The sequence below is a fragment of the Corallococcus praedator genome, from assembly GCF_003612125.1.
In the GTDB taxonomy this organism is placed as follows: domain Bacteria; phylum Myxococcota; class Myxococcia; order Myxococcales; family Myxococcaceae; genus Corallococcus; species Corallococcus praedator.
Genome location: NZ_RAWI01000020.1, coordinates 1 through 52,428, shown reverse-complemented (window position 1 = coordinate 52,428; position 52,428 = coordinate 1). Strand labels below are relative to the sequence as shown.

The window sequence follows — 52,428 nt, the reverse complement described above, 5'->3', positions numbered from 1 at the left end:
CTCCATGCACAGCCCGACCCGCACCTCCGGGCCCACCCCCAGCCCCCGCAGGTGGTGCGCGAGCTGATTCGCTCGACGGTTGAGTTCGCCATAGGTGAGTCGCTGCGCCCCGAAGCTCACCGCCAGGGCCCCGGGCGCCGTCCGGGCCTGAGCCTCGAACAGCTCGTGGAGGCAGACGTCCCTGGGCTGCTCCGCCGCCGTCTCGTTCCACTCGCTCAGCAGCCGGTGTCGCTCCCCGGCGGTCAGGAGCGACAGCTCCGACACCCGCCGCCGCGGTGCCTCCACGAGCCCCTCCACCAGCCGCTGGAAGTGCCCCGCCATCCGTTCGATCGTCGCCGCATCGAACAGGTCGGTCGCGTACTCGATGGCCGCGGAGAGTCCTCCGTTCGTCTCCACCATCGAGAGGCCGAGGTCGAACTTCGCCGTGCCCGGCACTCCGCCATCCGGCCGCTGGAGCACGGGCGTCCACGTGAGTCCCGGGAGGGCCAGCTCGGGAAAGGGCACGTTCTCCAGCACGAAGCCCGCGCGGAAGAGCGGGTTGAGGTCCTGTCCCCGGGGCGCCCCGACGGCGCTCACCACCTGATCGAAGGGCACCTCCTGATGACGGAGCGCGCCTTCGACGACGCCGCGAAGCCTGCGCATCAGCACGCCGCCCTCCGGGTCGCCGGACAGGTCGCAGCGCAGGACGAGCGTGTTCACGAAGAAGCCCACCACATCGCGCAGCTCGCGCCGATCGCGCCCCGCGGTGACGGTGCCAATCCCGAAGTCCGCCTGCTGGTGGGAGTAGCGATGCAGCAGCGTGGCCCAGGCCGTCAGGAGCGCGACGTACAGCGTGCAGGACTCGCGGCGCGCCAGGTCCTTCAATGCCGACGTGAGCCCCGCCGGCAGCGCGAAGGCGTACGCGTCACCCGCATGGGTCGTTCCACGGCCAGGTGTCCGGGGCGTCGGGAGGTCCAGCCGGGGCAGCCCCGCGAGCTTCTGCTTCCACCACGCCACCGAACGTCGGGCGTCCTCTCCCTGGAGCCACGCGTCCTGCCAGCGGACGTAGTCGGCGTAGCGCACCGGAAGCTCCGCGAGCGTCCGGGGTGAGCCTGTGCGGAAGCCCTCGTACAGCTCGGCCAGCTCGCGGGCGAAGACACCAATGGACCACGCGTCGGTGATGATGTGGTGCTGCGTGAGCAGGAGCACGTGCTCCGCGTCCCCGAGCGCCACCAGGGTGAGCCGCACCAGTGGCCCCCGGGTGAGATCGAAGGGCGCCGTGGCGTGCTCCTCCGAGAGCCGGGCCAGCTCCGCCTGCCGCTTCTCCAGGGGGAGGTCGCGCAGATCAACGACGGGCAGCGCCAGGAGGGCAGGGCCGGAGATGACGAGTCCCGGCCGGCCTTCCGACTCGGGGAAGGTGGCCCGCAGCATCGGGTGGCGCGTGACGAGCGCGTTCAGGCTCCTGCGCAGCGCGCCCGCGTCGAGGGCGCCCTTCATGGAGAGCCCGGCGTGGATGTTGTACAGCGCGCTGCCGGGCGCCAGCCGGTCGAGCACGAGCAGTCGCGCCCCGCCCGCCGACAGGGGACCCGGCTCCGTCTCCAACTGCTCCGAGCGGGAGATGGGCACCGGCTGCCCCTGCTCCGTGCTCCCCTCCAGGTGCCGCAGCAGCGCGGTGAGGCTCGGCTGCTCATACATCAGGGCGGGGGAGACCGGCCGGTCCAGACGGGTCTCCAGGTCTCCAGACAGGCCCACGAGGTCCTTGGAGTCCATCCCGTAGTGGGCGAACGGCTGCCCCGGATCAATCGCCCCCACGGGCGTGCCGGTGAGCGCGGCGATCCTCGCGAACAGCCAGGCTTCCAGTCCCTGCGCCGCCGCGTCCTCCGGTGACGGCTCGACCCTCGCCGGGGCGAACGCCACCTCCGACACGAGCGAGAGCGTTCCTTCCACGAAGGCGTTGCGGCACGCGTGGCGCTGCACCTTGCCGCTCGTCGTCTTCGGCAGCGTCCGCGATTGCAGGAGCGCCACCGCGTGCACGACGACCCCGTGCTCCGCCGCCACCGCCTCCCGGATCGCCGCCGCGACCTCGGCCGCTGGCGTGCCAGCGCGCTCGTCCACCTCCGCGACGACGACGAGCTGCTCCTCGCCCGCCACCTCCAGCCCGAACGCCGCGGCACACCCCTGCCGCACCGCCGTGTGGGCCTGCTCGGCGGTCAGCTCCACATCCTGCGGGTACAGGTTGCGCCCACGCACGATGATCAGGTCCTTGAGCCGCCCCGTGACGAACAGCGCGCCCCCGTGCTGGAAGCCCAGGTCGCCCGTCCGCAGGAAGGGCCCCTCACCCGTGTCCGCGATCCGCGCCTCGAACGTCTTCGCGGTCGCCTCCGGGTTGTTCCAGTAGCCCCGCGCCACGCTCGGCCCGGAGACCCAGATCTCCCCCACCGAGTCATCGCCCGCACGCCGTCCGCTCACCGGGTCGACGATGGCCACCCGCTGCTCCAGCCAGGCGTGCCCGCAGCCCACCAGCGTGCGCGCGCCGTGCGACTCCTCCGCCAGGGGCACCACGCGCCCCTGCTCCAGTGCCGGCACGTCGAGCGAGACGACGACGGGGGGCGCCGCGGCCTTCACCGGCCCGGTCACGAACAGCGTGGACTCGGCGAGCCCGTAGCACGGGTAGAAGACCTCCCTGCGGAAGCCATGCGCCGCGAAGGCCGCCGCGAAGCGCTCGAGCGTCGCCGTGCGCACCGGCTCCGCCCCGTTGAAGGCCACGTCCCAGCTCGACAGGTCCAGCCCGGCGCGCTCCGCCTCCGTGACCTTTCGCACGCACAGGTCGTAGGCGAAGTTCGGCCCGCCGCTCGTCGTCCCCCGGAAGGTGGAGATGGCGCGCAGCCAGCGCGACGGGCGCTGCAGGAAGGCCAGCGGAGACATCAGCGTGCACGGCATGCCGATGTAGAGCGGCTGCAGCACGTTCCCGATGAGTCCCATGTCGTGGTAGAGCGGCAGCCAACCGACGCCGCTGCTCCCCTCGATGGAGTGGCCGAAGCCCTGCTTGAGCATCCGCTCGTTGTGCAGGAGGTTGTCGTGGGTGATGACGACGCCCTTCGGCGTCCCGGTAGACCCCGACGTGTACTGCAGGAACGCGACGCCCGAGGTCGCGAGCGCCGGACGTCGCCAGGCGTCCGCCTCGTCGTCGGGCACCGCATCCGACGCCACCCACTGGAGCTCTCCCAGCTCCGGCGCCATGGGATGCAGCGCCTCGGCCATCCCCGCGATGGCCGCAGTGGTGAGCACCAGCCGCGCGTCACAGTCCCGAGCGATGGCGCGGAGCCGGCCCAGCGTCCGCTCCAGACGACCTGGATCCGGAGGGTAGGCAGGGGCGGCAATCACGCCCGAGGCGAGGCACCCCAGGAACGCCACCACGAAGTCGAGCCCCGGCGGGTACAGCAGCAGCGCCCGTTCTCCCGTGGCCCCGGCGCGTTGCAGGGCCGCCGCCACCGCGCGCACCCGGCGGTCCAGCTCCGCCCACGTCAGCGTCTCCACCGGCCCGTCGGAGTCGCCGGTCGTCAGGTAGCGGTAGGCGAGCCGATGGGGCTGCGCAGCGGCATGCAACTCCAGATGGCCGCTGATCGACGTGGGGGTACGCATGCCCGCAACACTAAACGTTGCGAACCAAACGTGAATACACAGAAATGGCTGCGGAACCGTGAAGGGCCGTTCAGCGGGGGGCCTGTCATACGGGCCGTGCTCCGCCTGCCGACCGGGGAATCACTCCGCGTCGTGCCTGAGTCCGTTTGTCCGTCCAACACCGCATTCACCCATGCGAGAAGTTTTCACGTATGGGCTTCGGTGGATGAAGTGGGGGCCCGCCGCGGCTAGCGGTCGAAGAAAGAGGCCTGCTGGAATTTCATTCCCGCCAGGACCTGTTGCACCCGTTCCCCGGACAGCGACCCGATGTATTCGCCCAACCGGGACTTCTCGACCGAGGACACCTGCGACACCACGAGGACGCTCTGCCTGGGCAGGTTGCCTTCGCCCACGTCGAGCAGCACGTTGCCGGGTTCGTTCGCCCGCTTCAGGTTCGACGTCAATGCACAGACAATCACGGTGTGGATGCGGGAGCGGTTGAAGACATCCTCCTGGAGCACCACATGGGGGTGGGGGATGGGCGGAATCGACCCCCGCGACTCATCCGACTCCATCCAGAAGAGGTCCCCCTGGTGGATGGCGTCGGGGCGCCGGTCCGTTCGTGTGTCTGGCTTCGTCTCCATGCGGGCACCCATCGCATCGCGCTGACCTGCGCCAGGACTCCTACCCCAGCGCTGCGGACGGGCAAAGCCCCCGCTGAAGGGGCGGTGATTCAGGGCTCCCAGCGGACGCGGTAGGAGCAGGCGTGGCCGTCGAAGTCGAACGGTTCGACCCGCAGGTTCCGGGCCCCGGCCTTCGTCAGGCTCGCTTCGATGATGCCCTGCAGGTAGCCGGGGTTCCCGTTGCACTCGCTCACCCGGATGACGTGGTGCGCGGGGCCCTGCGTGTCGAGTTCGGACTTCTGATAGTTGTTCACGGTGGCGAAGCTCTCCTGGATCCGGACGACGACCCGCTCCGGGCCGAAGATGGGCCACATCGACACGAGCGCCTTGCCCAGCATCGTCTGCTCCATCCCCTGGATGATGCCGATGCCGAGCCTCCGGTAGCCCTCGGACACCTCGGCGTCGGGATGCAGATGCGAAGCGGTGATCCGCAGGGCTTCAGCGAAGACCGTCCGGGGCGTGTTCCGGGGAAGCTTCAGGTCGAGGTCCAGCCCGGCGTCTCGCAACTTGTCCTGGAGCTCTGGCGTGAGACGTCTGCCAATGGAACGAAAGAGTCCCTCGATCGTATGCCGATACACAATCTCTTCACTCATGTGGCATCCCCCCGTGTCCTCGAAAGCGTAACGCACTCCCGGTGTGACAACGCAAGGGCAGGCCCCGCGAATCCGTCCATGCTTTCTGGGATACCGCTGATACTTGGAAAACCCTTGAGGTATCACCTGCACGGAGATGTCAGTCCGCGTCAGAGGACGCCAGAGGGCGTTGAGGCGTGCACGTGGCCCGCTTTCAGGGTGCCCGGGCCCCGCGCGGAGAGGGCGATGCAGAGCTGCGCGGCCCAGTACAGCAGCATGATGGCGTAGCCCGCGCCGGGCAGGGGCCGCACGAACAGCTTGATGGACAGCAGGCCGTCACTGGCGGCGAACAGCAGCGCGCCCGTGAACGCCAGCCACTGCTCGCGCCGCGCGAGCCCCGGACTGCCCAGCAGCGCCCAGGCCCGCCAGCCCATCGTGCAGATGACGGCGACATAGGCCATCACAGGCAGCGTCATGCTCCCCAGCCCGGGCCCCAGGGCCACGCTGGCGCCTACCGCCAGGACCCCGAAGGGGATGGCCCTGCGCAGGTGGAGCGTCCGCGTCACGGTGAGGTATCCGGCCGCATAGCTGACATGGGCCAGCAGGAAGGCCCCCAGGCCCGGCAGGAACAGCTCGGGCCCCACATCCAACAGCACGTCTCCCAGCAGCGACAGGGCCAGTCCCGCGAAGATCCACCGTGCGTAGCGCCCCCGGGGCTGCCACAGCCACAGGAGCAGGCAGAGCATCGGCAGCGCCTTGGTGGCCACGCGGATGTCCCGACGCTCCAGGTCCAGCGCCAGCAGGAAGCCCACCGCGCCCGCGAGGCCTACGCCCGCGAGGATTTTCGTTCCACCTGTCAGCTCCCGACCCATGGCGGGCACCTTATCCCGCGGTGTGCTCCAACCCCAGACAGATGCGTTCCCTTCTCCTGGGATTTTTTCCGCGAGACAGGACCGCTTCTGGTGAGCGATTCAATGACAGCTGGATTTATACGCCCAGGTCCGTGCGCGTCATGAGTGCTTCACGCTGAAGAATAGGCTCCCACCGTGGCCCTGTTCAGAGGGAAGGGGATGGGGCTGCCCTGCCGCGTCTGTCGAATGCGTTCGGGATTCGACCCTGGAAAGAAGTCAGGTCCCGGGGGCTTGTGGCATGCGGGACGGACTGGCACCATTTCAACTGAAATGCTGGATATACCGGGATGGCGGGTGTCGGTGTGGCTGCCATTCGAATGGAGAACAGCGTGCAACGAACGGATGTGATCCGGCTCACCGACGGCCGACTTCAGCATCACGAGCAGTTCGGAAACTCGTCGCGGATCGTGCTGCGCGTCAGCGAGCGCTACCGGTTCGCGCTGGAGGTCCTGGCCCGGCGGGACGCGCGTCTGCGTGACGTCGCGGGTCGCATCGAGGCCTTGGACGCCACGACGGCGGAAGCCGTGTTGGGTGATCTGCTCGTGCGCGCGGCGCTGGAGGCCGCCATCAGCCGACTGGAGACGTCAGGACCGGATGGGGCCGCGGGCGAGGAGCTGCCCGGGTTGCTGGGGGAAGCCCTCGCATGTGTCGCGCGAACGCCGGGCCGGTGCCTCTCTCGCTCCGCGATGGGACGCGACCTGGCCGTGGGCCCCGGGGGCAAGGTCTGGGTGTGGGATCTCCCGGAGGAGGCGACGCCCCTGCGCGACAGGCTGCGCGAGAGCATCCGCACCGGGTTCATGCCGGGCGCCGAAAGCAGCGTCGACATCATCCGCCCCACGCTGTCCATGGTCGCGGGACTGGAGCGCGCTTGCGTGCTGATCCAGCGGCTGGTGCCGGAGATGACGGCCAGCATCTTCCGACACCTGCACTCCATCGCCATCGCGAACATCCGGGGGCCGCGAGGCCGGATGTTGACGGGCTCCGGGGGCGACGGCACCCCGTGCATGATCTTCATCGACCCGCACGAGCTGGAGAACCCCTGGGATACGGCGGGTCACATCCTGCATGAGGCCATCCACCTCAAGCTCTCCGACCTGATTCGCACGGGCGCCATCGTGACGGATGACGGCCCTGTCGAGCTGGCCTGGGGCAGGAAGACCTCACTGTCGAACAGCATCTTCGCCTACCACGCGTATGCGCACATGCAGGTGTTCCGAGCCGCCGTGGAGCACCTCGGGCCTGGCTGCCACGCGGAGTTCGGTGCGCCTCGGGACTACAGCGCGCCGGCCCACGCGATGTCGGTGGTGAACAACGACACCCAGAAGCCCTTCTCCCGGGCGGAGGAGCGGCTCGACTTCCTGCACACCCAACTGGAAGGCCCACTGGCGTCGCGGGTGACGCCGTACGGGCGGGAGATGATCGCCTGGCTCTGGGAGGCGATCCGTCCCCTGGAGGCCCTGGGCAGCGACCGGCCCGGCGGACCGATGGGGCCTGTCGCGAGGCCACCGGTGCTCACCCAGGGCCGGGCCCCCTCGCCGGTGCGCTATCGGCAGGGCCGGGACCTCTCCCTGCGCCGCTCGCCGTCCTCGGAGGTGCTGTTCGCCCTGGATCCGGGCTCGCGGAAGATCGTCACGCTGAACCTTCCGGCCTGGCTGGCCTTCGAGCTGTGCGACGGCAAGACCGAGGAAGAGATGCTGTCCTCCTATACCGCGTCGCTGGGACTCGGGGCCGAGCGCGCCTGGGCCCAGCTCGCGCCGACCCTCGAGGGACTCGTGTCGAGTGGAATGATTGAACCGGTCACCGAAGGGCGGGTGTCGTGATGGGCGCTTCGGACGTCATCCACGCGGCGGACCGGGCCCTGACCGGGCATCCCTCCTTCGGAGACTCGCCGCGCATCCTCGCGAAGGTCCTGACCCGCTATCGCTTCGGCCTGGAGCTGTTCGCCGAGCGGCTGCCCTCCCTGTCTCACGCGGTGACCGCCGTGGAGGCGCTCAACGATGTCGATGCACGTCGCATCTTCTTCGACCCGCTGGTCCGGCTGACGCTGGAGCAGGCCTTCTCCGACCTGGAGGCGGGCCGGCTGGCGTCACCCCATCCCCTGGAGGAGATGTTGCCCGGAGCGCTGGAGGCGCTTCCCCTGGGACTGTGCGAGTCGCGCATGCCGTCGCGCTTTCGCGTGGGCACGGAGACCCCGAAGTGGCTGTGGGACGTGGCCCAACGCGGGGATGCCTATTCCAAGGCGCTGCATGCGGCGTTCGACGGCATCTTCCTGACGAACCCCAAGAGCGGCGGGAAGCTGCTGAGCCCGGATGCGTCCGCCCAGGGGAAGATCAACGACTCCATCGCGCTGCTCTCCCAGCTGCTGCCGCATTCAGGGGCGAGCGCGCTGACGCACATCGAGGCCATCGCGCTGCTCAGCGCCCGGCTCGAAGGTGGCACCGTCCTGTCCGCCGCCGGCGGGGACCTGACGCCCTCCACCATCTTCCTGTCGCTGAAGGACCTGGGGAACCCCTGGGATGTCGCCGGGTGCCTTCTGCACGAAGGGCTTCACATGAAGCTCTTCGACGCCACCCGCTCGGTGTCGATCGCGGCGAAGCCCGAGGAGACCATCCAGGTGCCCTGGCGGGACGTGCGCTGGTCCATCGTCCGCACGGTGTTCGCCTACCATGTGTATGTCCATCTGGCGCTCTTCAAGGCCGCCGCGCTGTCGGCGGACCGTTCGCTCATCGAGCGCTTCGGGGACCCGTCCGCCTACGCCACGCGTCCGCATGCGATGTCGGTGGTGAACAACGACGGCGGCTCGCGCTTCGGACGCTCGGTGGACCGGGCGCGCTACCTGGGCGAACAGCTCCAGACGGAATGGTCGCATCTGCTGACGCCTCAAGGGCGGGACTTCGTCCGGTGGCTGAGTGACTCCCTGGCACCCGTCGACCGCGAGGTGTTCAGCAAGGCGGCCGGAGGGCGCGCGAGCGCCCCCGAGAAGGCGGCCTACCAGAAGGTTCGCGGTCTGCGGGCCCGCCCCTCGACCCGGGGCGAGTGCCTGATGGTCTTCTCGCCGGACGCGCCAAAGCTGCATTGGCTCGATCTGAATGCGTGGCTGATCTTCGAACTCAGCGATGGCCGGACGTTCGCTGAGATGGAGCGGGCGTATCTGGAGGCGATCGGGGGGCGTGTTGCCCCCGATGAAGCACGCCGCCAGCTGCGCACGGGACTGGAGACGCTTGTACGCAGCACCCTCGTAGAGCCAACCCGGCAGCAAGGAGAAATCGCATGAACAACGGATCGCAGTGGCTTGAGACCGTGAAGGACCTCCTGGCCAAGAAGGAGCAGCTGCAGGAGCCGACCGTGACGTGCGGGTCGAGTGCGGAGCGCCAGTGGTGGCCGCCGTACATCGTCTCCGACACGGCGAAGAAGGAAGACTGATTCAAGGTCGGTCCGAGGATCCGCCCGCCGTGTCCGCGCTCGCATGCGGGCGCGGCGGGCCCCAGGACCGGATGACCGGACGTCAACGCCGTGTGGACCTCCCAGACCCGCCGAGGGCATCCAACGAATGAGCACCTATGACGTCGTGGTGGCGGGAAATGGCGCGTTGGGTCTGGCGACCGCGCGTGCCCTGTCGCTCCAGGATTCCAACCTGCGAATCGCGGTGGTGGGACCCGCGGGCCGACCCGGTGGCGCGTCCGGCGCCGCGGGCGCGATGCTGGGCTGCTACGGCGAGGTGACGGCCCCATTGCTGCGCACCGCGCCGGGCCGGGCGCGGCATGCCCAGGGGGTGCTCGCCGCCCGCCTCTGGCCCGCGTGGCTGGAGGGCTTGAACAGCGAGCTGCCCCCGGAGGAGCAGGTGCGGCTCGACGCCGGCACCATCGTGTTCAGCAACGCGAAGTCGGGAACCATCGAGGATGAGAACTACGCCGCCATCCAGCAGGCGGCGACGGCGGAGGGCGAGCCCTTCGAGGAGCTGGATCCGAACCAGGTTCCCGGCCTGTACCCCGCGGAGGACTGCCGGCCGAAGCGGGCCTTGTTCCTGCCGCGCGAGGGCTCGGTGGACGCAAGCCGCCTGCTGCGGGGGCTCACGCGGGTCCTCGAACAGTCCTCCAGGGTTTCGCTCATCGACGGGGCGGTCAAGGCGCTCGACGTGAGCGCGGGGCGTGTCACCGGCGTCCGGCTCGAGGACGGCCGGACGCTCGCGGCCCCCCAGGTGGTGCTCGCCATGGGCGTCGGGACGCAGGCGGTCCTCGACGAGCTTCCGGAGCTGGCGCGCCGCATCCCGCGCATCTTCAGCGGGGGAGGGACGTCGCTGCTGCTCCAGGTGCCGAAGACCCAGCTCAAGCACGTGGTGCGGACGCCGAACCGCGCGTTCGCCTGCGGCCTGCACGGCATGCCCCGCGCGGGCAACCAGCTCTACTTCGGCGCGACGAACATCCTGATGGCGCGGCCGATGCTGCGCACCACGCCGGCCGACATGTTCTTCCTGCTGGAGTGCGTCCTGGAGCAGATCGACCAGGACCTCTGCGCCGCGCAGCTCGTCGGCTGGCAGGCGGGCAACAGGCCCGTCACCGTGGACACCTGTCCCCTGATGGGCCCGACGTCCGTGGACGGCCTGTGGCTGCTCACCGGCACCTACCGGGACGGCCTGTTCCAGTCGCCCCTGCTCGGCCAGCACCTGGCGCGGCGGATGCGCGGGGAGTCCGGGCTCGTCAACGAGGACTTCCCGCCGGAGCGCAAACCCATCTCCCTCTACACGCTGGCGGAGGCGCGAGCGGAGGCGCTCAAGCACTACCTGGCCATGGGCTGGGAGCACGGCATCCGCCTGCCGAAGGTCGGCTGGCACCGCTCCTTCCCCCGGTTCTACCAGCAGATGCTGGACTCGCTCTACGACGAGCTGGGGGAGGAGGAGTTCGTCCTGCCGCCGGAGCTGCTGGCCATCGTGGACGGCAACCGCGCGGCGATGGTGCCGTTCTTCCGCAACTACTACGCGGAGGTCCGCAAGGCATGGGCGTGACGCGCACGCCTGCCTGCCCACGTCCGGGCGCCATGACAGAACCATGACAATCACGTGGAGGCCCCATGGCCTCTCGGCCACACCCCACCCTGTAGGTTGAGCACCGTCGCTGACCCCAGCCCCGGAGCCTCCTCCATGCGTGTGCTGACCTCCGATCTCCTCGTGGCCGCAGTCACGGAACTCTCGAAGGGCTCAAGGCTGGTCCGGGCCAAGGACGTGGTCGCCTGGTGTGAGTACAACGGCGTGGACGCCCAGGGGGAGGGCTTCAAGAACCAGGCGCTCTGGGAGGCGGACCACGACGAGGCCCGGGGCCGGCACCGGCTCCTGAAGTTCAGGAGCGGGGAGAGCAAGCAGTCCCGGATGGGATGGGCGCTCGTCACCCACGGGGAGCGGGCGCGTGAGGCCGCGGCGCACCTGGGGTGGGGCGAGCAGTGCTGGACCGGCGAGTCCTGGGACTGGCTCAGCGGCAGCCCGCCCGTTCCGACGCGACGCTATGGGGCGGCGGCCCACGGCGAGCAGGGCGGGTGCTCCACGACGGAAGGCACCTCGCCGGGGTAGACGCCCGGGAATGTCTCCCGGGCGGGGAAGCGCTACACGATGGGCCGGAAGATCTTCAACCCGGAGCGGCCACCGGCGCCCAGCGTGTTGCGCTCGATGAAGTCGCTGACGGACGAACGGCCGTCGCCGGTGGTGATGGCCGTGTGGCCGTAGATGCTGCCCAGACGCGATGACGTCTTCTCCCAGGTGAGCACGAGGCCCGGGGTCTTCAGCGCCTCCGCGAGCGACATGTTGACCTGCTTGAACTTGTCGCGCGGCAGGTTGTTGTCGATCTGGTTGCCGTTGCCCCAGACCTTGACGCCAAAGGCATTCTGGATGGCCCGGCTCACGCCCGTGGCGCACAGGCCCTGGCTGTTGTACCCGCCCATGCCCATCGCGGCCGCGCGGCCCGCCGCCGCCAGCTTGCGCATCGCGGGCGTCGCGCCGCCCGAGTTTCCGGCGCCAGCGCTCGAGTCCACCTTGCCGCCGCCCGTCGATCCGCTGGGACGACCGGCGCCGCCGGGCTTCTTCGTGCCGCCGCCCTTGGCCGGCTGGAAGCTGTCGCTCCCGCTGTGGCCGGGGACGCGCAGGGACGCGCCCGCGTAGATGAGGTTCGGATTGGCGATCTTGTTGGTGCGTGCCAGTGCGGAAACGCTGGTCTTGAAGCGAGCGGCGAGGGCCGAGAGGGTGTCACCCTGACGAATGCGGTAGTTGGACATGCGGATCTCCTGGACCGATTGTCGAAACGACCTTTACGGAGTTGCGTGACTTTCCCAGGTTCTAGGAATCCGCTTGTCTTCCGTTGAGGGCGTTCCGGCGTGGATCCGCTGTCGTCCGAAAATGTCAGTCGCGGCGCCGATGCGCGGCCGTCGCTGGGCTTCGCGACGGCGCGCGCGGGGCTGCCTTTCAGTTGATGGGGCAGCTTCCTCCGGAGCAGTAGAAGCAGGAGCTGGTGCAGTTGCCGCCACTGCACAGCGAGATGTCGGAGCCGTGGCAGGTGGGCGACGAGATGTCCGCCATCGTGTAGTCGAGGTAGATGTCGCCGCAGGCAATCACCCGGTCATCGGTGCCGCCGTTGGCCTCCACCGACATGCTGTTGCTCACGTACGTCGCGCCGCTCGCGGGCTTGCCCGTCTTCCACTGGCCATAGCTCACGAAGTTGGCGGCATTGCCGGGGACGATCTCCGACCCCAGCTTGACGTGGAGCATGCCGTTGACCGGCACCTGGAGGGTGGAGGTGCTGGCCGCGCCCCGCTTGTAGTTGAAGTCCACGGGCCCGTTGCCCGTGCAGTTGGCGACGCCGAAGTGGGCGAAGTGTCCCGGGTGATTGAAGTTGGGTCCGTTCCACCAGTTCGTGGTGCGGAGGCGGACCACGCTCGCCGTCCCCCGGACGATGTCGCAGGAGCGCAGCTTGGGCTGACACGTCCCCTTGTCCTGGGCACCGAGCGTGTAGTCGCAGCCGCTGGTGCAGTACGTATCGCTCGGGTGGGCGGTGTAGATGGCCTCCTGGCTCGGGTCGCCGCACGTGGCGTCGCCATAGACGTTGCTGACCCAGTCGCGGAAGGACTCCGAGCAACTGGCGGTGAGGGATTGGCCGCCGGACGCGACGTCCGAAGTCACGCTCGCGAGCGCGTCCGCGTTCTCCCGCTGGAGCTGCTCGCGCGTGCCCCGGTCCACCGCGAGGCGTGCGTGGCGTGCGAGGGCCGCAGGCAGCTCCTGGTTGGCGGGAGCCACCGCCAGGAACACCTCCGCCGCCGAGTGGGACTTGAGGAAGCGGGGGGCGATGAGGGGCCGCTGCGGATAGATCGCCGCGACGGCCACGTCGACCTCGCCCTGGTCGTTCTCCAGGAAGAGGACGTGGTTGCCGGGGGCTGCCCCGGTGACCCGCGCGATTTCACGCGGGCCGGAGGACGCGGGCGGTGCCGCATGGGCGGTGGCGGGGCCGATGAGCCAGCTGGCGCCGACAAGGGCCAGGGCGAGGGAGGTCGAGGACGTCTTCACGGGGGCTCCAGGGGATGACGGCGTTGATTCGCCGCTGCCCCCCGGAACGGAGGTGCCCGTTATTTCTCCTCACCCCCGGAATGCGAAGTCTTGGATGGGGCCTACGGCGTGGTGACGCGCACGTCGTCGTAGGTCGCGACGCCGGTCGCGTAGAAGCCCACCTTGCCTGAACCCAGGCCCGTGTCCGTCCCCTGCACGCGCAGGACGCCATCCACGTAGCCCTGGAGGGACGTGCCCTGGACGACCAGCGTCAGCGTGTAGAACGTCGACGTGCTGGCGGCGAACGGCACCGACTGCACGGTCTGGGTGGTGCCGGCCACCTTCTTGTTCAGCACCAGGTTCCCGTTGTGGAGGATGAAGAAGTAGTAGTTGTTCCCATCCACGTACCGGGCGACGAGCCCGTTGCGGATGCCCGTCGCGCCCGTCTTCACCCGGGCCGAATAGGTGTAGTTCGCCCACGAGGCCTGGCCCGCCGTGACGATGTAGGTCGCGGAGCTGGAGGACTGCTGCTTCGCGGCCTTCGTCCCGTCCGTGACCAGGGCCCAGCTCCCGTTGCCGCTGGTGTTCGTCCAGCCGCCTGACGGGAAGCTGGTGGACGACTCGAAGCCGTCCGACAGCAGCGTCGTCCCGGCCGCCTGCGGCGTCGTCACGCTCACCGTGTTGCTCGCGGAGGAGGCGTTGCCGGCCGCGTCGTAGGCCCGGACGGTGTAGCTGTACGTCGTCGACGGGCTCAGGCCCGTGTCACTGCACGCGCGCGCCGACACCGTGCAGACGGACGTGCTTCCACGCGACACCTGGTAGGACGTCACGCCGACGTTGTCCGTGCTCGCGCCCCAGGTGAGGTCCACCACGCTGCTGGACGCCGCGGTCGCGGTCAGTCCCGTGGGCGCGGTGGGCGGGGTCGTGTCCTGACCGCCGGTGCACGGCGCGGTGGGCGTGCCCACCGGACTGCTGCCCGTCACCGGCGTCGCCGACGAATCAAACGTGTTGCCGCAGAAGGTGTCCTGCGGCGCGCTGTTGTCGTTGCGGATGAAGGCGCCCGTCGCCTGGCGGAAGGTGTTGTTCCTGGCGGAGTTGCCGCCCTTGTCATAGGCGCCGGAGTCGGACTTGAGCTTGAGCGCGTAGCTGCGGCTGCCGGTGATGACGTTGGAGTCCAGCACGTTGTCGTGGCCCCGCAGCTCGATGAGGCTGCCCAGGAACTCCAGCGGCTCGTCGTTGTTGCGGCAGTCATTGCGCGAGAACGTGTTGTCGTGCGCGTTCTCCTTCACGTTGAGGCACTCCGACCCGAACGTGTGGACGGTGTTGTCGTGGATGTCGTTGAACGAGCTGGGGTCATTGGCATACATCGGCTGGTCGATCGACTTGGGGCTGGTGCCAATGTAGACGCCCTCGCCGTTGTGGTACTTGTAGCCGTCCACGTCATCGCCCTTGCCGTACATCCCGCACCACTGGATGACCGAGTTGGCGACCTCGTTGTGGTGGGCGTTGCTGCGCATGCGGATGCACTCGCCACCGGCGCCGTTGAGGAACATGTCGCGGATCACCACGCCCGTGATGTCGCGCGACGTCTCCGACGAGCCGATGTAGATGAGCCGCCCGTCGGCGATGAGCCCCTGGTTCGCGTCCTTGAAGCTCCGCACGCTCGACAGGGCCGTGGGCCAGGTCGCGTTGATGAGCTTCTCCTGCCCATCAATCGTGAAGCCCTCCAGCACATAGTGGCTGTGGTCGATGTTGAAGATGCGCCCGGTGCCGAACAGCACCGCCTTGTAGCGCCCCGAGCGCGCCTTGCCGGTCTCCGGCCCCTTGAGGGTGATGGGCGCGCTCGCTGTGCCGGCCCGCTTCGTCACCGGCCGCTCGCGGTAGATGCCCGCGGCGAGCTGGATGGTCGTGCCCGCGGTCGCCTTGTCCAGGGCCGCCTGGAGCGTCTTCAGCGGGGCGGAGGCGCTGGTGCCGGCGTTTGAATCGGAGCCGCTCGGGCTGACGTAGAGCGACGCGGCGCTGGCGGTGAGCGGCAGGGCCGTCAGCAGGGCCAGCAGCCGCGGAAGGAGGCGGCCCGGAGGGAAACGGAAGCGGGGGGAGGTGCTCAAGGATGTTCCTGGAGGTGGGGGATGTCCTGCTTTCCTAGTCTATGCCCACGCTTCGGCCATTTGAATCCGGGAAGTCCGTGGCCAACGGATGCGACATGGGACGCACGCGAGGTATCGCGAGGCGTGGTCTACCGGGAGCGCCATGCCCTCTTCCCAAGCGTCGCGGTGCGCCCTGCTCGGTCTTCTTCTGGTGTTCATGTCCGCCTGTGGTGACGACCCGGAGCCGGGGCCGGGCGGCCCTTCCGATACGGGCACCTCCCGGCCGGACGCGGGCCTGCCTCCACCCGAAGTCGTCGCGATTCCCCGGACGCAGGTGATGCTCGGAGGGCGCGAGTACCGCGCCTACCAGCGGCAGGGTGACACCTTCCGCATCGTCTGCGAGGAGCCCTGTCCCATCGAGGAGACATACGTCTTCGCACGCTACGCGGGGGTCCTGGCGGTGAAGGAAGACCTGATCGCGGTGGTGGGGGTGGACGTCGCGCCGCGGATGCTGCCGGTGGACATCCACCTGGCGGGCGACAGCCTCTGTGGTCCGAAAGGGGCTGTGTCTGGCAGCTCATTCATGAACCAGACCGGGCTCGAACCGGGACCGGGTTCGAATGTCTGCCTCTGGGAGCTGGAGGCCTCACGGGCGAAGCCGCCAGAGGTAGCGCGGCCCTTGACGGTCGAGAACGCCCTGGCGCGGGCGAACCAGGTGCTGGTGGCGCACGAGTATTCGCACATCGTGCTCTTCCTTCGACATGAGCTGTCCCATGAGTGGCTCGTGCGGGCCATCTCGTACCGGGTGGGCGGACAGGCGAGCAGTCTCTGCGATGACATCAATCAGCAGTTCGCCCCCACCGCCTGGGAGCTCTGCCAGCGCAACGGGCTGGACTACGCGCAGCTGGCGGAGGGACTGCGGAAGGTGGACACGCTGTGGTCGGCGGACGGAGGCACCGTGGCGCTTCACGCGGGCGTGCCGCTCGCTACGTCGGTGTACCAGTACCGGCGCATCCTGGATGGACTTGCGGGCAGCGACACGCTGGCCGCGTGCATCGCGGGCGGTGAGCTGAGGCCGAACCAGTGCGGGGACGCCTTCCGGTTCACGCCCACCGCGAGGACCGTGAGCATGTACGAGGGGTGGGTGCGGTGGGAGCTTCCCGCCGGCGCGCTGACGCAGGAGGTTCAGGTCGAGCCGGGGACCTGGCGCAGCGGCATGGTCGTCCCGGCGCAGTGGAACCCCTTCATGTTCGCGCACAACTACGCCTTCGAGCCCGCGTCTGGAGTGTTCAAGCAGCCGGTGCGGCTGACCCTGGCGTACGACCCCAGGCTCCTTCCGGAGGGAGGCGCGGAGTCCTCGCTCACGCTGTACTGGAAGGCCGAGGACGCACCGGCCCAGGCGGTCGCCGGGGCCGTGGTGGACACGGAGGTGAACACCGTCAGCGGGTTTGTCTCCAAGCTCGGGCGCTACATCGTCGCGCCCCGCTGAAGCCCGAGGGCCGCGGGGAGGCTGTCCCCCGCGGCCCAGGGGCCGTCACTCAGTGCGGAACGCTGAGCCGCAGGCGCAGCAGGGTGGGCTCCACCCAGGTGCTCGCCTCGGGGCCACCGGCGGTGGCCTGGGCATCCAGCGAGGCGTCGATGGTGGCCTTCAACCGGTCGGCGCGCGACGTCACCGCCGGGTGCAGGTCCGCCAGGATGTTGTGGGTCGGCGGCGCGGTGGCGGCGCTGAACAGCGCGTACATGTCCATCACGTCGTTCATCACCGGCGTCACCTCCACGTCCTGGAGGGTGTCGTGGCCGGACATCACCCCGTCCTCGCCGTACAACAGCCCGCGCAGGTTCTCGTCGTGGTCCAGCGACAGCGGCAGCGCCAGCGCCACGTAGGCCTGCCACAAGAGCCGCGTGCCCGTCATGCGCTTGGACTGGAGCTGGAGGGCATCACCGCCCTGGTTCATCCGCGTGGCGATGGAGCCGTAGAACTGACGCTGCTGGTCCTTGAGCACCTCCACCATCCGGGTGCGCAGGGTGGCGCGGAACGTGTTGGCCATGACGTAGTCGGACGACGCGACGTTGCCCTGCACCCAGCCCCAGCGCTTCACCATCGCCTCGTGGGGGTTCTGCGTCGCGTTCGGGTTGTACGTGGGCCGGTCCACTCCGCGCACCAGGACGACGAAGTCCTGGCCACCGGTGAAGACGTGACCGAACACCCGTTCGGACTTCACCGTGCTCGTGGCGGTGTCCCAATACGTGTAGCGGACGTAGACGTTGGACTGCAGGCGGTACTTGCGCTCGTAGTAGCCGCCGAAGCCCGTGAAGACCTCGGAGTAGAGCTGCCAGCTGCCCTCGCCGCACAGGTCGATGGAGGCGCCGTCCACGTTCATGTTGTCCGCGATGAGCAGCGGGCGCAGCACGTCATGGTTCCAGCGGGCGGGATTCACGAACAGCTCATCCGGCGCCCCGTCCCCGTTGTAGTCGCCCCACGTGCCACCCGCGCACGGCACGATGGCCTTGTCCCCCTGCTTCAGCACATGCGTCGCCGGCTCCTGCTCCGGAGCGCCCCACAGGTCGATGCCGTGCATTCCCCGGGTGGGGTCGTTGCGCCAGGTGTTCTCCGCGTTCTCGATGAGCGTCTTCAGCACGCTCCAGTCTGCCTGGTAGCGCGCGTGGAGTCCGGCGAACAGCGGCTTGCCAATGTTGCGCAGCGCCGTGTCCAGCTGCGTGCCCGCGGTGATGAGGTTGTTGTGGCGCGTAGTGAGCATGGCGCCGCCCAGCAGTGGCTGCTCCTCGAAGAGCTGCGCATAGGCCTCCGAGCCGGCCATCCAGTCCTTCGGGCTGGAGATGCGCTCGGCGTGCAGCATGCCCAGGCCCAGTTGGAGGGGGAACTCGCGCAGGTAGTTGATGTTGTAGGTGAGCTGGTGCGAGGACAGCTCGTCCGCGGGGCTGACGTCCGGGTTGGCGCCCCGGCCGTCGATGCCCGCGAGGATGGTGGAGAAGCGCGCGTCCACCGCGCCCCACTTGGAGAACTGGTTCTCCGCGGGAACGAACTCCTCTTCGTAGCGCATGGGGGTGGGGTGGCGTGAGTTCCAGCCCAGGTAGGACCAGGCCGCCAGCTCGAACGCGTCGTTCTTCGAGTCGTTGAAGTATTCATACATGCTCTGGTCCACGCGGTTCAGCCCCGCCTGCAGCGAGTGCAGCGACTGCTGGACCTCCTGCACGTTCTGGTTCACCCGGCCCAGGTTCCAGTCCACCAGCGCGAAACGGTCGTGCATGTCGCGGTGGATGTCATTGAGCTTGCGGTCCACCCGGTCGAAGCGGCTGACCATCCGGCCCTGCAGCTGTTCCACCAGTTGATGCAGCTTGCGGACCTCCAGGAGGATGGTCTGCTCGATGGGCGGCTCCTCCGGCTTACGCAGCAGCGAGAAGAGCTGGAAGACGGCGCTGACGATCTGTCCGGTGAACACCGCGCCACTGACGATCTCGAAGCCCTTGGCGCCCAGGTCGAGGATGCCGCTGACCTTCTCCGCGATCTTGATGGAGCTCTCCGCGTACTTCGACACCGCCTCCAGGGTGGTGTTCAACGCCTTGCTGAACTTCACCAGGTCGTTGGCGAAGTCCACCGCGCCGTCCCTCCGGAAGAGGTCCGCGACCAGCCCGAGTCCGCCCGTGACGCCTTCACGCACGCCGTTGAGCTGATCCTTCAGTTGCGTGCCGTGCGCCTTCGCCGCGTCGATGGCCGTCCTCAGCGCGGTCTCCTCCGGCGTCGCCGTGGCCGTCGCCATCACGGCCTCCTCCCCGGTGCCGCCGGTCAGGGTCAGCGCGGTGGCGGGCTTCTTCAGCGCGAGGGCGGCCCGGTACGCCTGCTCCGCCGTGTTCAGGGCGTGGAGCATGTTGGAGTATTGCTGCACGGCATCCAGGCCCTGGGTGCTCGCGGTGACCATGAAGGCCCGTGCGTCCTCGGGCGTGGTGGACAGGCTCCCGTCCGCCGCGAGGCGGGGGAGGATGAAGCCCGCGAGGGGCCCCAGGGGATGCACGGCCAGCATCTGCGCGGCGTGCTGGGTGGTGTGGACGCCCATCGCGCCCCCGATGCCGCCGCCATTCACGGCCGCCGCCAGCGCGGCGTTGCCCTGCGCCAGGTCGAACAGCTTGCCCCAGGTCTCCTGGGTGAAGGCCTCGGCCTCCGCGTAGCGCTCCACCTGGGAGTGGGCGTTGGCGAGGCCGCGCTCCAGGTCCAGGCCGTTGTGCATGCTGGCCAGCAGGGCGCGCGCGTGGGCACGCAGCGCCCGGCCGGGCGCCGTCGTGGTGGACATGGCCGGCTCGGCGCGGGCGAGCATGCGCAGCATCACCCGCATCATCGGGCCGCTGCCGTCCTTCGCGGGGTCGAACGGGTAGGCGTCGAGCGCGGTGGAGAGGGTGTTGATGCCCGCCGTCAGCTCGGCCTGCGTCAGCGACGGGTTGTCGCGGGCGAGGAAGTACGCCGCGCCCGCCAGCAGGTGCAGCCGGGGCGCCTTCTGGTACATGGCCACCGTCGCGTACACGCGCCGGTCCACCTCCTGCCGGGTCAGGGAGAAGGCGCTGCTGCACTCCGAGCAGGTGATGGGCGCATCATAGACGGGCGCGCCCAGGCTCCCGGAGGCGGCCCATTGCGCCGTGGCCTGGGCCTGGACCTGCGAAAGCGTGGAGCTTCCGGCGGCCTGTCCGTCCACGAAGCCCGCGCCACAGTCGGCGTCCGGCGCGGTGCCGTGGCTGGCGGCACGGCAGGCGTTGTAGAGGGGCGCCCCGCTGCCGGGGCCGCACGCGCCCACCATCGTTCCGCACAGCTGCGCGTCGGTGACCCAGGCGCCGTTCACCTGGCACGTCTGGGGATTCACGCACGCCGCCGTGCACGCCGTCTCCACGGTGCCGCACTGGGGGCCCGTGCCCGTCGAGATGACCGGATAGTGGGAGAAGGTGATGAAGCAGGCCTCCGGGCCCACGCTCGCGGCGGCCTTCCGGGAGGCGGTCGTGCCGCCCCGCACGGACTCCTCACCGCCTGGCATGTTCCCGATGTACCAGAGCCAGGTGATGCCCGCCCGCTGCGCGAGGGGCACGTACATCCTCAAGTGGTTCTGCGCCAGGCTGTCGCACGTGACGCCCGGGCGCCCATCGAAGGGCATCACCTCTTCGTGCGTCACCCGCGTGATGCCGAAGTCCTCGTGCTGGCACGTGCCATAGGACGTACACGTCTTGGGGGTGGTGTCCTGGCCACATGCCGCGGATGTCGTCCGCGCGTAGCACTCCAGGCTGTAGGTGAAGTTGCCGGTGCACGCCCAGTCGCCGGTGGCGATGTCGTCGGCGGAGCACGCCAGGCCCTGCTCCTGGGCGCGGGCGGCGCCGTGGGCTGCGGTGGGGCTGGCGTCCGGGGGAACGGCCTCGCCGCATCCCCACAGTCCCAACGCGGCCACCACACCCTGAAGCCAGCGTGGACGCCAGTTGCCCGCGCGTACGGGAGTCTGGTTTGGACGCACCTCTCCCCTCAACGACGTTTCTCGAAACTCCAGCATGAAGGACTTCCCCCTCGTTCGGGCCGCGCACGGCCAGGGACGACGTTGGTCGTCCAGGCTCGATACGGAGGGACGGCGAAATCCTGGTCCTGTCTTCCGCAAGAAAATCGGCCGCGCGCCGGGCCCCGGTGACGCACTGCGTATTGTGAGGGTTCAGCCCGGGGCCTAAACACAACGCTGTTGTCACTGTGCCAATAAGCGATGGAGGCCTCGCCAATGAGACTGAGATGGAGCCGTGAGTGGGCGTTATCGAGTTCCCTGATGCTCACCCTGGTGGTTTCCGGGGCGAGCGCAGACCCCCTGCCGTTGCTGGAGACGACGGCCCTGCGCTCGCCGTTTTCGGCGGCCTGCAATGGCAAGCCGGACGCCACGCCGCTGCCGGTGGACCCGCGCACGCTGGTGGTGCCGGGCGTCAACAAGCCGGGGGCGGCGGTGCAGTTCAATGCCTTCTGGGTGGACCTGCACACGCCGCCCGCGCCGTTCGTGTCGAACCTGGCCCCGAACCCACAGACCTGCGGCGAGTTCCGCGCGAGCGTCGCCCGGGGGCGTTCGAACATCTCGACGAAGGGCTACTTCCAGCCGTTCAGCAATTCGCTGGCCTACTACAACATGTACATGCTCTGGGGATACCTCATCCGCCCCAGTGACTTCGACGAGCAGATCATCAATCGCTACGGGCTCGCGAAGGCCCCCTTTCGCAATCCCTACCCGCTGCCGTGGGAGAACCCCAACCTCACGCAGGGCGGCAGCGGCCAGTTGCCCCTGGGGCTCGTGCAGGAGAAGGACGCGAACGGGCGCTACACGGGCAACATCGGCTCCAGCTGCTCGGGGTGCCATGACTCGCGGCTGGGGACGGAACAGGAAGCCGGCTTCACGTGGGGCCGCTCCAGCGACGCCTCCGACTCCGGGTTGATCCAATCCGACCTCTTCCGCTCCACGGGCGTGGGCAACGTGCTCCAGCTCGCGCCCGTGCCCTGGAGCGTGGGCCGGGGTTCGAGCGACGCCATTGGCATCGTGGACCTGCTGCCCGCGCTCTTCGACATGGACGCGCTCTCGCTGGCGCCCAGCCTGCTGGAATACTTCCCGACCCACGCGGGCGGCATGTCCCGCGCGCCCAACTGGTGGCAGCGCGCCTACAAGACGCGGCAGTTCTGGGACGGGGCCCTCACGTCGGACAACGTCCGCTCGGAGATGGCCTTCGGTGTCGCGAACCTGGGGCTGTCGCCCGCGCAGCGGCGGGGGCTGACCGCCGAGTTCGAGGACAATGACAACTTCTTCGTCTCGCTCTCTCCGCCACTCTATCCCACGACCATCAACACCGCGCTCGCGGAGCAGGGCGCGGTGCTCTTCCACGAGCGCGACCTCTGGGCGAATGGTGCCAATGCCAACATCCCCAAGGCCGCGGGCAACGGCTCCTGTGCCAGCTGCCACGGCGTCTACTCGCCCCGGTACGCGGCGAACCCGGCCTACCTGCCGGACCCGCGCCTCAAGGGCGTCGCGGGCGTCGTCACGCCCATTGAAACCATCCGGACGGACCCGGCGCGCAAGGAGTTGATGGCGGACGAGCGCAAGCGCAGGGCCTGGAACACATCCTTCCTCGCCTACAACGACCAGGCGCCCAACCACGGCCCCTACTACGACGACATCATCATGAGCGCGCTGCGCCGCGTGCCGCGCAGCGCCTACGACAACGGCCAGGGGCCGGTGTACTCCCCCGTGGGGCCGAACATCTGGCTCAAGCCGTTTGGCTACATCGCGCCCCCGCTCTACGGCGCCTGGGCCTCCGCCCCGTTCTTCCACAACGGCAGCGTGCCCACCCTCTGGGACGTGCTGAAGCCGTCGGACCGCCCCAAGGTGTGGAAGCGCAAGCAGACCGCCGCCAACGCGCTGGGCAGCAACGCGGGCTACGACATGAGCTACTCGGCCTATGACTTCGCGAAACTGGGCTGGAAGGTGACGGCGCTGGCCTGCGGCGATGTCCCGGCCCGCGACCCGTTCATCCCGTGCAGCCAGGAGATGGCGACGCCCGACATCCTCTTCGCGAACATCGCGAACCTGGTCGCCAACTACAACTCACTGGCCTACCAGTCGCCGCCGCCCATCACCCAGAAGCAGATCCGTTCGCGAATGATCTTCAATTCGCACCTCTACGGACTGGGCAACGAGGGCCATGACTTCACCCAGTCGCTCACCGACAGCGAGCGCTGGGCCGTCATCGAATACATGAAGACGCTGTAGCCCCCCAGCGACGCAAAAAAGGCAGGTGGCGCCGGGGATGGAACCCGGCGCCACCTGCCTCGTTCGTCTTACAGGAAGCGCTGGAACAGGCCGAGCTTCCCGGCGTAGGGCGGGTAGCGCAGCTTCATGTCGAGCGCGAAGGGCCGCTTCACCACGCTCTTCTTGTGGCTGAAGGCGTCGAAGCTGGCCCGGCCGTGGTAGCCGCCGGTTCCGGAGTCCCCCACGCCGCCAAACGGCAATCCTTCCGCGGCGAAGTGGACGCACACGTCATTGGCGACCGCGCCGCCACTGGAGGTCTCCGCGAGGACGCGCTCGTTCACCGCCGCGTCCTTCGCGAAGCTGTAGAGGGCGAGCGGCTTCGGACGGGCGCGCACGAAGCGGATGGCCTCGTCGATGCTCGCGCAGTCGACGAGCGGGAGGAGGGGACCGAAGATCTCCTCCTGCATCAGCGGGCTCGACAGCGGGGCATCGGTGATGACGGTGGGCGCGAAGAAGCGGCTGGCCGCGTCGCGCTCGCCGCCAAAGGCGACCTGCCCGTCGGCCGCGAGCGCGCTGACGCGCTCGAAGTGCCGGGCATTGATGATGCGGCCGTAGTCGCTGCTCTCCCGGGCGTCCGCGCCGTAGAAGCTCTTGACGGCCTTCTGCACCAGGTCGGTGAAGCGGCCCTTGAGGTCCGGGGGGATGAGCACGTAGTCCGGCGCGATGCAGGTCTGCCCGGCGTTGACGAACTTGCCCCAGGCGATGCGGCGCGCGGTGACCTCCAGGTCCGCGCTCCGGTCGATGATGCAGGGGCTCTTGCCTCCCAGCTCGAGCACCGTGGGCGTGAGGTGCTTCGCCGCGGCCTGGGCCACGATGCGTCCCACGCCGGTGCCACCGGTGAAGAAGATGAGGTCCCAGCGCTCCTCCAGGAGCAGGCGGCTCGCCTCCGCCGCCCCCTCCACCACCGATACGACTTCCGGCGGAAACGCCTGGGTCAGCATCCGCGCGAGCACGCGGGAGGTCTCGGGGGCGTGCTCACTGGGCTTCAACACGGCGGTGCAGCCCGCGGCGAGCGCCCCGATGAGCGGTGCGATGGACAACTGGTAGGGGTAGTTCCAGGGCGCGATGATGAGCGTGACGCCCAGCGGATCCGCGTACTGGTAGGCCCGCGCCGGCTGGATGACCAGGGGCGCGGAGCCCCGCCGGGGCTCCATCCACGCCTTCACGTGCTTGAGCGCGTTCTTGAGCTCCCCGTAGATGCTCCCGACCTCGGTGAGGTAGGCCTCCTCCGCGCTCTTGGACAGGTCCGCACGGAGGGCATCGAGAATCTGGGTCTCGTGCTGACGCGCCGCCCGCTCCAGCGCCCGCAACTGCTCCCGCCGCCATTCCAGCGGGAGCGTGACGCGGGTCTCGAAGTACGTGCGCTGACGCTCGACGAGCGCCTTCGCGTCGAGCGAAGTCCCTGCCTGGGGACTGCCCCTGTCGGAGGCGGTGGCTACGGAAGGCATTGGCCCTTCTCGGCCTTCTCGACGAGGGACGCGGGCGGCAGGAAGTGCTTCCCGTAGCGCTCCGCGAGCTGACGCGCGCGGGTGACGAAGCCGCGCGGCCCCGTGCCGGTGGGGCCCTCATAGCCGTTGATGTACTGCACCACGCCGCCCGTCCAGGCCGGGAAGCCGATGCCGAGGATGGAGCCCACGTTCGCGTCGGCGGCGGAGCGCAGGACGCCCTCGTCGAAGCAGCGCACCGTGTCGATGGCCTCCGCGAACAGCATCCGCTCCTTCATGTCCTCGAAGGGGATGGTGTGGCCGGGCTTCGTGTAGTGCTGGGTGAGGCCGGGCCACAGGCCCGTGCGCTTGCCGTCCGCGTAGTCGTAGAAGCCGCCACCGGTGGAGCGGCCCCTGCGCCCGTGCTGGTCGATCATCGCGTCCATCACCGCGTAGCTGCCGTGGACGTCCCACGTCTTGCCTTCGGCCACGACGGCGGCCTGGGTCTCCAGGCGGATCTTCCGGGGCAGGGTGAGCGTCAACTCGTCCACCAGCTGGAGCGGGGCCGCGGGGTAGCCGGCCTGGAGGCCCGCCTGTTCGATGGACGCGGGGGAGATGCCTTCGCCCACCATGGCGATGGCCTCGTTGAGGAACGTGCCAATCACGCGGCTGGTGAAGAAGCCCCGGCTGTCGTTGACGACGATGGGCGTCTTGCCAATCTGCACCGCGATGTCGATGGCCTTCGCGAGCGCGGCGTCGCTCGTCTGCTTGCCCGCGATGAGCTCCAAGAGCGGCATCTTGTCCACGGGGGAGAAGAAGTGCATGCCCACGAAGTCGGGCGGCCGCGTCACGCCTTCGGCGAGCAGGGTGATGGGCAGGGTGGAGGTGTTGGACGCCAGCAGCGCGTCCGGGGCCACCACGCCTTGAATCTCCTGGAAGACCTTGTGCTTGAGCTTCACGTCCTCGAAGACGGCCTCGATGACCAGGTCGCAGCCCGCGAGCGCGGCGGGGTCCGTGGCGGGGGTGATGCGCGCGAGGAGCGCTTCGCCCTTCTCCTTCGTGGAGGAGCCCTTCTGGACGGCCTTCTCCACGAGCTTCGCGGAGTACTGCTTGCCCTTCTCCGCGGACTCGAGGCTCACGTCCTTGAGCACCACGTCGATGCCGGCCTTGGCGCAGACGTACGCGATGCCCGCGCCCATCATGCCGGCGCCGAGCACGCCGACCTTCTTCGCGGTGTGCTGGGGGAAGCCCTTGGGACGGCCCCCGCCGGAGTTGATGTGCTGCATGTCGAAGAAGAACGCCTGCATCATGTTCTTCGCGACCTGGCCCACGGCCAGCTCGGTGAAGTAGCGCGACTCGATGGTGAACGCGGTGTCGATGTCCACCTGCGTGCTTTCGACGGCCACCGCCATGATGGCGCGGGGCGCCGGCATGTTCGCGCCCTTGAGCTGCTTGCGCAGGTTGGCGGGGAACGCGGGCAGGTTCGCCGCGAGGGCCGGGGTGGACGGGGTGCCGCCCGGAATCTTGTAGCCCTTCTGGTCCCACGGCTGCTGCGCCTTCGGGTTCGCCTTCACCCAGGCCTTGGCCGCGGGCAGGAGCGCGTCCACGGAGTCCACCAGCTCGTGCACCAGCCCCACCTCCTTCGCTTCCTGCGGGCGGAGGCGCTGGCCCTGGAGCAGCACCTTCATCAGGCCGTCCACGATGCCCAGCATGCGCACCACGCGCACCACGCCGCCGCCGCCGGGCAAGAGCCCGAGCGTCACCTCCGGCAGGCCCACCTGCGCGCCCTTGACGTCCGCGAGGATGCGCCGGTGACAGGCGAGGGCGATCTCCAGCCCGCCTCCCAACGCCGCGCCGTTGAGGGCCGCGACCACGGGCCTGCCGAAGGTCTCCAGCGTGCGCAGCTGCGCCTTGATCTCCTCGCAGAGTTCAAAGACCTGCTTCGCCTCGTCCTTCTTCACGCGGCGCAGGTCGTTCAGGTCCCCGCCCGCGAAGAAGGTCTTCTTCGCGGAGGTGAGGACGACGCCGGTGATGCTGTCCTTCTCCTGGACCAGCCGGTCCACCGCCGCGCGCATGGACTTCACATACGCGGCGTTCATGGTGTTGGCGGACTGGCTCGGGTCATCCAACGTCAAGACGACGATGCCGTCGGCGTCCTTGTCCCAGCGCAGGGTGTTCTGTTCGCTCATGGGTTTGCTCGAATGTTGTCGAAAGGAAGGGGGGAGGTTCAGACGCGCTCGACGAGGGTGGCCACACCCATGCCGCCGCCGACGCACAGGGTGACGACCGCGCGGCGCGCCTTGCGCCGCTCCAGCTCATCCACCACGATTCCGAGGATCATCGCGCCGGTGGCACCCAGCGGGTGGCCCATGGCGATGGAGCCGCCGTTGACGTTGAGCTTCTCGTCCGGGATGCCCAGGTCCTTCTGGTACTTGAGGACCACGGAGGCGAAGGCCTCGTTCAGCTCGAAGAGGTCGATGTCCTTCACCGTGAGCCCGGCGATGTCCAACAGCTTCTTCGTGGCCGGGATGGGGCCGGTGAGCATGATGGTGGGGTCCGAACCGGACGTGGCCACGGCGGCGATGCGCGCGCGGGGCGTGAGGCCCAGCGCCTTGCCGACCTTCTCCGAGCCCACCAGCACCAGCGCCGCGCCATCCACGATGCCGGAGGAGTTGCCCGGCGTGTGCACGTGGTGGATCCGCTCCACGGAGTGGTACTTCTGCAGCGCCACCGCGTCGAAGCCGCCGGCCTCGCCCATCACGCTGAAGGACGGGTTGAGCTGCCCCAGCGAGGCCACGGTGGAGTCCGGGCGCATGTGTTCGTCACGGTCCAGCACGGTGAGGCCGTTCTGGTCCCGCACCGGGACGACGGACTTCTTGAAGTAGCCGCCCGCCCAGGCCTGGGCCGCCAGCACCTGGGAGCGCGCGGCGTAGGCGTCCACGTGCTCGCGGGTGAAGCCCTCCATCGTCGCGATGAGGTCCGCGGAGATGCCCTGCGGCACGAAGTAGGTGTCGTAGTTGGTGGCGGGGTCCAGGGCCCAGGCGCCGCCGTCGGAGCCCATGGGCACGCGCGACATGCTCTCCACGCCGCCCGCGATGACCAGGTGCTCCCAGCCGGAGCGCACCTGCTGCGCGGCCAGGTTCACCGCGGTGAGGCCGGAGGCACAGAAGCGGTTGAGCTGCACGCCGCCGGTGGTCTCCGGCAGGCCCGCCGCCAGTACCAGGGTCCGCGCGATGTCCGCGCCCTGGTCTCCCACGGGGGAGACGACGCCCAGCACCACGTCGTCGATGCGCTGGGGGTCCAGGGTGGGGTTGCGCTGCTTGAGGGCGTCCACCAGCCCGATGAGCAGCGACACCGGCTTGGTGCCGTGCAGCGCGCCCTTCTTGCCCTTGCCGCGAGGGGTACGGACGGCGTCGAAGATGAAAGCTTCCTGGCTCACTTGGGAGCCTCCTTGGGAGACGGGGGATGGGGCTACAGGGAACGTGCGACGAGTTCTTTCATGACCTCGTTCGCGCCCGCGAGGATCCGCAACACGCGGGTGTCCGCGAACAGGTGGGCGATGGGGTACTCCTTCATGTAACCGTACCCTCCAAACAGCTGAAGACAACGGTCCGCGACGATGCAGGCCTGGTCCGTCACCCAGTATTTCGCCATGGCGGCCGTCGTCACGTCGAGCCTGCCCTCCAGGTGGGAGGTGATGCAGTCGTCGATGAAGGTGCGACAGACGCGCCGCAGGGTCGCGCACTCCGCCAGCTCGAAGCGCGTGTTCTGCAGGGCGAAGAGCGGCTTGCCGAAGGCGTGACGCTGCTTGGTGTACTCGACCGTCACCTCCACCGCACGCTCCAGGCTGGCCATCGCGATGAGGGCCGTGCTCAGCCGCTCCTGGGGAAGCTGGCTCATCAACTGCCCGAAGCCCTTGCCCTCCTCGCCGCCCAGCAGGTTGACGGCGGGGACCTTCAGGTCGTCGAAGAACAGCTCGGTGGTGTCCTGTCCCTTGCCCCCCAGCTTGTCGAGGATGCGGCCGCGTTCAAAGCCGGGCGTCGTGTCGGAGACCTCCGCGCACAGCAGGGAGATGCCCGCATGGCCCTTCTCGTCGCCGGTCCTGACGACGATGATGATGAAGTCGCACACGTGGCCGTTGGAGATGAACGTCTTCGAGCCGCTCACCCGGTAGAAGTCGCCCTCACGCACCGCGCGGGTGGTGATGGCCTGGAGGTCGGAGCCCGTCCCCGGCTCGGTCATGGCGATGGCGCCCACCCACTCACCGCTCGCCAGCCGGGGCAGCCACTTCTGCTTCTGGGCCTCCGACGCGTAGGCGAGCAGGTAGTGCGCGACGATGGTGCAGTGCACCGCGAAGCCCATGGACGGGTCCCCGGCGCGCACCTGCTCCTCGATGAGGACGGCCTCGTGCGCGAACGTGCCGCCGCCGCCGCCGTAGGCCTCCGGGATGGACATGCACAACAGGCCCAGCTCCCCGGCCCTGCGGTAGAGCGCCTTGTCCGGATACCCCTGGGCCACGTGCTTGGGCACGTTGGGGATGACCTCCTTCGTGAAGTAGGTGGCCGCCAGCCCGCGCACCTGTTCGAGTTCGTCCGAGCTCCACCGGGGACGCGTCGTCATGTCTGTCTCCTTGCGCTCATGTTCCGCCCTAGAGTCCGAACGTCTTGCCGATGATGTCGCGCTGGATCTCGCTCGTGCCGCCGTAGACGGTGGAGATGACCGTGGCGCGCAGGTGCGACTCCATGTCGTATTCGGTCGCGTAGCCGTAGCCGCCCATCATCTGCATGCCCTCCAGCGCCACGCGCTTGGCCGTCTCCGTCGTCTTGAGCTTCGCCATGGAGGCCTCGCGGGGGAGGGTCCGCTCCGGCGCCGCGTCCGCCATGGCGGCCACGCGGTAGACGAGCAGCTCACAGCAATCCAGTTCGGTGGCGAGGTCCGCGATCCGGTGCTTGAGCGCCTGGAACGAACCGACGGGCCTGCCGAACTGCTGGCGCTCCTTCACGTAGGTGAGCGCGTCGTCGAACGCGCGCCGGCCCCGGCCGAGCATGGACGCGGCGAGGATGAGCCGCTCGCTGTTGAGGCCCGACATCAACTGCGGCCACGCCCGGTCCACGATGCCGACGACGGCGTTCTCCGGCACGAAGCAGTCGGTGAAGAAGACGTCGTTAACCTCCTTGCCGCCCATCGTGGGGATGCCGCGAATCTCCATCCCCGGCGTGCCCGCGGGGACGCAGAACATGGTGAGCCCTTCGTGCCGCGAGCTCTGCGCGTTCGTGCGCGCCACCAGCAGCAAGTGGTCCGCGAAGTGCGCGTTGGAGCACCAGGTCTTCTGTCCGTTGACGATGAAGCCGCCGTGGACGCGGGTCGCGCGGCAGGTGATGGCGGCGGCGTCCGAACCGGCCCCGGGTTCGGAGATGGAGATGGCCTCCACGCGGCCCCGGGCGATGCCTCCGAGGATCGTCTCGCGCTGGGCCTCGGTGCCGAACTTCGCGTAGGGGCCCGCGGCGACCGCGGTGGTGATGTAGCCCCCCACGGGGGCGAGCCCGTAGGCGGTCCGCTCGGCGAACAGGCAGATGTCGGACATGCCGCCGCCGGAGCCGCCGTGCTCCGGGGAAAGCCCCACGCCGAGCCAGCCGAGCTCCGCCATCTGGGCATAGAGGCTGGGGCTGTGGGCCTCCGTGCCGTTCTGGGTGAGGGCGTCCCGCTGCGCGCGCGTCCCGGTCCTGGCGCGACAGAACGCATCGATGGCGTCAGCGAAGGCAGCTTGCTCCGGTGTTCTCACATGCATGGGGGCCCTTCGGGGGAGGTGGGGTGTCAGGCGTTCGCGTAGAGCGCGGCGATGCGCTCGGCGTACTGCGCGAGGAGCACGCGACGCTTGAGCTTGAGGGTGACGGTGAGCTCGCCCGTCACGGGCGACCACGTGTCGGGGACCACGTCGAAGCTCTTGATCTGCTCCGCGCGGGACAGCCGGGCGTTGGCCGCGCCGACGAGCGCTTCCAGTTCGGTCCGGACCGCCGGCTCGCGCGCGAGGTCGGCGAGCGACACCGACGTGAGGCCCTGGGACTTCGCCCAGAGGGGCGCGGCCTCCGGGTCCAGGGCGACGAGCGCCGTCACGTAGGGCCGGGTATCGCCAATGGCGATCGCCTGACCCACGAGCGGGTGCGCGCGCAGCATGCCTTCAATCTTGGAGGGGGCGATGTTCTTCCCGCTCGACGTGATGAGCAGCTCCTTCTTGCGGTCGGTGATGGTGAGGAACCCGTCCGCGTCGAGCGTGCCGATGTCTCCGGTGGCGAGCCAGCCGTCCGCGTCCAGCGCGCTGACGACCCGGCCGTCCTCCGCGAGGTAGCCGGAGAACACGATGGGGCCCCGGACGAAGATCTCCCCATCCCCGGCCAGTCGCAGTTCCAGCCCGGGGAGGGGCCGGCCCACGGCGCCAATCCGGAAGTCGGTGGGGGTGTTGATGGTCGCGCAGCCCGTGGTCTCGCTCATGCCCCAGACCTCCAGCACCCGGATGCCGAAGCCGCCCAGGTACTCGAGGATCTCCACGGGGATGGGCGCCGAGCCGCTGCTGGCCCATTGGAGCGCGTCCAGGCCCAGCGTCTTGCGCAGGGGTTCGAGCACCCGCGCGTCGGCCTCCGCCACCTGCCGCTGGAGCTCCGGGGGCACGGCGCGTCCGGCGCCCTGGAGTTGGAACGCCTCCAGCGCCAGGGCATGGGCGGCGAGGATGGGGTCGCGCCGGGCGGGTTCAAGCGCGCCCAGCTTCACCTTCAGGCCCCCGGCGAGCTTCTCCCAGAGGCGCGGCACGCCGAAGAACGCCGGGGCGCGCGCCTTGGCCAAGAGCGGCACCACGCCCGTGGGGTCCGTACAGATGTGCACGTGCAGCGCCTTGTAGAGGGCCCGGTAGAGGCCCAGCTCGCGCTCCGCCACATGCGCCAGCGGGAGGTAGGCGATGGACGGCACACGCATCTGGACGGGGATGGCGGCGTCCACGGCGATGGCCTCATAGAAGGCATTGCGGTGGCTCAGCACCACGCCCTTGGGGTCGCCGGTGGTGCCCGAGGTGTACATCATGGCGATCGGATCCTCGGGCCGGATGGCGCTCCAGCGCTCCTCGAAGACGCGGGGCGCCGCCTGGTGCGCTTCGCTCCCCTGGGCCTCCACCTGTTCGAAGGAGATGAACCGCGCATCTCCCGCCGGGATGGCCGCCGGGTCGACGACGATGATGCGCTTGAGGGCCCCGAGCGTTTCGAGCACGGGCCACCACCGGGCGACCTCGTCCTTGCCCTCCAGCACCACCACCGTGGCCCCGCTGTGCCGCGCGACGTAGCCCACCTGTTCGGTGCTCAGGGTCTGATACGCGGTACAGGGAATGGCGGAGAGGTGGACGGCGGCGAAGTCGACAATCCAATGCTCCGGCCGGGCGGACATCATGATCATCATCCGCTCGCCCCGCTTCAGTCCCAGCGCGTCCAGGCCCCGGGTGAGCGCGGCGGTCCGTTCACGCAACCGCGCCCAGGTGAGGGTCGTGTCCCCGGAGGTGAGGGCGGGGGCGCTCGCGTATTCCTCGGCGTTGCGTTTGAGGAGGAGCGGCAGCGTGAGCTTGTCCGCCAGGGATTGGCACTGCGCTTCCATGTCTGCGCGCGACGGATCCATGGGCAACCGCCTCCGGTTTCAAAGACACAAAATGGGCTGCTTCGTTCCTCTTCTTCAGGGATCGACGTAGAGGTCGAGCGCGACGTCGGGGCCGCCCCCGTAACGACTGAAGTCGGTGACACCTTCAGCGCGCAGCACGTCCTCATCGATGAAGGTCTGGCCGGTGCATGCGCGCGGCGGGCGCTGGAGGAGCGCCACGGCCGCGTCCGCCATGATCTCCGGCGCGCGGGCCCGCTGCATGGAGGTGTCGCCCCCGAGCAGGTTCTTCACGGCGGCGGTGGCGATGAGCGTCCGGGGCCAGAGCGCGTTCGCGCCAATGCCAGCCTCGGCCAGCTCCGCCGCCCAGCCGAGCGTGAGCAGCGTCATCCCATACTTGGCGAGCGTGTACGCCGGGTGCAGGCCCATCCAGTGCGGCGCCAGGTTGATGGGCGGGGAGAGCGAAAGGATGTGCGCGTGGGGGGAGCGCCGCAGGTGCGGGAGGGCCGTGCGCGTCAGGAGGAACGTGCCCCGAAGCTGGATCTGCTGCATCAGGTCGAAGCGCTTGACGGACAGCTCCTCTGTCTTCAGCGGCGCCAGGGCGCTGGCGTTGTTGAGACAGAAGTCGATGCCGCCAAAGCGCGCCACGGTCTCATCCACCGCCCGCTGCACGTCCGCCTCGTCGCGCACGTCCCCCACCACGGCGAGCGCCTGCCCTCCCGCGGCGGTGATCTCCGCGGCGGCTGTGTGCACCGTCCCGGGCAGCCTGGGGTCCGGGGTGTCTGTCTTCGCCAGGAGCGCGACGTTCGCCCCCAGCCGTCCCGCCGCGACCCCGATGGCCAGCCCGATGCCCCGGCTGCCTCCGGACATCAACAGCGTGCGTCCCGCGAGCGGCCCCGGTGGCTGCGTTGGGGCCGTCACCGCTTGGGCCCCGACTTCGGCGCCCGGGCCTCGCCGCGCGCGGGCGCCGCCTGCTGGGCCAGCTGCGGGAAGACGTCGCGCACGATGACGATGAGCGCTTCACTCAGGAGCAGGTGCGCGTCCTCCCGGGAGAGGGTTCCGCCGCGAATCCACTCGCGGATGGTGGCCTTCACCAGACCGCCGTAGGAGCGCATCATCGCGCGGTGCCGCGCGTCGCTGCCGACCTCGATCTTGAGGCCCAGGAACTCCAGCGTCCTCGCCGCGGCCACGTCGTCCGCCTCGGAGATGATGCGCTCGACCTCCGGGTCCGCCCCAATGCCTCCCATGCCGGTGACGGCCACGTACGTCTTGCCGTGGGTGGCCACCGTATCGAGGTACCACTCGACGCTCTTCTCCACCCGCTCCCGCAGGGTTCCGGTCATGGTCACGCTCGCTTCCAGGCCGGGCATGAGCAGCATCCTCTTCACGACCTTCAGATAGAGGTCCCGCTTCTGCCCGAAGTAGTGGTTGAGCAGTCCCCGGGCGACACCCGCCTCCTTGGCGATGTCGGTGGTGGAGACCTCCGCGTACGGGCGCTCACCGAAGAGCCGCGCGGCGCACTCGAGGATCTGCTCCCGGCGTTCGTCCGGTTCCAGGCGCTTCCAGCGGGGCGAGAGGGCCGGGCTCATGAGGTGTGCTCCCGCCACGGCAGGAACGCCGGCAGGTCCTGCTCCACCGTCCGGGAGAACTTCGCGGGTCGCTTTTGCATGAAGGCCATTATGCCCTCCAGGGCGTCCGCGCTGTCTCCCAGGCTCGCGATGAGCTGGCTGTCGAGTTCGAACGCGGGTTCGGGCGAGGGCAGGGCGCTCATCCGGTAGAGCGCCTGACGGATGACGGCCACGGAGACGGGCGCGGTGGTCTCCACCAACTCATGGGCGAGCGACAGGGCCGCGTCGAGCAGCGCTTCGGGTTCATGGAGGGAGCGGACCAGCCCCGCGCCGAGCGCCTCCTCCGCGTTGATCAACCGTCCGCTCACCATCCAGTCGAGCGCGCGTCCCATGCCGACGATGCGCGGCAGGAACCAGCTGGAGCCCGCCTCCGGATAGATGCCCCGCCGGCTGAAGACGAAGCCGAAGCGGCTGTTCTTCGAGGCGAGGCGGAAGTCCGCGGGGAGGATCATCGTCGAGCCGACGCCCACCGCCGCGCCCTGGATGGCGGCGATGATGGGTTTGCGCAGCGCGAACATCCGGCGGGTCACCCGCGTCGCCGGCTCCACCCAGGCGCCCTCGGGAATGCGGGTGTTCGTCACTTCGAGCGAGCTGCCGCTCAGGTCCGCGCCCACGCAGAAATCCTTCCCGGCAGCGGAGAGGATGACCACTCGCACGCCTTCATTCGCATCCGCGTCGGACAGTGCCTGGGCAAGTTCGTCCGCCATGGTCACGGTGAAGCCATTGCGCGCTTCAGGACGATGCAACTCCAGGGTGGCGACCCGGTCCGCGACCGAAAACCGGATGTGCTGATAGCTCATGGTGGATTCATGATGGTAGCTTGTTGGCGGACCGTCAACAGCAAGAAGCAGGGTCGGCGCTGTTTGGCTTTTCGACCTTTTGCGTCATCCCATTGGAGACCTTCCATGAGTGCTTCCCCTTTTCAGTTGGAGGGCCGTCGCGCCCTGATCACGGGCGCCTCTGGAGGGTTGGGGTTGCACTTCGCCGGCGTGCTGGCGCGCGTGGGGGCGGAGGTCGTGCTGGCCGCCCGCCGTGTCGACATGCTGGCCGCCGAGGTCTCGCGGCTGCGGGCTTCTGGGGTCCGGGCCCATGCCGTGGCGCTGGATGTGACCCGCTCGGAGTCCGTGCAGGCGGCGGTGGCGGAGGCGGAAGCGCTCACCGGGGGCGTGCTGGACGTGTTGGTGAACAACGCCGGGGTGTCTGGCGAGCACTTCTTCCTGGAGGTGGAGGAGGCCGAGTGGGATTCCGTGGTCGACACCAACCTCAAGGGTGCCTACCTGGTGGCCCGCGCCGTGGCCCGCCGTCTGGTGGAGCGGGGCACGCCTGGAAGCATCATCAATATCGCCTCCATCCTGGGGCTGCGGGTGGGGGGCGCGGTGTCTCCCTACTGCGCTTCCAAGGCTGGGTTGATCCACCTCACCAAGGCGATGGCGTTCGAACTGGCGCGTCACAAGATTCGCGTGAACGCCCTCGCGCCGGGCTACATCGAAACGGATTTCAACCGCGAGTTCTTCGCCAGGGAGGCCGGCCAGAAGCTGGTGGCGCGCATTCCCTTCCGACGGCTCGGCCACATGCGGGAGCTGGATGGCCCGCTGCTGCTCCTGGCCTCGGAGGCCGGCAGCTACATGAGCGGCAGCGTGCTCGAAGTGGACGGCGCCCATCTCTGCTCGACCCTGTAGTCCTCCTGGAGTTCCTGATGGATTTCTCTCTCTCCCCCGAAGTGGAAGACGCCCGGCTGCGCGTGCGTGCCTTTGTCGAAAAGCACGTGCTGCCGCTGGAGACCCGGCCCGAGGCGTTCGACACGCACGAGAACCTTCGCGAGGAGATGGTGGCCCGGGTTCGTGCGCAGGCCCGCGCGGAGGGGCTCTGGGCCTTCCAGATGCCGGTGTCGCGGGGAGGGCAGGGCCTGGGCGTGGTCGGCATGGCGGCCTGTTACGAGGAGGCCGCCCGGTCGCCCTTCGGTCCGGTGATGTTCAACGCCGCGCCGCCGGACGACGGCAACATGATCGTGCTGGAGAAGGTGCTGGCGACGGAGGCGCTGAAGCAGCGGTGGTTGCAGCCCATCATCGACGGGAAGGTGCGCTCCGCCTTCGCGATGACGGAACCCGACGGCTGCGGCTCCGACCCTTCGCTGACCTATACCCGGGCGGAGAAGCAGGGCGACGAATGGCTCATCACCGGCCGCAAGTGGTTCATCACCGGGGCCGAGGGCGCGCAGCACTTCATCCTGGTGGCACGCACTTCCGACGATGAGCGCAAGGGGCTCACCGCCTTCCTGTTCGACGCGAGCCAGCCCGGCTGGCGCATCGAGCGGCGCATTCCCATCATGGGGCCGGAAGAGCATGGCGGTCATTGCGAGCTTGTCTTCGAGGGGCTGCGGATTCCGGATGCGCACCGCCTGCTGGGCGTGGGGGATGGCCTCAAGGTCACGCAGATCCGGCTGGGCACCGCCCGCCTCACGCACTGCATGCGCTGGCTGGGATTGGCCAAGCGGTGCCTGGAGGAAGCGGGGAGCTATGTCACGCGGCGCATGAGCTTCGGGGAGACCCTGGCGAAGCATGAAGGCGTGCAGTGGATGCTGGGTGACGCCGCCAAGGACATCCACATCGGGCGGCTGCTCACGATGAGTGCCGCGTGGAAGTTGGATCAGGGCGACTTCGCCCGGACCGACATCTCCATCGCGAAGATCCACGTGGCGGACGCCCTGCACAAGGCCGCCGACACGGCCATCCAGTTGCTGGGGGCCCGTGGCTATTCGAAGGACACGATCGTCGAATGGATCTACCGCTATGCCCGGCAGGCGCGGCTGGTCGACGGCGCCAGTGAGATCCACAAGATGGTGCTCTCACGCGCCTATCTGGACGAAGGCCAGGAGTTCTTCCGATGGGGCGCGTCCGTCGCTCCCCCGAAGAGGGGGTGAGCCATGCGCGAAGAACAGAAGCGGGCGCTGGAACAATTCCTGGCGGGCAGGGCGGGGGCCAGCGCGGTGCGGATTGATGAGGCGCACCTGCTGTCTGGAGGTGCCATCCAGGAGAACTGGTCGCTGACGGCCACCGTGACGGGAGGCCGGTACGACGGCATCCTGGAGTGTGTGCTGCGCTCCGATGCGCCGTCAGGCGTCGCCGTGTCGCACGGCCGTGCACAGGAGTTCGCCCTGCTCCAGGTGGCGTTCCGGGCCGGCGTGACGGTGCCGGAGCCCTTGTGGTCCGGTGACGCCTCCGTTTTCGGCCGGGAGTTCTTCGTGATGCGCAGGGCCCGGGGGACGGCCTCCGGGCACCGGCTCATGAAGGAGCTGAACCTGGGCGGGGACCGGGAGCTGCTGGTGGAGCGCCTGGGGGAGGAGCTGGCACGACTGCATGCCATCCGCCCGCCGGTGGAGGGGCTCTCCTTCCTGCGAGTGCCGACGCTGTCGCCAGCGCTTCAGGGGGTGGAGGACTTCCGGCGCTTCCTGGATGGGCACCACACGGCGTTTCCGGCGCTGGAGTGGGGGCTTCGTTGGCTGGAAAGGCATGCACCGGAGACGCCGGAGCGGGTGCTGACGCATCGTGATTTCCGCACCGGGAACTACCTGGTGGACGAAGTCGGGCTCACGGCCGTGTTGGATTGGGAGTTCGCGGCCTGGTCGGATCCGCTGGAGGACCTGGGGTGGTTCTGTGCGCGCTGCTGGCGTTTTGGCCAGTTCGACAAGGAAGCGGGGGGCATGGGCTCCCGCGAAGCGCTGTTCCGTGGCTATGCGCGCGTGAGTGGCCGGCAACTGACGCGTGAGGCGGTGTTCTATTGGGAGGTCCACGCGCATGTTCGGTGGGCCGTGATTGCCCTGCAGCAGGGGGAGCGCCATGTCTCCGGACAGGAACCGTCGCTGGAGCTGGCGCTGACGGCGCATGTCGTACCGGAGCTGGAAATGGAGATCCTGAACATGACCGGGGGCCGGCATGCGTGAACAGCCAGACGGTGCCGCGCTGCTGGCGATCGCCAGTGAGGTGCTGCGCAAGGAATTGCTGCCCCTGCTGCCCGGGGACAAGGTCTATGCCGCGCGGATGATCGCCAATGCCATGGGCATCGCCGAGCGCCAACTGCGGCAGGGTGAAGGCCCCCAGCAGGAAGAGCAGCAGGCGCTGGCGGCCCTCCTCAAGACCGAAGGGGCGCTGGAGGCCCTGACGCGTGAGTTCGCGGCCCGGATCCGCCGGGGCGAGTTCGATGAGGATGTGGAGGCCCGCAGGTTGCTATGGGAGTCCACGGTGCAGCGGGTCCGGGAGAGCGCACCGAAGGCCCTTGTCGGGCGCTCCTCGGGACCCTGACGTCCGTCACAGCTCGTTGAAGATGAGCAGCCCCCGTGAGGAGTCCACGCTGTAGACGTGGCCGTCGCCGGGCACGCGGACGCCGTAGACACCCTCGAAGAGGCTGTCGCCCCGGTACGGGTCGCTTTCGCGGAAGGTGTTGTAGTGCGCCACCTGCGTGGGCTTCGTCGGGTTGGACACGTCCAGCACGCGCAGGCCCTCGTGATACCAGGCCACGTAGAGCCGGGTGCCGCGCAGGATGAGGTTGTGGATGGAGGTGATGGAGCGCATGCGGAACTCGCCCAGCTTCACGATGCGGGCGGGGTCGGTGACGTCGAGCACCCGCAGGTGGGAGCTGTTGAACTCTCCTCCTTCGAACGCGAGCGTGCGCCCCGCGAAGGTCCCCACCGCGCTGTGGTGCGAGTAGGCGAGGTCCGGGCGGGGGTACTGACCCAGGGGGCGCACGTCGTCCAGGTCGGTGACGTCCAGCACGGTGTAGGGCCCGAAGGCATTGCTGACGTACAGGCGGTTCCCATACGCGAAGGTGTCATGGGGGCCGCCAGAATCCGGGTCCCCGGGGACGGTGATGCGGGCGCGCTGCACGGGGTTCAGCGGCTGGGACACGTCGTAGACGAAGGTGCCGGTGTTGGGGACCATTGCGTAGAGCCGCTCCCCATCGACGAGCACCGTGTGGGCGCCGAAGGTCCCTGTCGGCAGGTTCCGCACGAACGTGGGCTCCGCAGGGGTGGAGATGTCGTAGACGAGCGTCCCCATGATGCTGCTGGCCACGTAGAGGGCGTCGCGGTGGGCCCAGACACCGTTCCAGAAGTTGTCCTCCGGCAGGCTGATGGAGGTCTTGAAGAGGGGGTTGCTGGGGTCGCTCACGTCGAAGACGGTGAGTCCACCATCCCGGCCCGCATGGGGCAGGGAGACGACGTAGGCGTGGCCCTTCGTGACGAAGACATCCACGGGCTGCCCCAGCGCCACGTGGCGCTCGGAGAGAAGCGTCAACCCGCCGGAGGACTCGGGCTCGCCCGCCCACCGGGCGACACGGTGGGCCTCGAAGGTGCCCTGCTGGGTCAGCTTCCCCCGGCGGCAGGAGGCGAAGCAGCCCGTGATGATGTCTGGCGCCGGCGTCTGGCAGCCCACCATGGCGATGGTGAGGCTCGTGCGCGTGTTCTTCCCGACAACGGAGAAGCGGCCGCCCTGTGTGTCGCGCTGGAGGAGCGGCTCGTCGTACATCGTGTTCGGGCCCCCGTCACTCCGGAGCTGGAAGCCGACGGAGCCAATGGAGATGAGGGTTCCTCCATCCGCCAGGGGCTTCGCGTCCCGGGTGTTGGCCTGGTAGATGCCCTCTTGCGGGAGCGCGGCCAGGGCCGCCGGGTCGCACCGGGACACGTCGAAGCGGGGCAGCTCCTCGCAGGCGGTGGTGGACGCGTCCTGAGCGTCGAAGCCGCACGGCGCGAAAGGCCCCTTGTCAATCCAGTCGCCGTGCTCTTCAAGCTCGGTGTAGGTGCCATCCCAGACATAGGGGCCGGCGTCGGGGACTCCCGCGTCGCTGGAGGGGCGCGGGGGCGGGTCCTCACACCCGGCGAGGAGCTGGAGCGACAGGACCACCAGCAGGGACTGTAGGGCGCGGCGGGGGAATGTCATGGGGGCCTCGCGAGGAATGCGCCCCGCGGGGATTCGCGGGGCGCCCCTGGTGAACGTATCCGGCCCGGCCGGCTCCTCACCCTCCTGGCAAGGCAGTTCTGGGTTCAAACCCGCCGGAGACGGGGGCCGATACGGCGTTCACTGAGGGTGCGTTAGGCTGGCAGGTCTCATGGTCAAGGTCACTCGATCCCTCGCCCCGAAACCGTCCCGAGTCTCGCAGGCGGAGGCGCCTGTTTCCCAGGCACCTCCCACGACGGTTTCTTCGCGAGCGCCTACCCGCGCCGCCTCTTCCATGGCGGCTCCCGTCGCGGCCGGCGCGAAGGCCCCGGCGCAACAGAAGGTGGAGCAGCGGGTGGCCTCGCTTCCCGAGGGCATGACGCGTCAGGCATTGCTCCAGGCGCTTTCCGGAGGGATGCCTCCGGCGGACGTCGACGCGGTGACCACGGCGCTCGCGGACCTCAGTCCCGCCCAACAGAAGGAGCTGGCGAACCTGCTGTCAAAGGCAGGCGTCAGCGCCACCGCGTCGCCCCGCGCCGACGCGGGCGCCGAGCGCGCCTTCCTCTTCAAGGCCATTGCCGGCGGCGCGAAGGGCGCGACCCTCAAGCGTCTGGCGGAACAGATTCGCGGGCGGCCTCCCACGAACCAGGCCTTCTCCTTCAACCCGCTGTCCTCGGCGGCCACGAAGCGCACGGCGAGCGCCAGCCCCGTGGATGCGGCTGCGGCGAAGCTCAAGGCCGCGATGGATGACATCTGGGGCACCGACGAGGCCGCTGTCTTCGAGGCCCTGGAGGGCCTGGACCCCGCCCTGCTGCCGAAGGTCGCGGAGAAGTACCAGAAGCTGACCGGCACTTCGTTGCAGGACGCGCTCAACCTGGAGCTTGAAGCGGGGGACCTGAAGCGTGCGCTCGCGGCCTTCGAGCCCCAGGTGCCGGTGGCCACCACCGCGCCGGTGAAGACCGCCGCGAAGGTCACCGCCGCTGGAACGGTCTCCACCTCCGACATCCAGAAGAACCTCGATGCCATCCAGGTCACGTCCAGGGATGAGGGCACCGTCCAGCGCGGGAATGCCGTCGAGCTCAACAACCTCATCCCCATCAACGTCGCGAGCTGGAAGCCCCCGAAGGCGGCCATCTACAACCCGCTGAAGGAGGCGGTGAAGGAGCGCAACGAGGCGAAGGCGGCCTTCGACAAGGCGCCCGCCGGTGCGGCGAAGACGGCCGCGCAGGCGAAGCTCGATGCCGCGGAGAAGAAGGTCACGGACGCGGGCGCCAAGGTCAAGGCGTGGCTGAAGGAACACATCGGCGCGAATCCGGAACTCACCCAGGCCACCGCGGCGGTGAAGCACGCGGGGGAACAGGTCGCCACGCTGGAGAAGAAGCAGGCGAAGGCGAAGGTTCCGAAGGACCCGGAGGCCGCCGAGACGCTCAAGCGCGAGCAGAAGGCCGCGCTCGACGCGGCGAAGGCGAAGCTCACGCAGGCCCAGGCCCACCAGACGTCGGTGAAGGACGGCCTGCTCGCCCGCATCGACGCCTACACGCCGATGGTCGCCGTGCCGCAGACCCGGTCGGATGTCACGGTGGATGGAACCACCGTGCGGATGCGCGATGGCCGCGAGACCGCCTACACGAACCTGTGGAAGGCGGTGGATGGTGGCGCCGTCGCGGGGGACTCGCACACCCAGGTCGACACCCAGCTTGAGAAGAGCGGCATCAGCGAGGACCGGCAGAAGATCCTCGCGTCCATCTCCGGACTGGAGGGCACCTTCAGCAAGGTCAACACCTGGGACACCGGGCGCGTCTCATGGGGCTTCACCCAGTGGACGCTCGGCAAGAGCGGCAATGGCACGCTGGCCGAGTTCATGCGGGACCTGAAGAAGACCGACCCGGCGCAATACGAGAAGAGCTTCGGCAAGTACGGGCTCGACGTCGACGCCAAGGGCGTGGTGCTCACCCGTGCGGATGGCACGGTGCTCAAGGGCGTCGAGGCGGCCGAAGCCATCCGCACCGATGTGAAGCTGGCGGCCGTCTTCATGGCCGCGGGCGCCGACCCGGCGATGCAGCAGGCGCAGATCAAGTACGCGAACGAGGGGAAGATCACCGAGACCCGCAACCGCTCGGTGAAGGTGACCGGCAAGGACGCCAGCGGCGAAACCGTGAAGGCGAAGCTCCAGCTGAAGGACGTCGTCACCAGCGAGTATGGCAACGCAATCCTGGCCGACCTGGAGGTCAACGCCGGCCGCGGTGGCTCCGTCGCCGCCGACGCGCTGGAAGCGTATGTGAAGGCCAAGGGGCTCGACCCCGCCAAGGTGGACGAGTGGGGCCCGGACGCCGAGAAGGCCGTCATCGCCGCGCTCGAGCAGGCCTCGCGCAAGGAGCGGTTGAGGCACCACGCGAAGGCGGGCTTCAGCAAGGAGCCCGGCTCCTTCGTGAGCTGACGGGACGGCATGGGAAAAGGATTGCCCAGGCCCTGAACCGGAGGACTCCACCGCTGTCGGCCTTCGGGCAGCGGGCTGCCACCTCCGGGGGGTAAGCCGTCCAGGGCCCGGTGGTTAGCCTCCTCCAGCCGGAGGCCGGACGCCTCCGACCGGGAGGCAGCATGCCGCATGCGAGGGAGTGGGTGGGCGTCGTGGCCCTGGCGTCGTTGCTGTGGGAGGGAGGCGACGCGAAGGCGGGGGCCGCCGCGGTCCAGTGCGGAGACACCCTCACCCAGCACACGAAGCTGACGCGCGACCTTTCGTGTCCGGGCACGGAGGCCCCCGCGCTCCGGGTCGTCGGAGAAGGCGTCGTCCTGGACCTGGGCGGGCACACCGTGCGCCGCACCGGCCCGGAGATGGGGGACTCGCAAGGCATCGTGGTCGAAGCCAACGGCACGGTCCGCAACGGCACCATCCGGGGGTTCCGCTGGGGCTACGTGCTGGACAGCGGCGCGAACAACGTGCGGCTGCACGAGCTGTCACTCGTCGGGAATGGGACGGCCATCTACCATCGGGGCGGCTATGCGCGCTTCCTCATCACGAACTCCGTCCTGCGCGGCAATAGCACCGGGATGAGCAGTGAGTTCGACGCTGCCACCGGTGAGTTCAACATCCACTCCTCGCTCTTCACCGGCAACGGGCGCGTGATGTTCGTGGATGCCCACGACGTGGATGTGCTCGGGTCGACCTTCAACTCGAATGAGAACGTCATCGAGTGCTTCAATGGCAACATCCGCATCCGCTCCAGCATCCTGGCGATGAACACCGCCGTGGGCTCGCTGGCGTTCGACCCGGCCGGCGGCTTCGACTTCTGTTCGGAGCTGCGGTTCGAGGACACGATGATCGCGAACAACACCGCGCTGGCCCCTCCGGAAGCTCCGGTCTGGGGGCCGTTCCGGTTCGTGATGCGCAACTCGTGGGTCGTCAACAATGGCAGTGGGCTCCACGCCGGAAGCCGGACCGTCTACCTGGAGGGCAATACCTTCTGGGACAACGCGGGCGGCCTGACGCTGGCCGACCTGCCGGAGTTCGTTCCCTACCCGCTCACGGGCCTCGTTCGCGGCAATCGCTTCCTGCGCAATGCCGGGGACGGCCTCCGGGTCCTGGAGCCCAGCACGCCCACCCTGGTGGGCAACACCGCGGTGAACAACGTGGGCTGGGGCATCCACGCGCCGACCGCCTTCGACGCGGGCGGTAACGTCGCGCGAGGCAATGGCGCGGGCAACTGCGAAGGCGTCACCTGCTCCGCGTTCTGAGCACGTGCCCGGGACCCGGGACTTCGCGATAGAAGGCGGGGACCATGAAGACTCCCCGACTCCCCGTGGCCCAGCCCCGTGAAGCGATGCGACTCGTGGGCGTGGAAGGCAAGGCCCGCGTCTTCTGGGCCTACGCGCAGCACGGCGAGCGGCTGGAGCTGCACCACGGCAAGCAGGGCACGGAGGGCAAGCGCGAGTCGCGCACCTTCGCCTCCGCCGAGGAGGCCGCGGCCTTCGCGCGCAAGCAGGTCGCGGCCCGGGTGGACAAGGGCGCCTGGTCCAGCGACCTGGCCTTCGAGTCCACCCCCTGGGAGCAGGTGAAGGGCTCGGTGCGGGTGCCCGGCAACTCCGAACAGGATGAGGACCGCGTCCTCGTGCTCACCGGGGATGTCGTCGTGCCCCATGACCTGTGGCTCGACTTCCGTCGCGGCATCTTCGCCCTGGACGACCCGGACGCGGAGCCCTTCATCGGGCTCCTGGTGCAAGGCAACCTCACCGTCGAGGGCTGTGTGTTCAACGGGGAGAACGACTTCGGACCGTTCCTCCAGGTGAACGGCAACCTCACCGCGACGAGCATCGCCATCGGCGGTTCGCGGCTGCGCGTCACGGGCGACGTCATGACCGGGGACTTCGTGGCGGTCTACAACCACGGCAGCGTCTCCGTGGGAGGCGGCCTCGTGGCCCGCACCATCGCCTCGGATTACACCCTGCGGGTGGAGGGCCCCGTGGATGCGCACCGCTACCAGGGGCAGGGCTCGAAGGTGTTCGCGGTATCGAACGGGGGGGAGGACACGCAGGACCCCTATGAGGTGAAGGGCGTCTTCCTTCCGGCGGTGGTGTCCGGCGAGCGCGTCCTGCTCGACAAGGCGCGGAAGCTGCTGGCCACCGGCAAGCCCATCTCCCGTCCTGAGTTCACCAGCGTCCGGGCCGCGTTCCGCAAACTCGTCTCCAGGAAGATGGCGGAGCCCGACAAGGTGAAGAGCCTGTCGCTGGACAGCAAGGGCCTCAAGTCACTGCCGGAGGAGCTCTTCCTGTTCCGCCGCCTGGAGAAGCTCAGCCTTCGGAGCAATGAGCTGCGGACGCTTCCCGAGGAGCTGGGGCTGCTCACGGAGCTGCGCGAACTGGACCTGAGGAGCAATGGCCTGTTGGCGCTGCCCGAATCCATGGGGGCGTTGAAGAAGCTCCGGGTGTTGAACCTGGAGACCAACTGCCTCTGGCGGCTCCCGGACTCGCTCGCGGAATGCGTGGAGCTGCGGGAGGTGAACCTCGTCAACAACCCGTACGCCTACCTCCGGTGGGCCTTCGGGGCGTGGAGCAAGGTCCGGCTCATGTGGGAGCTTCCGGAGGTCCTCACGCGGCTGCCGAAGCTGGAGGTGTTGAAGTTCGAGGGCACGCCGCTGCGCACGCTGCCGACACGCCGCTTCGACAGCGCCGTCCTGAAGACCGCCACCGTGCGCCGGTCGCTCATCACGCAGGTGGATCCGGAGCTTCACGCCCAGCTCGACGTGGTGGACCTGGCGTCCAGCCCCAGGAACGCGGCCGCGTACATCGACTACTGGTTCAAGCGGGAGAACGTGCGCGTCGAACACATCCATGACGCGAAGTCGGGCCGCTATGACTTCACGGAGATCATCGCGCTGCTGGGGTTGCTCCTGCGCCTCAACATCCCCACGGTGGCGCCCTATGACGGGGCGCTGGAGAAGTTCCGGGTCCAGAGTGAGGACATCGCCCATGCCATGGACTGGGCGGGCGCCTCCGCCCACCATGTCCGCGCGCTCTTCCTGGCCCTGGGGGACGCGCTGGGGCCGCTGGGCGAGCAGCATCCCGGCAATGCGCTCATCGCCGGGCTGAGGGACGTCTTCTCGGTCCATGCGCGCAGGGGCACCTGAGTGCTCAGGGCGCGGGCTTCGCCACCTTGCTCAGGATGAGGTCCCGCACCGCTTCGGCCGTGCCGGTGGCGGACTGCGGGTTCTGTCCGGTGACGAGCCGCTCATCCACCACGACCTTGGCCGTCCAGTTGGCGGCGGGCTGGTGCTTCGCGCCGCGCTCCTTCAGCGTGGTGGCCAGGAGGAAGGGGACCACCTTCTCCAGCTTCACGGCGCGCTCCTCGTCGTCGGTGAAGGCGCTGACCTGCTTGCCGGCGACCAGGTACTTGCCGTCGCTCAGCTTGACGTTCACCAGCGCCGCGGGCCCGTGGCAGACGGCGGCGACGACCCGGCCGGCTTCGTAGACTTCGCGCGTCACCCGCTGCACCGCCGGGCTGCCGGGGAAGTCCCAGACGGCGCCGTGGCCGCCCGCGTAGAAGACGGCGGAGTAGCGGGCCACCTTCACGTCGTCCAGCTTGAGGGTGGTGCGCAGGGACTGCCGGAACGCGGGGTCGTTCCAGTAGCGCGCGTTGGTGGCGTCCTTCAAATCCAGCCCATCCACCGGCGGCTCACCGCCCTGGATGGACGCGAACTCCACCGGGATGCCAGCGGCCTGGAACACGGCCAGCGGATGGGTGACCTCGCCCAGGTAGAAGCCGGTGGGCTCGCCGGTGCTGCCCTTGGTGGCGTGGCTGGTCATCACGATGAGGACGGGCGCGAGGGAGGGCGCGGTGGGCTTGACGGTCGGCGCGGCGGCGGTGGCCATCCCCAGCAGGGAGGCGGCAAGGAGGGAGGACATGTTCAGGACTCCTGAGGGAAGGGCCCTCACGGGGGCCGGTCTCGTCATCCAAACTATTGTCGCCGCCGTCGGTGATAAACGGGCATGAGGGCATGGCACTTTTGCTACAGAGGCATGAATGGCTCGGCGCTTCGACCACCTGAACGACGTGGAGGCCTTCATCGCGGCGGTGGAGCGCGGCTCGCTGACGGCCGCCGCCACCGCGCTGGGGACGACGCCCTCGGTGGTGAGCCGCGCGCTCGCTCGGTTGGAGCAGCGGCTGGGGGCGCAGCTGCTGCGGCGGACCACCCGCAGTCTGGGGCTGACGGACGCGGGGCGGCTGTACCTGGAACAGTCGCGCACCGCCTTCGGTCTGCTGGCGGAGGCGGAGCGCGCCATCCAGGGGCAGGGCGGCGAAGTCACCGGCAGCGTGCGCCTCAGTGTTCCCACGACCTACGGGCACTATCGCCTGCCGGCGAAGCTGCGGACCTTCGTGCGCCGGCACCCGCGCGTGCAGGTGGAGCTGAGCATCTCCAACCGCAACGTGGACCTGGTGGCGGAGGGCTTCGACCTGGCCATCCGCCTGGGCGCGCTTCCCGACAGCGGGCTGGTGGCACGGAAGCTGGAGGATGCGCCCATGTGCCTGGTCGCTTCGAAGGCCTACCTGAAGGAGGCCGGCACGCCCCGGTCGCTGGCGGACCTGGAGCGCCATGCCTGTCTGTCTTTCGTCATGCCCAGCACCGGCCGCGTGTCCCCGTGGATCCTCCGCGAGGACGGCCGCGACGTGGACTGGACGCCCCAGACGGCGCTGCGGGTGGCGGACGACGTGCTCGGCGTGGTGTCGCTCGCCGAGCAGGGCATGGGGCTGTGCCAGACGTATGACTTCATCGCCGCCGACCGCCTGCGCCGGGGCACCCTGGTGGAGGTGCTGCCGAAGTCGCGCGGGCGCTCGCGGCCGTTCTCGGTCATCTACGTGCCGCACCGCAGCCTGTCCGCGGCCTCGCGGGCGTTGATCGCCGTGCTGACGGACACCGCCTGACGGGCCTGCGCTACAGCCCGAGCGCCGCCTTGCACGTCTTCGTGTAGAGGTCCCGGAAGAGGTTGTCCGGGTCGGTGCGCTGTTTCACCGTCTGATAGGTGTCCCGGTTCCAGATGCTCCAGAAGGTCTCCTCGTCGTAGTAGTTGTAGGAGATGAGCGTCTTGGTCCCGTTGAACCGTTGCAGCGCGTCCTCGAACTCCTTGTAGAGGTTGCGGCCGGGGGGCTGCGGGAGGCCGTACACGGCGAGGTCGAGGAACAGCGGGTCGCTCATCCCGGCCCACCATGCAGGTGTCAGCCATTCATAGTCATGCACCCGCCGGAAGGGCACGCACCACACCGGGTAGTAGCGCATGTCGCGGTGATACCAGTCCATGAACTCGGCCGTGCGCGAGAAGGGGACGAACACATCCACGATGACCGGCGGGTCCTTCTCCGGCAGGAGGAGGTTGTGGAAGTGATTGGCGGCCCGCAGCACGCTGTCCGAGTGGATGAACTTCCCGAACAGCGCGCGGGCCAGCAGGTTCTGCGGCCGCGCGTGGGTGACGCCCCGGTTGTAGCGGAAGAGGTAGTCGTACGTCGTGAGGTAGTCCTCCTTCCGGCGAGGAATGGTTTCACAGTACGCCGTGAGCCATTCGTAGCGGCTCACGTACGGGGCCTTCTCCACGAAGTGCCCCACGCACAGCACGTGTTTCGTGGGGGAGAAGATCTGCCCATCCAGGTAGTCCGTGTCCTTCGCGCTGAAGTGGCGCCAGATGGCCTGCTGGAAGGCTTCGAGCGTGTCGTAGGTCTCATACGTCACGCGCACGTAGGGGGCCGCGCGGACGAGCTTGAAGCGGATGCGCGACAGGATGCCCAGCGTCCCGAACGAGCCGTGGAGCATCTGGAAGAGCAGCGGCTGCTCCGTGGGTGAGCAATGCAGCACTTCACCCTTCGCGGTGATGACCTCGTATTCCAGACAGGTGTCGTGGAAGCCGCCCTGGCGGAAGGACATGGACTCGATGGAGCACCCAGCGATGGCGCCCCCGAGCGTGATGGTCTTGTGCTCGGGCACGATGAAGGGCACAAGCCCCAGCGGCAGCGTCGCTCGCACCACCTGGTCGAAGGTCACCGCGGGCTCGGCCGTGCAGGTCAGCCCCACCGGATCGATTTCGAGGATCTGATCCAGGTCCCCCAGGTCCACCTTCTCATCGCCGCGCCGCGAGTCGTTCCGCTTGGGCACCTGATGGGGCGGTGACTTCTTCTTGAAGGACGCAGGCCCGGTGCCCTTGCGCTGCTTCAACTGCCTGGCGATGGCTTCCACCCTGGCCGCGTGCAGCGCATTGCGCAGTGCTGCCTCCCCCAACCCCCGCTCGCTGGAAACCGGCTCCGTGGTCATCCACCCCTCCGTCCTTCGTTCGCTGGAACGGTGGGGACTCTACGGTGACGGGTGAGCCCTGGCCGGACGGTCTGGGCCCCTCTCGGCCGGCTGCCCGGCGTGCGGGCGGGGACGCAACAAATTATCGGGGTTGGCGAGAATTCCGTGCTTTTCCATGTCCTGGGTCGTTTCGGCCCGGGTAAGCCCCACGAACGGAAATCCCCCTGATGATTCCCCCGGTTCCCCGTACGGGCGGGCGCCACGCGCTCGTCCTGCTGCCCGCGCTGCTCGCCATGGCCTGTGGAGGCGAGACGCCTCCCGAGCCCCTGTCCACGGTGGACAGCGCGCTGGGCGCTCCCGTCACCGTGTCCTTCCAGGAGCAGGTCGCTCCGACGGCCGCGTACACCGGCGCGTCGGATGTCACGCTCCTGCAGAACACCCCCACCGTGAACCTGGGCGCGGACGCGCTCCTCCGGATGGATCGCGACTACCCGACGAGCTCCGGGAAGGTCAGCAACAGCCTGCTGCGCTTCGACCTGGGCGCCATTCCGGCGAACGCGACGGTGCAGTCCGTGCGGCTGACAGTCAACGTGAAGAACTCCACCACGGGCGAGGGCTTCTTCGTCTACGCCGCCGGCCGTGCCTGGACGGAGTCGCAGGCCACCTGGAACAACGCGACCAGCACCACCGCCTGGGCCACCGTTGGCGCCAGCGGCGCTTCGGACCGGGGCGCCACGTCCTTCGCCACGCTCATCCCAGGGGCGACGGGCTCCTATGGCGTGGACCTCAACGCGGCGGGGATCGCGGCCGTGCAGGGCTGGGTGCAGAGCGCCGGCACCAACAACGGCTTCGTGCTGGATGCGAACACCAACATGGACGGCCTGGAGCTGGACTCCTCGGAGGCCGCCATCGCCGCCAACCGGCCGAAGCTGACGGTGACCTATGCGCTGCCGGACGAGCCGGGCAACCCCGGCATCCCCGGGCTGGACAACACCGGCCAGACGATTCCGGATACCAACTACGCCATCCCCACGGGCGCCATCTTCCTGGCGACGAATGGCAATGACAGCAACGCGGGAACGCAGGCCGCCCCGGTGGCCACGCTCAACCGCGCCATCGCGCTGGTGCCCTCCACCGGTGGGACCATCGTGGTGCGCGGCGGCACCTACCGCGACTGGTACAACAACGGCGCGGGCAACTACAAGGTCAACACCAAGCCCATCACCTTCCAGGCCTATCCGCACGAGCAGGCCTGGTTCGACGGCACGGACCTGAAGCCCGCTTCCGCCTGGACCTCCGACGGCGCCGGCCACTGGTTCATGGATTGGAGCACGCCCAGCTTCTGCAACGGCGGCTATTACACGTACAAGTATGACGCCCAGCCCACGACGAACCAGGGCCCGTGCAGCCACTACGACATGTATGGCGATCCGGCGAACCCCGCCGCGGGCGACCCGCAGATGGTCTTCATCGACGGGGCGTACGTGCACGAGGTGAAGACGCTGGCGGAGGCCACGCCGGGCAACTTCTTCTACGACTGGACCCACCGCCGCATCTACATCGCGACCAACCCCACGGGCCACACGGTGGAGGTGGCCGCGCGCCCCGTCGCCATGGTGCTGGGCACCACCGGCCACAAGGTGATGGGCCTGGGCTTCCGGCGCTACGCGACGAACGAGTACAGCAACACCACGAACGCGGCGCTCTACATCGGCGCGACGAACTCCCTGGTGGAGAACTGCGTCTTCACGCAGATGGCGGCCGGGTCGCTCAGCATCAAGCCCCAGGGCGGCGTGGTGCGCGGGTCGGTGTTCGCGAACAACGGCTTCACCGCGATTGGCTCCAATGGCTCCACCAACTCCGCCACGCTCGTCACCGATGGGCTGCTGCTGGAGGGCAGCGTCATCAACGCCAACAACACGGAGCGCTTCGGCACCAACTGCTCGCGCTCGTGCGCGCAGGCGGGCGTGAAGATTGCCCACATGAATGGCTTCACGGTGCGCAACAACGTCTTCGAGAACAACCTGAACGGCGCGGGCTTCTGGTGTGACGAGGACTGCCGCGATGGCGTGATGGTCTACAACATCTTCCGCAACAACAAGATTGGCATCTTCTACGAGGTCTCCGACACCGGCATCATCGCGTCCAACCTCATCTACGACAACACCTACGCCGGCATCCAGGCGTGCTCGTCGAACACGAAGATCTACAACAACACCCTCATCAACAACGCGGCCATCAACATCTGGATCTACGACGACTCGCGCAACGAGCAGGACAAGCGGGGCTCGGACATCGGTCCGGACACGGTGAACGTGGACGTGTCCAACAACATCCTGTCGGGCGGGAACATCACCACCCTCAAGGCGTCGCGCTCCGACAGCAACTTCACCAACACCGGGCCGAACACCTTCTTCTCCGGGCTGGACTACAACAGCTACTACCGCTCCGGCGGCAGCACGAAGTCGCTGATCAACTGGGTGGACACGGGCGGCGTGAACTACACGTCGCTGGCCGCGGTCCGCACCGCTCGCGGCTGGGAGAACAACGGCCATGACCTGGCGTCGGGCGGCGACCCGTTCTTCGTGAACCAGACGCTGCGCAACTACGTCGTGCGCTCCACCAGCCCCGCGTACAACAGCGGCAAGCCGCTGCCCGCGGACGTGGCGCAGGTGCTCGGGGTGCCCTCCGGCACGGTGACGAGCCGGGGCGCGCTGAGCTGGCCGGGCCGCTAACCCTGCCTTCGTTGGGATGAGCAGGGCCCGGAACCGGTTGGTTTCCGGGCCCTGTGTCTTTTCGGGCGCCGCCCTACGCGGTGGGCGCTTCCAGTTGCTGGCGCAATTCAGTGGTGCTCACCGCGGTCATGCCATCCCGGCCCACCAGCGTCTGTCCATCCGCGGAGTAGAGCGCCGGGCGCCGGTACAGCATGCGCAGGGCGTGCAGGTGGGGATAGACGATGGACGCGCGGGGGTTGAGCGCTCGCAGGTGCTGGCGCAGGAGGGGCGCGTACTTCGGGCTCTGGGCCGGGAAGATGTGGTGTTCCTGGTGGTAGCTGAAGTTGAAGTGCAGCCAGTCCATCACCGGGTGCGTCCGCACGCTGGCGGTGTTCACGAAGGGGTTGTCGGTCTCCTCCGACGCCGGCTGCATCCAGTGGTTGGTGGCGATGTAGATCATCAGCGTGACGTTGCCGATGAGCAGCGGAAGCACCAGCGCGTAGAGCGCGGCCCGGGGGCCCAGGACCCAGCCCAGCGCGCCCCATCCGGCGGCGAGCAGCACCGTGAGCACCCGTTCCCGGGCGCGGTGCATGTGCACGTGTTGAAACCCGGGCAGCCCGCTGTGGTACCAGAGGAAGGCCTGCCCCTGGGCGGTGAAGAAGACGCTGAAGCTGATGAAGCTGAGCCAGGTCCCCGACCCCGGGGAGATGAGGTGGAACAGCTTCGCGAACCCCTGGGTGCGCCAGTCCGTCTGCCGGGGGAGGATGTCCGGGTCGCGGACGTGGACGTTGGCGGCGCTGTGGTGCGCCTGGACGTGCCAGGCCCGCCAGTTGCCGGGTGTAACGAGGAAGGGCGCGAAGCCCACCCAGCCGAGCACGCTCTCCATCGTCCGGCTGTGGAACACCGAGTGGTGCAGCGCTTCGTGGGCGGCGAGGCCCACGGCGGTGACCATCTGCCCCAGCACGAGCGCGAGGAGGAGACATGCCCAGTCGGGCAGGGGCTGGCTGCCGATGAGCCAGACCATCGCAGCCATCACGGGCACGAGGCCGAGCGCGACGACGCCGCGCAGGGGCTGTCGCTCGAAGGCCTCGGGGGGCAGGAGGCGGCGCAGTTCCGAACGGAGCCGTTTGGCGTCATCCGGGGGGATGG

37 protein-coding genes are annotated in these 52,428 nt (G+C 68.9%); 16 read left to right on the top strand and 21 right to left on the bottom strand.

Translation table 11 applies throughout. From position 1 onward, the window contains the following. The 4 genes from D7Y13_RS04605 to D7Y13_RS04590 all read right to left on the bottom strand — a co-directional run. Nucleotides 1-3,621, bottom strand: a 3,621-nt coding sequence (locus D7Y13_RS04605) for a condensation domain-containing protein (protein ID WP_147452420.1), incomplete at its 3' end; no start/stop codon positions are given. Between the two features lie 227 nt (nt 3,622-3,848). Further along, a complete protein-coding gene (locus tag D7Y13_RS04600; protein ID WP_120582056.1) occupies nt 3,849-4,244 on the bottom strand; it encodes a type II toxin-antitoxin system PemK/MazF family toxin in 396 nt (131 codons plus the stop codon). 89 nt (nt 4,245-4,333) lie between these two features. After that, nucleotides 4,334-4,876: a DUF2378 family protein gene (locus D7Y13_RS04595; protein WP_120532385.1), complete on the bottom strand. Its 543-nt coding sequence runs from the start codon at nt 4,874-4,876 to the stop codon at nt 4,334-4,336. Nucleotides 4,877-5,025: 149 nt separating this feature from the next. Then, nucleotides 5,026-5,727, bottom strand: coding sequence for a lysoplasmalogenase (locus D7Y13_RS04590; RefSeq protein WP_120582042.1), 702 nt, complete (start codon nt 5,725-5,727; stop codon nt 5,026-5,028). A gap of 368 nt (nt 5,728-6,095) precedes the next feature. Here D7Y13_RS04590 and D7Y13_RS04585 point away from each other — a divergent pair, with 368 nt between their 5' ends. From D7Y13_RS04585 to D7Y13_RS04570, 5 genes are all read left to right on the top strand, one after another. After that, complete coding sequence (locus tag D7Y13_RS04585) at nt 6,096-7,586, top strand: aKG-HExxH-type peptide beta-hydroxylase (protein WP_233595252.1); 1,491 nt, start codon at nt 6,096-6,098, stop codon at nt 7,584-7,586. Then, a complete protein-coding gene (locus D7Y13_RS04580; RefSeq protein ID WP_120582040.1) occupies nt 7,586-9,040 on the top strand; it encodes an aKG-HExxH-type peptide beta-hydroxylase in 1,455 nt (484 codons plus the stop codon). Before D7Y13_RS04585 ends, D7Y13_RS04580 begins: the two co-directional genes overlap by 1 nt. Further along, nucleotides 9,037-9,189 carry a hypothetical protein gene (locus tag D7Y13_RS46855; RefSeq protein ID WP_167508727.1) on the top strand — a complete coding sequence of 51 codons (153 nt, stop codon included), beginning with the start codon at nt 9,037-9,039 and terminating at the stop codon, nt 9,187-9,189. The genes D7Y13_RS04580 and D7Y13_RS46855 overlap by 4 nt, the downstream gene beginning before the upstream one ends. Before the next feature lie 127 nt (nt 9,190-9,316). Next, on the top strand, nt 9,317-10,768 hold the full coding sequence (locus D7Y13_RS04575) for an NAD(P)/FAD-dependent oxidoreductase (protein WP_120582039.1): 1,452 nt from the start codon (nt 9,317-9,319) through the stop codon (nt 10,766-10,768). A gap of 135 nt (nt 10,769-10,903) precedes the next feature. Further along, complete coding sequence (locus D7Y13_RS04570; protein WP_233595251.1) at nt 10,904-11,326, top strand: hypothetical protein; 423 nt, start codon at nt 10,904-10,906, stop codon at nt 11,324-11,326. Nucleotides 11,327-11,358: 32 nt separating this feature from the next. Here the strand turns inward: D7Y13_RS04570 and D7Y13_RS04565 are convergent, their stop codons facing one another. The 3 genes from D7Y13_RS04565 to D7Y13_RS04555 form a co-directional block, all read right to left on the bottom strand. Continuing rightward, on the bottom strand, nt 11,359-12,024 hold the full coding sequence (locus D7Y13_RS04565; protein ID WP_120532380.1) for a LysM peptidoglycan-binding domain-containing protein: 666 nt from the start codon (nt 12,022-12,024) through the stop codon (nt 11,359-11,361). Nucleotides 12,025-12,211: 187 nt separating this feature from the next. Then, nucleotides 12,212-13,306, bottom strand: a complete 1,095-nt coding sequence (locus tag D7Y13_RS04560; RefSeq protein ID WP_120582038.1) for a hypothetical protein — start codon at nt 13,304-13,306, stop codon at nt 12,212-12,214. Nucleotides 13,307-13,407: 101 nt separating this feature from the next. Continuing rightward, on the bottom strand, nt 13,408-15,393 hold the full coding sequence (locus tag D7Y13_RS04555; protein ID WP_120582037.1) for a fibronectin type III domain-containing protein: 1,986 nt from the start codon (nt 15,391-15,393) through the stop codon (nt 13,408-13,410). A 142-nt stretch (nt 15,394-15,535) separates the two neighbouring features. On the opposite strand from D7Y13_RS04555, the gene D7Y13_RS04550 reads away from it, so the two are divergent. Further along, entirely contained in the window at nt 15,536-16,861 is a 1,326-nt protein-coding gene (locus D7Y13_RS04550; RefSeq protein WP_147444141.1) for a hypothetical protein, read from the top strand. Between the two features lie 49 nt (nt 16,862-16,910). On the opposite strand, the gene D7Y13_RS04545 is transcribed toward D7Y13_RS04550, so the two are convergent. After that, entirely contained in the window at nt 16,911-20,813 is a 3,903-nt protein-coding gene (locus tag D7Y13_RS04545) for a hypothetical protein (protein ID WP_244222319.1), read from the bottom strand. 300 nt (nt 20,814-21,113) lie between these two features. On the opposite strand from D7Y13_RS04545, the gene roxA reads away from it, so the two are divergent. Further along, complete coding sequence (gene roxA, locus D7Y13_RS04540; RefSeq protein ID WP_439329226.1) at nt 21,114-23,150, top strand: rubber dioxygenase RoxA; 2,037 nt, start codon at nt 21,114-21,116, stop codon at nt 23,148-23,150. 68 nt (nt 23,151-23,218) lie between these two features. On the opposite strand, the gene D7Y13_RS04535 is transcribed toward roxA, so the two are convergent. From D7Y13_RS04535 to D7Y13_RS04495, 9 genes are all read right to left on the bottom strand, one after another. Beyond that, the gene (locus tag D7Y13_RS04535; RefSeq protein ID WP_120582033.1) at nt 23,219-24,637 is read right to left on the bottom strand and encodes an aldehyde dehydrogenase family protein; all 1,419 of its coding nucleotides are present in this window, start codon (nt 24,635-24,637) and stop codon (nt 23,219-23,221) included. Continuing rightward, the gene (locus D7Y13_RS04530; RefSeq protein ID WP_120582032.1) at nt 24,625-26,802 is read right to left on the bottom strand and encodes a 3-hydroxyacyl-CoA dehydrogenase NAD-binding domain-containing protein; all 2,178 of its coding nucleotides are present in this window, start codon (nt 26,800-26,802) and stop codon (nt 24,625-24,627) included. Before D7Y13_RS04530 ends, D7Y13_RS04535 begins: the two co-directional genes overlap by 13 nt. Before the next feature lie 38 nt (nt 26,803-26,840). Continuing rightward, nucleotides 26,841-28,052 (bottom strand): acetyl-CoA C-acetyltransferase, encoded by a 1,212-nt coding sequence (locus tag D7Y13_RS04525; RefSeq protein WP_120582031.1) that lies wholly within the window; start codon nt 28,050-28,052, stop codon nt 26,841-26,843. A gap of 32 nt (nt 28,053-28,084) precedes the next feature. Continuing rightward, a complete protein-coding gene (locus D7Y13_RS04520; protein WP_120582030.1) occupies nt 28,085-29,233 on the bottom strand; it encodes an acyl-CoA dehydrogenase family protein in 1,149 nt (382 codons plus the stop codon). Between the two features lie 28 nt (nt 29,234-29,261). Next, nucleotides 29,262-30,401 carry an acyl-CoA dehydrogenase family protein gene (locus tag D7Y13_RS04515; protein WP_120582029.1) on the bottom strand — a complete coding sequence of 380 codons (1,140 nt, stop codon included), beginning with the start codon at nt 30,399-30,401 and terminating at the stop codon, nt 29,262-29,264. Between the two features lie 26 nt (nt 30,402-30,427). Beyond that, nucleotides 30,428-32,245 (bottom strand): AMP-dependent synthetase/ligase, encoded by a 1,818-nt coding sequence (locus D7Y13_RS04510; protein WP_167508726.1) that lies wholly within the window; start codon nt 32,243-32,245, stop codon nt 30,428-30,430. A gap of 75 nt (nt 32,246-32,320) precedes the next feature. Beyond that, entirely contained in the window at nt 32,321-33,163 is an 843-nt protein-coding gene (locus tag D7Y13_RS04505; RefSeq protein WP_120582027.1) for an SDR family oxidoreductase, read from the bottom strand. After that, the gene (locus tag D7Y13_RS04500) at nt 33,160-33,831 is read right to left on the bottom strand and encodes a TetR/AcrR family transcriptional regulator (RefSeq protein ID WP_120582026.1); all 672 of its coding nucleotides are present in this window, start codon (nt 33,829-33,831) and stop codon (nt 33,160-33,162) included. Before D7Y13_RS04500 ends, D7Y13_RS04505 begins: the two co-directional genes overlap by 4 nt. Beyond that, nucleotides 33,828-34,670 carry an enoyl-CoA hydratase-related protein gene (locus D7Y13_RS04495; RefSeq protein ID WP_120533931.1) on the bottom strand — a complete coding sequence of 281 codons (843 nt, stop codon included), beginning with the start codon at nt 34,668-34,670 and terminating at the stop codon, nt 33,828-33,830. The genes D7Y13_RS04500 and D7Y13_RS04495 overlap by 4 nt, the downstream gene beginning before the upstream one ends. Nucleotides 34,671-34,775: 105 nt before the next feature. On the opposite strand from D7Y13_RS04495, the gene D7Y13_RS04490 reads away from it, so the two are divergent. The 4 genes from D7Y13_RS04490 to D7Y13_RS04475 are packed head-to-tail and all read left to right on the top strand — an operon-like array spanning nt 34,776 to nt 38,168. Beyond that, nucleotides 34,776-35,549: an SDR family NAD(P)-dependent oxidoreductase gene (locus tag D7Y13_RS04490; protein WP_120582025.1), complete on the top strand. Its 774-nt coding sequence runs from the start codon at nt 34,776-34,778 to the stop codon at nt 35,547-35,549. A 17-nt stretch (nt 35,550-35,566) separates the two neighbouring features. Then, nucleotides 35,567-36,790 (top strand): acyl-CoA dehydrogenase family protein, encoded by a 1,224-nt coding sequence (locus D7Y13_RS04485; RefSeq protein WP_120582024.1) that lies wholly within the window; start codon nt 35,567-35,569, stop codon nt 36,788-36,790. Nucleotides 36,791-36,793: 3 nt separating this feature from the next. After that, nucleotides 36,794-37,810, top strand: a complete 1,017-nt coding sequence (locus D7Y13_RS04480; protein ID WP_120582023.1) for a phosphotransferase family protein — start codon at nt 36,794-36,796, stop codon at nt 37,808-37,810. Further along, a complete protein-coding gene (locus D7Y13_RS04475; RefSeq protein ID WP_120533927.1) occupies nt 37,803-38,168 on the top strand; it encodes a DUF6285 domain-containing protein in 366 nt (121 codons plus the stop codon). Before D7Y13_RS04480 ends, D7Y13_RS04475 begins: the two co-directional genes overlap by 8 nt. A 6-nt stretch (nt 38,169-38,174) precedes the next feature. Here D7Y13_RS04475 and D7Y13_RS04470 read toward each other — a convergent pair whose 3' ends face one another. After that, complete coding sequence (locus tag D7Y13_RS04470; RefSeq protein ID WP_120582022.1) at nt 38,175-39,800, bottom strand: LVIVD repeat-containing protein; 1,626 nt, start codon at nt 39,798-39,800, stop codon at nt 38,175-38,177. Nucleotides 39,801-40,092: 292 nt separating this feature from the next. Between D7Y13_RS04470 and D7Y13_RS04465 the strand changes: the two genes are divergently transcribed. The 3 genes from D7Y13_RS04465 (at nt 40,093) to D7Y13_RS04455 (ending at nt 45,418) form a co-directional block, all read left to right on the top strand. Beyond that, the gene (locus D7Y13_RS04465; RefSeq protein ID WP_120582021.1) at nt 40,093-42,234 is read left to right on the top strand and encodes a hypothetical protein; all 2,142 of its coding nucleotides are present in this window, start codon (nt 40,093-40,095) and stop codon (nt 42,232-42,234) included. A 161-nt stretch (nt 42,235-42,395) separates the two neighbouring features. After that, on the top strand, nt 42,396-43,529 hold the full coding sequence (locus D7Y13_RS04460; protein ID WP_120582020.1) for a right-handed parallel beta-helix repeat-containing protein: 1,134 nt from the start codon (nt 42,396-42,398) through the stop codon (nt 43,527-43,529). 44 nt (nt 43,530-43,573) lie between these two features. Further along, nucleotides 43,574-45,418 carry a leucine-rich repeat domain-containing protein gene (locus tag D7Y13_RS04455; protein WP_233595248.1) on the top strand — a complete coding sequence of 615 codons (1,845 nt, stop codon included), beginning with the start codon at nt 43,574-43,576 and terminating at the stop codon, nt 45,416-45,418. A 4-nt stretch (nt 45,419-45,422) separates the two neighbouring features. Here the strand turns inward: D7Y13_RS04455 and D7Y13_RS04450 are convergent, their stop codons facing one another. Then, nucleotides 45,423-46,193, bottom strand: a complete 771-nt coding sequence (locus D7Y13_RS04450) for a type 1 glutamine amidotransferase domain-containing protein (RefSeq protein WP_233595247.1) — start codon at nt 46,191-46,193, stop codon at nt 45,423-45,425. A gap of 118 nt (nt 46,194-46,311) precedes the next feature. On the opposite strand from D7Y13_RS04450, the gene D7Y13_RS04445 reads away from it, so the two are divergent. Next, nucleotides 46,312-47,211: a LysR family transcriptional regulator gene (locus tag D7Y13_RS04445; protein ID WP_120582019.1), complete on the top strand. Its 900-nt coding sequence runs from the start codon at nt 46,312-46,314 to the stop codon at nt 47,209-47,211. A 10-nt stretch (nt 47,212-47,221) separates the two neighbouring features. Here D7Y13_RS04445 and D7Y13_RS04440 read toward each other — a convergent pair whose 3' ends face one another. Next, nucleotides 47,222-48,586 carry an FAD-binding oxidoreductase gene (locus tag D7Y13_RS04440; RefSeq protein ID WP_120582018.1) on the bottom strand — a complete coding sequence of 455 codons (1,365 nt, stop codon included), beginning with the start codon at nt 48,584-48,586 and terminating at the stop codon, nt 47,222-47,224. Nucleotides 48,587-48,792: 206 nt separating this feature from the next. On the opposite strand from D7Y13_RS04440, the gene D7Y13_RS04435 reads away from it, so the two are divergent. Continuing rightward, complete coding sequence (locus D7Y13_RS04435) at nt 48,793-51,300, top strand: DNRLRE domain-containing protein (RefSeq protein ID WP_120582017.1); 2,508 nt, start codon at nt 48,793-48,795, stop codon at nt 51,298-51,300. 73 nt (nt 51,301-51,373) lie between these two features. On the opposite strand, the gene D7Y13_RS04430 is transcribed toward D7Y13_RS04435, so the two are convergent. Further along, nucleotides 51,374-52,426, bottom strand: coding sequence for a fatty acid desaturase family protein (locus D7Y13_RS04430; protein ID WP_244222318.1), 1,053 nt, complete (start codon nt 52,424-52,426; stop codon nt 51,374-51,376). Nucleotides 52,427-52,428: the final 2 nt, after the last annotated feature.

Coding starts and splice junctions, on each gene's coding strand:
- D7Y13_RS04440 (WP_120582018.1), bottom strand. CDS start 48,586: ATGACCACGGAGCCGGTTTCCAGCGAGCGGGGGTTGGGGGAGGCAGCA.
- D7Y13_RS04600 (WP_120582056.1), bottom strand. CDS start 4,244: ATGGAGACGAAGCCAGACACACGAACGGACCGGCGCCCCGACGCCATC.
- D7Y13_RS04480 (WP_120582023.1), top strand. CDS start 36,794: ATGCGCGAAGAACAGAAGCGGGCGCTGGAACAATTCCTGGCGGGCAGG.
- D7Y13_RS04485 (WP_120582024.1), top strand. CDS start 35,567: ATGGATTTCTCTCTCTCCCCCGAAGTGGAAGACGCCCGGCTGCGCGTG.
- D7Y13_RS04470 (WP_120582022.1), bottom strand. CDS start 39,800: ATGACATTCCCCCGCCGCGCCCTACAGTCCCTGCTGGTGGTCCTGTCG.
- D7Y13_RS04445 (WP_120582019.1), top strand. CDS start 46,312: ATGGCTCGGCGCTTCGACCACCTGAACGACGTGGAGGCCTTCATCGCG.
- D7Y13_RS04435 (WP_120582017.1), top strand. CDS start 48,793: ATGATTCCCCCGGTTCCCCGTACGGGCGGGCGCCACGCGCTCGTCCTG.
- D7Y13_RS04465 (WP_120582021.1), top strand. CDS start 40,093: ATGGCGGCTCCCGTCGCGGCCGGCGCGAAGGCCCCGGCGCAACAGAAG.
- D7Y13_RS04550 (WP_147444141.1), top strand. CDS start 15,536: ATGCCCTCTTCCCAAGCGTCGCGGTGCGCCCTGCTCGGTCTTCTTCTG.
- D7Y13_RS04595 (WP_120532385.1), bottom strand. CDS start 4,876: ATGAGTGAAGAGATTGTGTATCGGCATACGATCGAGGGACTCTTTCGT.
- D7Y13_RS04580 (WP_120582040.1), top strand. CDS start 7,586: ATGGGCGCTTCGGACGTCATCCACGCGGCGGACCGGGCCCTGACCGGG.
- D7Y13_RS04495 (WP_120533931.1), bottom strand. CDS start 34,670: ATGAGCTATCAGCACATCCGGTTTTCGGTCGCGGACCGGGTCGCCACC.
- D7Y13_RS04490 (WP_120582025.1), top strand. CDS start 34,776: ATGAGTGCTTCCCCTTTTCAGTTGGAGGGCCGTCGCGCCCTGATCACG.
- D7Y13_RS46855 (WP_167508727.1), top strand. CDS start 9,037: ATGAACAACGGATCGCAGTGGCTTGAGACCGTGAAGGACCTCCTGGCC.
- D7Y13_RS04500 (WP_120582026.1), bottom strand. CDS start 33,831: ATGAGCCCGGCCCTCTCGCCCCGCTGGAAGCGCCTGGAACCGGACGAA.
- D7Y13_RS04565 (WP_120532380.1), bottom strand. CDS start 12,024: ATGTCCAACTACCGCATTCGTCAGGGTGACACCCTCTCGGCCCTCGCC.
- D7Y13_RS04510 (WP_167508726.1), bottom strand. CDS start 32,245: ATGGAAGCGCAGTGCCAATCCCTGGCGGACAAGCTCACGCTGCCGCTC.
- D7Y13_RS04515 (WP_120582029.1), bottom strand. CDS start 30,401: ATGCATGTGAGAACACCGGAGCAAGCTGCCTTCGCTGACGCCATCGAT.
- D7Y13_RS04475 (WP_120533927.1), top strand. CDS start 37,803: ATGCGTGAACAGCCAGACGGTGCCGCGCTGCTGGCGATCGCCAGTGAG.
- D7Y13_RS04460 (WP_120582020.1), top strand. CDS start 42,396: ATGCCGCATGCGAGGGAGTGGGTGGGCGTCGTGGCCCTGGCGTCGTTG.
- D7Y13_RS04575 (WP_120582039.1), top strand. CDS start 9,317: ATGAGCACCTATGACGTCGTGGTGGCGGGAAATGGCGCGTTGGGTCTG.
- D7Y13_RS04450 (WP_233595247.1), bottom strand. CDS start 46,193: ATGTCCTCCCTCCTTGCCGCCTCCCTGCTGGGGATGGCCACCGCCGCC.
- roxA (WP_439329226.1), top strand. CDS start 21,114: ATGGAGGCCTCGCCAATGAGACTGAGATGGAGCCGTGAGTGGGCGTTA.
- D7Y13_RS04570 (WP_233595251.1), top strand. CDS start 10,904: ATGCGTGTGCTGACCTCCGATCTCCTCGTGGCCGCAGTCACGGAACTC.
- D7Y13_RS04535 (WP_120582033.1), bottom strand. CDS start 24,637: ATGCCTTCCGTAGCCACCGCCTCCGACAGGGGCAGTCCCCAGGCAGGG.
- D7Y13_RS04520 (WP_120582030.1), bottom strand. CDS start 29,233: ATGACGACGCGTCCCCGGTGGAGCTCGGACGAACTCGAACAGGTGCGC.
- D7Y13_RS04530 (WP_120582032.1), bottom strand. CDS start 26,802: ATGAGCGAACAGAACACCCTGCGCTGGGACAAGGACGCCGACGGCATC.
- D7Y13_RS04590 (WP_120582042.1), bottom strand. CDS start 5,727: ATGGGTCGGGAGCTGACAGGTGGAACGAAAATCCTCGCGGGCGTAGGC.
- D7Y13_RS04455 (WP_233595248.1), top strand. CDS start 43,574: ATGAAGACTCCCCGACTCCCCGTGGCCCAGCCCCGTGAAGCGATGCGA.